Here is a 55,510-nt window from a genome sequence, read left to right on the forward strand (position 1 = left end):
GTTCGGGCCCCTTGTGGAATCACTCTTCGAGGGGCTCCGCGGGTGTCAGGCCGTGCAGAACGGCTTGATCCCCATGACGCTCTCCAGGCCCTCCACCACGTGCTGCTGGAAGAAGTCGTCGCCCGTGAGCGGCGCATCCGTCCAGGCGGCGACGTCGTGTCCCAGCGTGGTCAGCCACGAGCGGCCGCCGTCGTAGTACTGGCACCAGCTCACCGGGTGGTGCTCACCGTGGCCGGCCACCGTGGCCTCGCTCGTGGCCTGGTCCACCTCGAGGAGGACGTTGACGAAGCTCGGGTACGGCGTCAGGTTGTACCACTCGTCCTTGAACCCCCACGTCTCGGGCATGAACGACGTCGAGACGTCCCGGTTGTTGACGGTCTCGACCGTCCCTTCGCGGTTCGGGCCGTGGTTGTAGAAGTTCGCACCGCCGAGGAGGCCCTCGTAGTGCTCCCAGTGGTACTCGGCGCCGAAGGCGTTGTGGATCCCGACGAAGCCGCCGCCGCCGCGGAGGTACTGCATCAGGTTGGTCTGCGCCGTGTCATCGAGCGTGTCGCGGTTCGAGCTCAGGAAGACGACGGCCTGGTAATTGTTCAGGCGGGTGAAGCTGGCCAGATCCTCGGTGTAGTCCACGGCGATCCCGCGCTCCTCCGCCCACGCCTTCAGCGCCGACTGCGCGACGTTGTTGGCGTTGAGCGGCGGGTTCATCCCCGGGCCGAGCGCGGTTCCGAGGTGCGCGTGACGAGGTCCGGCGGTGCGGCTCCAGATCAGGATGCGCTTCTGCTCACCCTCCTTCCAGCCGTTGCCCCACTCGTTGTAGCACTCCGGGTCGACGCCGCGGCACACGCCGTAGTCCTTGATCTCGTCGAGGTAGATCTGGCTCGCGGTCGCGGGCTGGCCGCCGAGCCCGTTCCCGTTGTCCTTGCTGCTCAGGGCGGCCGATCCGACGACCATGCCCGCGCCGAGCGCAGCCGCGGCGACGAGAGCGACTCCGGAGCGTATGAGCGATTTCATGTGATCTCCTTTGATCGTTGCTGCAGATTCCTCGGGTGCGCGAGACGCCGTCCGCCCGGGGCTGGTGCGAATCTAGGCGGGGCCCGTCGCGGCGGGCAAAGCCCGTTCCACCCAGTAAGCCGCGCGCGAGGATCGACGCGGCATCCGCTAGCGACATCTCCGCGCGGAGCGAGTACAAAGGAAGCGAAACGGGCGGACGAGTATCGGCGGTGATGGCGTCATGCAGGACACGAACGATGCGGTCGTGACACTCAGCGAGGAGCGGTGCTGGAACCTGCTCGCGCGACGCGAGCTCGGCCGTCTGGCTTTGGACGCCGACGGCGAGCCCGATATCTTCCCCGTGAACTACGTCGTGGACGGGTCGCGGATCCTCTTCCGGACCGCGCCGGGCTCGAAGCTGGCGACCCTCGCAGTGAGCCCTCGCGTCGCCTTCGAGGTGGACGAGTACGACGACACGTTCGCAGCGAGCGTGATCGTCAAAGGCGTGGCGGAGCGCCTCGACCGTCAGCGCGACATCGATGACGCCGACGCGCTGCCGCTGCGGCCGTGGATCCCGACCCTCAAGTACCGCTGGGTGCGCATCACTCCGACGCAGATCAGCGGGCGGTGGTTCCGGCGGACTCCCGAGCCCGACCGCTACCGGGCGTCGGCGGACGACCACACCACCTGAACCGCGCACCCGGTGTCCGCGGTCGGTGCGACGATTCGCACGACGGGGTGAGCGGCGGGAGGCGGCATGAGGGGCGAGGCGACCGTGCTGCACGCCGATCTCGACGCCTTCTACGCGTCGGTCGAGCAGCGCGACGCGCCCGCCCTCCGCGGCCGACCGGTCATCGTCGGCGGCGGGGTGGTGCTCGCCGCGAGCTATGAGGCCAAGGCGCGGGGCGTGCGCACCGCGATGGGCGGCCGCCAGGCCCGCGACCTCTGCCCGGATGCGGTGGTGGTCCCGCCGCGGATGGACGCCTACTCCGCCGCGAGCAAGGCGGTCTTCGCGATCTTCCGCGATACGACCCCCCTCGTGGAGGGCCTGTCCATCGACGAGGCGTTCCTCGAAGTGGGCGGGCTGCGCCGGCTGGCCGGCACCCCCGAGCAGATCGCCGTGCGGCTGCGCCAGCGGGTGCGCGCCGAGGTGGGGCTCGCGATCTCCGTCGGCGTGGCGAGGACCAAGTTCCTCGCCAAAGTGGCCAGCGCCGTCAGCAAGCCCGACGGCCTGCTGGTCGTCGAGCCCGAGCAGGAGCAGGCGTTCCTCCTCCCCCTCCCGGTAGAGCGGCTCTGGGGGGTCGGGGCCGCGACGGCTGCGAAGCTGCACGGCCTGGGCATCCACACCGTCGGAGAGCTGGCCGATCTGGAGGCGTCGACCGCCGAGCGGCTGCTCGGGAGGGCGGCGGGTTCGCATCTGCACGCGCTGGCGAGACTGCGCGATCCACGACCCGTCGACACCACGCGGCGTCGCGGGTCCATCGGCTCCCAGCGCGCGCTCGGGAGCCGCCCGCGCACGGCCGAGGAGCTCGACGTGATCCTCAGTCAGATCGTCGACCGGCTCGCCCGCCGTCTCCGCGACGGCGACCGGGTCTGCCGCACGGTGGTGCTGCGCCTCCGGTACGGCGACTTCGCGAAGGCCACCCGCTCCCACACCGTCCGCTCCCCCACCGACCGCACCGCGGTGCTCCTCGCCGTGGCTCGAGCGCTGCTCGCCGGGTCGCAGCCCGAGATCGACGAGCGCGGCATCACCCTGATCGGCGTCGCGCTGTCTCAGCTCGGCCGGGCCGACAGCATCCCCCCGGAACTGCCGATCGACTGGGACGACGGCGCTCGTCTCGACGTCGCACTGGATGCGGTGCGCACCCGCTTCGGCGCGGGCTCGGTCTCGCGAGCGACCCAGCTGGGGCGTGATCCCGGGTGGTCGACACCGCTCCTGCCCGAGCACGAGTGACGCGTCGAGGGGTCGCGCTCCGCGTAACGACGACCGTCTCGCGGACCTCCCGTCACAACGCGGCCGCGAGCTCCTCGCCCCACCGGCGGGCCCGCTCGAGCTCGCCGTCGGCGACCGGCCCCGAGTAGCCGTGCACGCCGAACGTCTGCGGTTTGGCCGCGGGCCGGAAGCCGAGTGCGACGAGGCGCTTCATCGCCTTCTTCGCGGCCGATCCCGGCAGGCGCGGGCTGGTGACGCGGGTGTCGAACGTCGCGACCGGGATGTCGCGACCGGGCGAGGCCAGCGATGCGATCCATTCACGGATGCCTCGGGGCGGGATGTTCTCCGCCCCCTGCTGCTGCGCCGACTCCCTCGTCTTCTCCGTCGACATCGAGAACGCGTGCGTCGGGCCGCCCACGACGAGGAGGTCGACGTCGCCCTCGAGCACCGCCGGGGCCGAGACGGCGTCGACCACGTCCGTGGATTCGAGCCCGAGGCCGGCGGCGATCTCGCGGGCGAGCTGCTCCGTGTTGCCCCAGAGCGTCTCGAACACCACTACTGCATGCATCATGCCTCCTTCGCGCCCGCGTGGTGCGGCCGCCTCATGGGATGAATGGTTCTCTTCAGGGCCGATCGCCCGGACGCTCAGCCGGCGCCGTCTGCGCATCGAGCGGCGAGCGGACCGCGCGGATGAGGCGGACGAGATACACCACCAGCGGCGTGCCTGACACCAGTCTCGACAGGCCAGCGGCGCGCATCCGGGCCTTTGGTCCCGCGTCGGCCGCCGAGCCCTGCGGAAGGTCGAATTGCTCTGCCCGGCGACGGTCGACGACACCGGTATCTCGAGCCGGCGTCAGGCGCCCTTGCCGCGGCGGCCGGCCGCTCGGCGCACGAAGCCGAAGATCAGCGTTCCCACGAAGAGAATGGCGCCGATGATGCCGAGCCAGAGAAGCCCTTCGAGAGCGAATCCCACGACCGCGAGGACCGCCCACACGACCAGGAGGATGATGATCGCCGTCAGCATTTCCTCATGCTAGCGACCCCACCCAGGCACGGATGGGCCCCTGCTCCCGCGGGGGTACGAGTCCCTCTTCGAACGGCTCGGCCGTGCGGCCGAACCTGTGAGGCGTACATGTTGGGGGCGTAACGTCCGGTTATGGACACACAGACACGAACGAGCGGTGCGGATGCCGCGACGCTGGGCCTGGGATCGGTGCTGGTGGGTTCGTTGCCTGCTGAGCTGATGACAGACGACGCCCCGGACCGTTACACGGTCGAGGCGGTATTCACTCGCCGACCCGAGAAGGACGAAGTGAGAGAGATCCTGGGGACCGGGACGCGCGACCATCTCGCGAACGCCGGGTATCCGACGGTGGAACTGACCGTCGCCGACCGTCGCCTGGTGATCGAGAACACGAACCTCGAAGAGCTGCGCGATGGGCTCGCCGGCGTCATCGCGGACATGCTCGCTGGGATCAGCACGATGCTCCACCAGAAGCAGGAAGCAGCCGCGATGCTGCTGCAGGAAGCCGCATCGAGCGAGCACGACCGGGCAGCGGCTGTCGAGACCCTCGCGGAGTCGATCGCGTTCCGGACCACGCAGAGTACGGGCACTCCCGCAGGCCTGTCGGCGGATGCTGTCGCCGTCGACGACGGCACCCAGCTCGCGGGCTGGGGCAGCGAGGGGGGACGTCAAGAACCTGCTTCACGGCAGGAGTGACGCATCGGTGCACGCATCCGCGAACGTCAGGCCTGGGAGGCGCATCAGCGCCACCCAGGCCCGCGGGCGCACCGCGCAGTGCACCCTGTCTTCGACGTCAGCTCACGCGGCACCCTGGGGCAGCCCGCCACCATTGGCATGACCCGGCATGCCGGGCACCCCGGCGTGATCGGGTGGGCCGGGGACTCCGGCGTGACCGGGCGCTCGACCGTGGTCGCCTCCCGGGGCCGCCGGGTCGGCGAGGCCACCGTGCGTGAGACTGAGGTGCGGCGCTGAGTGGATCGTCGTCATCGCCCCCTCCTCTGCCAGCAGCGCATCGATCGTGGCGGACGGGTAGTGGTTCGCCCCGAGTTCGAAGTAGCTCATGCTGTGCGCGATGACCCCCACAGCCCTCAGGTAGTCGATCGTCCGCACGTTGGCCAGCTTCGCGAGATCCCCGGTGTAGTACGGGAAGCTCTCCGGAGCGGCCACCCACGAGGCAGCGGCGTCGACCGCATCACCGAGGCCGGTGCCGTGGGCGTTGACGTACGAGTGGACGTCGTAGCCGTGACCGGCGAGCGTCTCGGCGACGAGCATGAGCGGCAGCAGAGAGAAGTGGGTGTACCAGATCCCGTAGTCGCCGACGCCGTTGTTGCGGGTGACCTCCTCAGGCATATGACCGTTCGCGTCGACCTGGTGCTCGATCAGCTCCGTCGTCCGCACGTACGCCGCATCGATGGCGGCTGTGTCGCCGAGGTACGCCGCGCTCGCTGCGGTCAGCTCGAGAGCCCAGCTGCCCCAGTTGTTGGTGCGATGGAGAATCGAGCCGGCCACGGGAGTCGCCGTCTCCGAGAGGAAGCCGGCGAAGGCGCGCTCCCCCTCTTCCGACCACGCGGGCGTGCCGCGGAGCAGCTCGGCGGCGAAGACGAAGGCGGGGAAGTGGTAGCTGAACGCCAGAGCGGAGTCCTCGCTGGTGCGGACGCAGTCGACCGTTCCCATCCAGGCGTCGATGAAGGCGGCGGCGTGTGCCCCGTAGCTCTCATCTCCGGTGAGGCGGTAGGCCAGCGCCAGCTGGTAGGCCGTGTTCGCATCGTTCTGCAGGCCGTCGCGCGCCGCCCGGTGCGCCGTGGGGTTGTTGTAGAAGAACGGCACGAAGAAGACCTCGGGCGGCGCCGGCGTCCGCGCCATCCCGGCGGTGACGTCCTCCATGAGTCGGTCGAACCCGGAAGCCTGCGGCTCCACGTTCCGCTCCACGCGCCGTGCCACCTCCGCGATGCGCTCCGGGCTGTTCAGGACGAGTCCCCGCTCGCCGACGGTGGCCGGCTCACCGGACCACGCTACGCAGTCCGCGGGAGCAGGCTCGTCGCGCTCGATCGCGCCCGTCAGTTCTACGGCGTCGACGGCCATTCGCACATCGCGGTGCGCCGCGAGCGAGAAGCCGCCGGCGTCGAAGGTCGAATCCGTCACCGACAGCAGGGGCTGATCGGCACCGCCGAGCGAGACATCCAGGCGGTCGCCATCGAGGCGGACGGTCACCGTCACCCAGGACGCCCCCGGACGGGCGGCCGTCGCCGACGAGCCGAGATATGTCACGGCGGAGCCGCCCGCCGCCTTGATCACTGCGAGCTCGCCGTTGTTGCGGAGCAGAACGGTGTAGCCGGACTGCGTGTAATCGTCCGTCGTGCTCGCGCGGTGGACGGTGAAGCCGGCCCACGCGGTCGCGCCGCCGCCCTCCGTGCGGAACGTCGCGGTCGCCGTGCTGGTCGTATCGAGGCCGAGCTCGGTCAGCGCGAGCACCGAGCCGCGCGTCGACCCGGGCGTCACGACTCGCGCCGCACCGTCGGAGGCCTGCCAATCACCTGCGGCGGCCGTCCACGCGCTGCCCAGCGTGTCGAAATCGTCTCGGAACATGCCGCCATCGCCGGTCTGTGCGAGCGCCGGCTGGGCCGCGCCGACTATGGCGACAGCGACGACTGCGGCGAGCGCGGCTCGCCATCGAACCTTCATCATCCGTTTCCTCCTCTTGTATGTGGTCGCAAATCGAGCGAGCGGGGTCCGGCCGGCAGCGCGGCGCCCCCTGCTCAGTACACGCGTATGGACACCACGCGAGCTTGCGGGGCGCCGTTCGTGGCGAGGACCCTCAGACGCAGAGCAGTGGCGGCCGCGACATCTGTCTCGTGGACGCGTTGGCGGCGACGATTGGCCTCGACCCGAACCAGCTCGCGCCACCCGTCTCCTTCACAGACCTCGAGGACGTAGTCCCGGACGAGCTCGGGGAAGACACGCTCGGGCGTGCGGTGGTGGTGGAGCGTGTTCAGTTCCACGTCGGTGTCGTCGTCGAAGACGAGTCGGATGCTGCGCACGCGGCACGCTTCGCGCCATTCCAACGTCAGGGTGGCGTCGTCGGACGGCTGCGACATCCACAGGTTCGGGCCCCCGTAGAAGCGCTGGTACCCGCCCACGGCCTTGGACTCGGCGAACGCCTCGGTGGCCGGGCTCACGCGAACCCTCGGCGAGCGACCGCGCAGCGGGATCGCCGGCCAGGCGATGACGCTCTCCGATTCGTCGACCGCGACGTTCGCATCTCCGTCGGCCTGCGGGCGGTGAGGGAGGGCCAGCACGCCGGGCACCTGCGCGTCGACGAGCACCGCTGAGACACCCTCAGCCGCTTCGAGCACGATGACGACACTCTCCGGCTCGTCTGGCGCCCAGCTCAGCGGGAAGCGGACCCACTGCGGTTCGTCGGATCCGGCCGCCTCGACCTCGACCCTCGCGCGCCGATCGATCGGCACGGCGTTCTGCCGGTGTCCGGTCGTCCAGAGCGACGCGGCCAGTCGGGTGTCCCCGGCGACATGCAGCAGCACGTCGACGTGGTCGATCCGCGGGTCGGCAGGCAGGAGCAGACCGAGATCCCGCTCCAGGGGGAACGGTGCTTGCCCGGCCGCCGGATCGAGTTCACGCGGGTCGAGCGTGCGCGCGGTGGTCGACGCGGTCACGCGGGCTCGTCTTGCCAGATCGCCGGGATCGCCGTTGCGGATGCCGAAGACCGAGGCATCCTGTCGCAGCAGCGTCTGGCGCAGGGTGTGGGCGTGCGTGGCGGCGAGCTCGCGCGGTCGCACGCCGAGGTCGAGTGCGAGGGCGGCGCCGGTGCCGGCTGCCTCGCCACCGGCTCCGCATGTCGCCATGACCCGGGTGGAGCCGAACGCCACATGGCTCGCCGAGATGTCGCGCCCGGCCATGAGCAGGTTCACGACGTTGCGCGAGTAGTAGCTGCGGAAGGGGATGCCGTAGATCCCGTTCGAGTACCGCTGATGCGCCCCGGCTTCGGCGGCGTACATCCCCTCCACGGGGTGGAGGTCGATCGACCATCCGCCGAAGGCGACGGCGTCCGGGTGGTCGACCTGATCCAGGATGTCGTTCTGTGTCAGCACATGGTCGCCCAGGAAGCGCCGGTATTCGCGCTTGCCGGGGAGCGCGCCGACCCACTCGAGGTCGAGCGTGGCGGCGTCGAACTTGCCCGAGTTCTTGATGTAGTCCCAGATGCCGAAGATCACCGACCGCAGCTCGTCCCGGATCGCCTCGTTGTCGTGGACGGTGTCGAGATGCCCACCCCACTCGATCCACCAGTAGTGCGCTCCGGAGTCCCCCGATCGCAGGATGCGGGACGCCGGGATCGGAGTCTGGGTGATGTCCTTGGCCGAGTCGGGGGCGACGAAGTCGACCGGGCGGCCGAGATCCTTCGTGTAGAAGAGAATGGTCGAGCCCAGCAGCTCGCCGTCGGCTTCCTCGGGTGCCCACGACTCGCCGAACTCACGCGACGCCTCGCGCCCGATGCGGTACTCGGCGCCGGCGAGGTGCCCTACGAGGCCGTCGCCGGTGCAGTCCAGGAAGTAGGGGCTCGTGAAGGTGGTGAGGGTCTCGGATCCGATCGTCCATCCGCGCACCGCGGTGACGACGCGCTCGCCGTCGATGTCGGCGGCGTCGACCTCGCGCACGTCGGTGTTGAGGAAGACGGTGATGTTCGGCTCGGCCCGCACCGCGTCGAAGACCACCTCGTCCCAGATGATCGGGTTGCCTTCGGGGTTGCGGTACTGATTCTCGACGTAGAGCTCGCCGATGACTCCGCTTTCGCGGGCGAACCGCTGTACGCCGTGCCCGGTCGCACCCACGACCCAGACGCGCACCTCCGACGACGAGTTGCCGCCGAGCACCGGTCGATTGCCGATGAGGGCCACCCGCTTGCCGAGCCGCGCCGCGCTGATTGCGGCGCAGACGCCGGCCAGGCCGCCTCCGACCACGGTTATATCGGCTTCGACGTTCTGAGTGCGCATGTTTCCTTCGGCGGGTCGAGGTGGGGCAGGGGAGGTCGCCGGCCCGGGAACGAGCCCGGGCCGGCGCGGAGCGGGGTGTTCAGATGAGGCCGGTGATCGTGTCGCCGGCGGTCTTCATCGCGTCGGATGCCGACTTCTGGCCGATCAGGACCGCTTGGACCTGCTCGGCGATCGCGGTCTCCATCTGCGCGTAGGACGGGTACTCCCACAGCGGGCTCGGCTTCGCGGTCGAGGTGACGGTCTCGGTGAAGGCCTGGACGAACGCGTTCGCGGTGACCGTGTCAGAGGCGAGCGCCGCTTCGGTGGTCGGCGGCAGCCCGAGTGCCGCGAAGTAGTCCTCGCTCTGCTGCGGATCGCTCGTGAGCCACTGCGCGAAGTCGGCGGCGGTGCCGGCGCCCTCGCCGTCGACGACGACGACGAGGTGGCCCCACAACACGTGCTGAGGCGTGGATCCCGCCTTGAGGACGGGCCGCGCGATCGGGGTCATCTTGTCGCCGAGCGTGGCATCGGGCGACTGCGACACGACCGACGACTTGCCCACCGGGGCGTCGTCGTAGAGTGCGGTGGCGCCCTGTGAGAAGAGGGTGCGGGCTGCCGCACGGTCGACGTCGGCCGCGATGAGGCCGTCGTCGTACAGCTTCTTGTACCACTCGACGGCCTCGACCGACGCGTCGTCGCCGATCGTCGACTTCCCGTCCTCGATGATGGGCGAGCCGAAGGTCTGCATCCAGACGACGATGTCCTTCAACTGCGCGGCCTTCGTGCTCGCGGCGTAGGGGATCACCCCGATGCCCTTCAACGCGCGGAGGCCGTCCTCGAACTCCTCGATCGTGCCGGGCGTGAGCGAGGTTCCCGCCTTGTCGAACAGCTCGGCGTTGCCGATGAGGCCGATCGCTCCGATCGTCCACGGGAGTCCGAGCTGCTTGCCGCCCGACGTGCCGGCGCCCAGTGCGGCATCCGTGTAGCCGCGGTCGCCGGTGTATGCGGACAGGTCGGTCAGCTTTCCCAGCGCCGCGAGGGCCGACAGCCACGCGACGTCGAGCTGTGCCGCACCGGAGAACTGCCCGCCCCGAACCTGCAGGGTGAGCTGATTCAGGTACTCGTTGTACGGATACGCGCTGGTGTCGATCGAGATGCCCTCGGCGCTCGAGAAGCTCTTGAGCGCTGCCTCGATCGTGGGTTTGGCCGCCTCCTCGGACAGGCTCCACGACGCGAACGCGAAGTCCGTCGGCTCCGCTGCACCCGGAGTCGTGACCGGCGCGCCGGCGCCTCCGGTCGAGCAGCCCGCGAGGCCGAGCAGAGCGGCCCCGCCGAGCCCCAGCACGGAGTAGCGCAGCAGAGACCGCCGCGAGATGTCGTTTGCCATGAGTTCTCCTTCGAAACAGTGCGATCGGGTGGTGGTGGGAGAGGAACGATCGTGAGGTTCAGCCCTTGACTGCACCGGCGGTGATCCCACCGACGAGAAAGCGCTGGAGCAGGATGAAGGCGATGCAGACGGGAACCGAGACCACGAGCGAGGCCGCCATGAGCGCGGGCCACGACGTGCTCGCTTCGGAGATGAAGGTGTTCACGAGGCCTGGGGGAAGGGTCTGCCGGTCGGGCCCGGCAAGGGTGAGCGCGAAGATGAAGTCGTTCCACCCCCGCACGAAGGCGAACAGCCCGGCCGCGACCAGTCCCGGGGCGGCGAGCGGAAGCACGATCGAGTGGAAGATGCGCCACGGACCCGCGCCATCGATCCGCGCGGCCTCGATGAGGTCGTCGGGAAGCGCGTCGAAGAAGCCCTTCAGCATCCACACGCACAGCGGGAGCGTGAAGGTGGTGAACGACAGGATGAGTGCGAGGTAGGTGTTCAGCAGTCCGAACTGGGCGAACACGAGGTACAGCGTCACGAGAAGCAGCGCCTGCGGAAACATCTGGCTCGACAGGACGAAGTACATCAGGGACTTCCGGCCCGCGAAGCGGTACTTCGAGAACGCATAGCCCATGTACATCGACACGATCACCGAGAGCACGGCGGTGATCACCGACACGATCACGCTGTTGCGGAAGTAGACGAAGATCGCCTCGTTTCCGAACACCGTCGCGTAGTGGGCGAACGTCACCTCCTTGGGGAACAGCGTCGGCGGGAACGCGAACACCAGCCCACTGGGGGTGAGCGACGTGACCAGCAGCCAGTAGACCGGAGCGAATCCGAAGAAGGCGATGACGGCGAGCGTGACCCACGTCCCCCAGCGCGTGCGTCGGCGCCGGCGACGTGTCTGCACGGGCGGCGGGTCCTGAGCGAGGACCTCGATGGGCGTGGCCGTCATGGTGGTCATCGGCTTGCTCCCTTCTCGCCGCGCTCGGAGAGCCACACATAGACCACGACCAGGACCGTCAGCAACGCCATCCAGACGATGCCCAGTGCGCCGGCGTGCCCCAGGTCGTATCCCCTGAAAGCGGTGTCGTACACCTCGGTCGCGAAGGTGTTCGTCGTACCCGCCGGTCCGCCGCCGGTGAGGACGAAGATCGTGTCGAAGTGCTGGAAGTTCCAGATGAACTCGAGCAGCACCACGAGTCCTGCGACGCCGCGGATGTGCGGCCAGGTGACCGTGAAGAACCGGCGAACGGTGCCCGCGCCATCCATCGCCGCCGCTTCATGAAGCTCAGCGGGGACCGTCTGCAGCGCGGCGAGGAGCATCACCATGATCCAGGGGAAGGTGTTCCAGGTCTTGGCCACGATGAGCGCCACCCGCGCCGTATCCGTCTGGAAGAGCCACGCGATAGGGCTGTCGATCGCCCCGAGACTCATCAGCATGCCGTTGAGTACGCCGTAGTTGGCGTCGAAGATCCACATCCAGAGGAACGAGACGACCACGCCCGGTATCAGCCATGGGATGAGGAATGCGCCGCGGAGGAAACGCTGCCCCGGAAAGCTCTGATTGAGGACGAGCGCGAGCGCCAGACCGAGCACGAACGGCGCCACCGTCGCCCCCACCGTGAAGATGAGCGTCTGCACGAGCAGCGGCCCGAACTCGGTCGTGAGCACCTGGACGATGTTGTCGAGGCCGACGAACGTCATCCCCGGATAGAGCAGGTTCTCGTCGAAGAAACCTGAGATCAGGGAGCGGATCAGCGGGTACAACACGATCGTGCACAGCAGCACGATGCCGGGCAGCAGCAGGAACGCCAGGAATGCTCGGTCACTCAGCGGTGTGCCGCGCGTGCGCCTGGCGGCGGGTGCGGCCACGCGGGATGTGGTCATCGTCGTCCTTCGCAGTCGGGCCGGGCATCGTCAGCGAGCGTCGGCGAGGCGTCCGCGATTAGACGCCGCCTACAGAGTGCACGACGTGCGCAACATCCGCAACTGCTATGCACATAGTGCATACGTGTGCTGTACTGGCTGTGCTTGCAGGGCCGACGACGAAGCGGAGAACACATGGCTGCCGACAAAGGTGCGAACCAAGCGAACCAGAGCGTGGAGAAGGCGATCGCCGTCCTCGAGACGTTCGTGAGCGGGGAGCCGATGCGCGTGGGCGACGTGGCCCGCGCCGCCGGGATCGGTCAATCCACAGCGTCGCGACTGCTCGCCACACTCGAGGCGGGAGGGCTGGTCGAGCGCGACCCGCAGACCACCCTGTACTTCCTCGGCTCCGAGCTGCTGACACTGGCAGGTATAGCCATCAACCAGAATCGGGTTCATCGGGTAGGGCGGCAGATCGCCCAGAGTCTCGCAGGCAAGCTCGGGCTCGGCGTGAACCTCGCGCTGCTGCGGGGAGCCGAGCTCATCTATCTCTGCAACTTTGAGGGCCCTCTGTCGCCGAAGTCTCACACTCTCATGGGCCAGCGCGTACCGTTGCACGCCACCAGCATCGGCAAGTCGACTCTCGTGGGAACGTCTCGTCACTCGCGACAGGCGCTGATGCCGCAGCTCGCCCGGTACACGGAGGCGACGATCACCACGCACGAGGCCCTCGACAGGGACGTGTCTCTCATCGCCCGCCGCGGATATGCCACCGAAGTCGAGGAGTTCGTCCTCGGCAGAGCCTCCGTCGCCGCGCCCGTGCTGGATCAATCAGGTCGCATCGTGGCGGCCGTGTCGATCTCGGGCCCCCGATCCACCATCGATCTCGAGGCGCGCGAGGCGGAGCTCGGAAGGATCGTCATCGAGACGGCGGATCGCATCAGCTCCGGTCTCGGCTACCAAGGCCCGGTCGAGCCGTCAGCGTGGTGAGGCCGAACGGGGAGCGTGAGTTCGCGCCTCGATCGGGCTCGCCCCCGCAGCTGCAGGCACGATGAATGCGTTGCAAGCGATTATCGATTAGTGTAAGGTCGTGCCGCAGACACCAAGGTCGTGCACACGAGAGGATCGATGATGATCAAGAGACGTACCATTGCCGCACTCGGCGCGGTCACCGTGACCGCGTGCACCCTCGCGGGGTGCTCGACCACCGCGAGCGGGGATGGCGGCGATGCGGCTGAGCTGCGGATGCTCGTGAACGTCACTCCCAACCTGACCGAGGAGTTCTGGAACGAGCTCGTCGCACCGTTCGAGGAGGCCAATCCCGACATCGACGTCGTGATCCAGAACCCCGGCGCCGAAGGCGTCGCCGCCGCCGTGCCGCGGCTGCTGGCGGCCGGGGACGCGCCGGACATCGTGCAGTCGCTGCCGCCGTCGGTGGAGCTGGCCCCGGAGCTGGTCGACCTGACCGAGTACGACTGGGCGGCAGCGGCGCCGCTCGCCGACCAGTACTCGATCGACGGCAAGATCTACATGGCGGGCATCGGCGTGCAGTTGCAGAGCCTGTGGTTCTACAACAAGCAGGCGTTCACCGAGGCTGGGATCACCGAGCTCCCCGCGACCGTGGAGGAGCTCGACGAGGCTCTCGGCAAGCTCAAGGACGCCGGCTGGACCCCGATCCAGACGGGTGGGGACTGGATGTCCAGTCACGCCCTCCAGACACTCGGCCTGCCCAGCATCATCGCCGAGCACCCCGACTGGTTCGCCGGCATGAGCGACGGTGAGCTGACCTTCAGCGAGACCTACGGCGACACGGTCGAGCGCTACGCCGACTGGGTGGCCGCGGGCTACCTCAACTCCGATGCGCTGGGCGTGAAGTACCCCGACGCCGAGCAGAGCTTCCTCGCGGGCAGCACCGCGCTCTACCCGATGGGGAGCTGGTTCGCGGGCACGGAAGCCAAGACGCCCGATGCACCCGAGATCGGCGTGTTCCGCGGTCCCGCCGTCGGCGGCGTCGACAACCCCGCGATGGGCGCCAACATCGCGAGTCCGTACTCCATCATGAAGTCATCGGATCACCAGGAGGCGGCTGCCAGGCTGGTGGAGTTCCTCGTCACCGACGAGGACGCCGTGACCTCGCAGCTCGAAGTCGACGGAAACTTCCGTGACGGCTACGCCTACGAGACCACTCCACTCGGCGAGGAGCTGCTCGCGATCGTGGCGGACACCCCCGCGGCCGACTACACCCCCACCGGCCAGGGATACGGTGAGCGCACTGTTCCCAACGGGTACTCCACCGAACTCAATGCGCAGACGCAGGCGCTGCTCGGCGGCACACCCGCCGACGCCGTCCTGAAGGCCATGGACGACTGGTTCGCAGCCAACGCAGGCTGATCCATCTCCCCGTCCGGGGTGCGGTGATCCCGCACCCCGGACGCACCACTCACCGGAGGTCCACCGACGATGGCAGACACCGCGCTGCGCGCCCCGCGCGTCCACCCGGCCGAACAACGTCGCCGCACGCTCGCGACCTGGCACCGCCTCTTCCCCGGCTTCGTCATGGCAGCACCGGCGGTCATCGTCTTCCTTGCGATGTTCATCGCGCCGATGATCCTCGCGTTCGTGCTGAGCTTGACGGACTGGAACGGGTACAGCGTCAACCTGAACTTCATCGGGTTCGAGAACTATCTGCACGCGTTCCAGAACCCGCGCACGGTGAACGCCGCCATCTTCACGTTCGTCGTGGCCATCATCGGCACGGTGCTGTGCAACGCCATCGGTCTCGCCACGGCGGTGCTCATCGCCGGTCCTGGCCGGCCGAACACGCTCGTTCGCACCGTGTTCTTCTATCCGTACATCATCAGCGCGCTCATCATCGGCTTCCTGTGGTCGGCGATGCTCGCACCGCAGGGTGTCGTGAACAGCCTCCTCGGGCAGGTCGGCATCCCCGCACTGCCGTTCCTCACGGACGTGACGTTCGCAAAGGCCAGCGTCATCCTCACGATCGTGTGGTCGCACTTCGGCTTCAACATGATCCTCTTCCTCGCCGGCATCAAGTCGGTTCCCGCGGAGTACTACGAGGCCGCCACCGTGGACGGCGCGACGCGCTGGCAGCAGTTCCGCAGCGTCACCCTCCCGCTCATCGCCCCCGTGCTGACCGTCAACCTTGTGCTCACGCTGGTGGGCCTGCTCAAGACCTACGACATCGTGCTGGCGCTCACCGACGGCGGGCCGGCGGGCTCGACGCAGACCATCGTCTACCAGGTGCTCAAGGACTCGTTCGCGCAGGCGAACCTGGGCTTCGGCGCCGCGCAATCGGTGATCCTGCTGATCGTGACGGCCGTCCTCGGCCTGTCAGTGACACTCGCCCGCCGTGGGGCCGAGAAGAAGGTGACCGACTGATGACACTGACGACACAGACCTCGGTCAATCCGGCCGCGGAGCTCATGCTCGCCGATCCCCGCAACGTCGGCGGAAGCCGCCGGCACCGCCGCCCCGGGGCCCGCACAGGACCGCGGAGCATGCGCGCCTCCACGCTCGCGGCGGCGCTCAAGTGGATCGTCCTCGGCGCCGGCGCCCTCGTGATGCTCGTGCCTTTCTACATCATGGTGATCAGCGCCTTCAAGACGCAGGAGGACATCCTGCGGCATCCGCTGGCCATCAGTCCCGAGATGTTCACGGTCGAGTTCCTGCTGCAGGCCATCACGAGCGAGAAGTTCAATGTGATCGGCGCCTACGGCATCACGCTGCTGTTCGTCGCGCTGGTCAACATCTGCTGCATCGCACTGGCGGCGCCCGTCGCCTACGTCATCGCCCGGGGCCGCTCGAAGTGGCACCTCGCGCTGCTGCTGTTGTTCGTGTCGGGGCTGTTCATCCCCGGCCAGGTGACGCTGATTCCCGTCGTCTTCGTGCTCCGCCTGCTCGGGCTCATCAACACCATCCCGGGGTTCATCCTGTTCGAGACCGCGGCCACGCTGCCGGTCACCATCTTCCTGTTCGCTGCGTACCTGCGCACCGTTCCACGCGACATCGACGAGGCGGCGGCTCTCGACGGCGCCGGGCGCATTCGGGCCTTCTGGTCGTGCGTCTTCCCGATCATGCGCCCCATCGTCGCGACCGTGATCGTCCTGAACTCGATCGGCGTCTGGAACGACTTCGTGAGCCCGCAGGTGATCCTCGGGCCGAGCTCGGGCATCTACACCGTGACGACCGGCGTCTACGCGGCGGTCGGGGAGTTCTCCACGGACTACACGACCGTCTTCCCCACACTCCTGCTCGCCATCGCGCCTGCTGTGATCTTCTTCATCATCATGCAGCGCCACATCATCGGCGGCCTCGTCGCCGGGGCCACGAAGGGCTGAACCGTGCCTGAAGTCCGGATCCTGACCACACCCTTGCGCGAGGTCCCCGCATGGGCCGTGCTGGAGCGTCGCCTCTTCGATGAGATCGAAGCCGCATGGCGCGCGTTCTCCGCGGAGTACTGCGAGCCCGACGGGCGCATCCGCGGCGCCGGAGGCTTCGACTCGCGCGACGGCGTGGACGACCTGTACGAACCCTTCTTCAATTGGCCGGCCTTCTACGCACTCGGCGGCAGCGACGAGATCCTCGCTCAGGCGAAGCATCACTGGGAGGGCGTCACACGCCAGCTGACCGAGGCCGGGATGCTCACCGACGAGTACGAGAACGGCTACGACTGGTTCCACCAGGGAGAATCGCTCCTGTTCTTGTACGGGCTGTGCGCCGCGGACCCGGGCGACGACGCCTTCGCTGCGCGGGCGCGGCGGTTCGCCGAGCTGTACACCGACCCCGCTCGCGGCAACTGGGACCCGGACCGGAACATCATCCGCGCGCCCCACACCGGGGCGCGAGGTCCGCTCGACGGGCTCGGACCCGAGTGGCAGGCGTACTCCGCCGGCCAGCACGAGATGCGACCGTACGGCCTCCCCCTCGAGCACGTGCCGGGCGTCGAACGGTGGGAGGACCTGGAGGATCCCGCCCTCGCCGAGGCGATGGGTCGCGAGATGCAGCGCCTCGCGGCGGGGGACGTGCCGGTCAACCTCGCGGCTACGAGCCTCGCCGCCAACCGATGGCTCTACGACGGCGACACCGCGTCTGCCGAGTGGATCATCCGATACGTCGACGGGTGGCGCGAGCGCGCAGCCGGCAACGGTGGCCTCCTTCCCGACAACGTCGCACCCGACGGAACGGTCGGCGGGCTGCACGCAGGACGCTGGTACGGCGGCCACTACGGATGGACCTGGCCGCACGGTCTGCACTCCGTCGGCATGAGCACGCTCATCGGCGGCCTCAACGCGTCCCTCGTCTCGGGCGATGACGGCTCGCTCGACCTCACGCGCACGATGCTCGACACCGTGCTGGACCATGCGATCACGGCGCCCGTCGCGGAGACGCGGTTCAGCCTTCGTGGTGGAGCCCTCGCGAGACTGGGAGCGGATGCCGTGAAGCCGGCCCTGCTCGTGCCGTACCGGCACGGTCGCCACGGCTGGTTCGACTACGGCCCGATGCCGCTGGAGCTGCCGACGTGGCTCTGGTGGTGGTCCCGCGACGATGCCGACCGCGCGCGCCTGCGTCGCGTGATCGACGGGCTCCCGGCCACCGACGAGCCTGTCAAGGCGTTCCGCGACAAGGCGGAGGCCGGGCACGAGGCCCCGTGGATCGCGTTCCTGGAGGGTGAGTTCGACGACTACCCCGTCCAGGCGCTGTCGATGGCGCTCGGTCAGGTGGCACGGCGCATGGCGGTGATGCAGACGGAGGTACTCGATCCCGCGACGGTGCATCTGCACTTCTGGCAGCGCGTGAACCCCGTCGTCACGGAGGTCCTCGGTCAGCTGATCACCGGAACACCGCAGGTCCTCTACAACGGCGGACTGCCGTTCGCCGCCGTGGCCCATCAGGATGCCGACCGCCACCGGCCGGGACTCCCGCCGGACGTCGCGGCGCTGGTCACCCGCCTTGACGGCGACCGTGTCGAGCTGCAGCTCGTGAATCTGTCGTCGACGCGATCGCGTCGCGTGCGCGTACGGCCCTCGCGCTTCGGCCAGCAGGTCGTGGCCGCGGTCGCTTCGCGCGGCGAACGCGACGCCGACTGGCCCGGCCGCTCGACCGCCTACGCCTCGACGGTCGGCTCCCCCGTCGTGACGACGGCCGAGGTCCACGCTCCCGACGTGCTGGTCGAGCTGCCCCCCTCGCACCGCGCAGACCTCACGCTCATCACCGCTCGCGCCCCCGGGCGCCCGCACCACGTCGGCACCGCCGCTCACGCCCCGATCGGGACAGCCGGGTGATCCCCCGGCCCGCCCACGATCGATCGACCCTCTCGAGGAGGACCACATGACCGACATCTCTCCGTTGCCCCGACCGAGTCTGCGACTGCCGGTGCGTGGCGACGCATTCGAACGCGCGAGCGCCGACGCGATCCTCGGCCTCGACCGGGTGTCGGCCGCGACGGCGTGTGCGAAGCTGCATGGCCTCGGCGTCTCCCGCTCGTTCGTGGAAGGGCCGCGGCCGCTCGCACCCGGGCAACGCGTCGTCGGCTCGGCCATCACACTGCAGTTCATGCCGCAGCGCGAAGACCTCGCGTCCGGCCTGGGACAGGAGTATGTCGAGCGTCACACCGCACTGTGGGCCGTCATGGAGACCGTGCAGCCGGGCGACGTCCTCGTGATCCAGGCGTACGGCAGCCAGTTCTCCGGCTGCATCGGCGACATCCTCGCGCGCTACTTCCAGCGGAAGGGCGGCGCGGGCATCATCGTCGACGGCCGCATCCGCGACTCCGGCCGCATCCGCGATCTCGGCCTGCCGGTCTGGTCGACGGGCTCGACGCCGCACTACGCGTCGCAGTCCGAGCTCTTCCCCTGGGCATACGACGTGCCGGTCGCGGTGGGGGGCGCCCTCTGCCTGCCGGGCGACCTGGTCGTGGCAGACGACGACGGGCCGGTCATCATCCCGCAGGCGATGGCGGACGAGGTCATCGCCTCGGCGCGCGACCACGAGGAGTGGGAGGTCTTCAGCCGGCACCGCCTGGACGAGGGGGCCCGGCTCAGCGATTACTACCCCCTCACGCCTGACACCCGTGAGGAGTACGAGTCGTGGCGTTCCGCCCGGACCTTCGTCCGCTGATCCGCGCGGACGAGGCCTCCGACACGATGGGGCTCGGCTGCGCCCCCATCGGCAACCTGTACGAGAGCGTCGCGGAGGCCGACGCGGTGGCGACGATCGATCGTGCGCTGAGCCGTGGCATCCGCTTCTTCGACACCGCCCCGCACTACGGTGCAGGCGTGAGCGAGCAGCGGCTCGGGCGCGCCCTGACCGCGGTCGAGCGCGACTCCGTCGTGATCGCGACGAAGGTCGGGCGTCGAATCGTCGACCGAGACGGGAAGGATCTCGCACCCGGCGCCGTCGGCGCGGGAACCGTCGGTGACCTGAGCCGCGACGGCGTGCTGAGGAGTCTTGAAGGCAGTCTCGCCCGCCTCGGCACCCACCGCGTCGATCTGCTGTATCTGCACGATCCCGAAGACGTCGACGAAGCGCTGCGCACCGCGATCCCGGCTCTGGCCGAGCTTCGCGCGCAGGGGGTCGTGCGCGCGATCGGCGTCGGCATGGTGTGGAGCGGCCCCCTCACGCGATTCGTGCGCGAAGCGGCGGTGGACGTGGTCATGATCGCGGGCCGCACGACCTTGCTCGACCGCAGGGCGGAGACCGACCTGCTCCCCGCCGCGCGGGAACACGGAGTCGGCGTCATCGCCGCCGGCGTGTTCAACTCGGGCATCCTGGCCGACCCCGACACCGCGCCGTACTTCGACTACAAGCCCGCACCCTCCGACCTGGTCGATCGCGCGCGGCGGTTGCGCGGGGCATGTGCCGCCCGCGGCGTCGCGCTGCGGCACGCGGCCGCGCGCTTCCCGCTGCGCCGCCAGGCGGTTGAGGCCGTCGTGATCGGGGCCCGCACACCGGTCGAGGTCGATGACTTCGCCGACGGCGCCGCAGTCGACATGCCGGCCGCGCTGTGGGAGGAACTGGAGCGCGGATGACGACGTCGATCCTCGACGCGCACGTGCACCTGTGGGATGCGGATCGGCATCCGCTGTCATGGTGGCGTCCGGCGCTCGGCCTGCCGCGCAGAGCCGCGCTCGGGGAGCTTCGTCGTGTCACCGTCGCCGCGCCGGCGCCGATCGCGGGAGCGATCGCGGTGCAGGCGGCCGACACGGTCCAGGAAGCGGAGTGGCTGACGTCCTCGGCAGCACTCGGTTCCTTCATCCGCGCCGTCGTGTTGCAGTACGACGCGAGAGCGGATGCCGCGGCCTGGGCGGGCATGGCGCAGTCCGTCATCGACCGCATCGACGCCGGCGATCTGCGGGCCCGCGTCGCAGGAGTCCGTCTCGCGACTCCGGCGGGCGCCGTGGATCTCGCAGACGTGCCGAGACTGGACGACCTCGCGGCTGGACTGAGTGCGAGCAACCGGGTGCTGGAGCTTCTCCTCCGCGCCGAGCAGCTGCCCGCCGCTGCGGCGCTCGCGGCGCGGCATCCTGGGTTGCGGATCGTGCTGTGCCATCTCGGCATCGGCGGCGACGACCCTGGTGATGACTGGCGCTCGGCGCTGGCCGCGTTCGCCGAACAGCCCGCGACGGCTGCCAAGGTGTCGGGACTCGTACGATCCGGTCCGGCCGAGACCGAGCGCCTGCGTGCTGCGGTCGGGCACGCCGTCGAGGTCTTCGGTGCCGGCCGCGTCATGTTCGGTAGCGACTGGCCTGTGAGTGCGCGGTTCGCCGGCTACCGCGAGGTCGTAGAGCGCACCGACGCAGCGCTCCCCCGACTCACTGACGCGGAGCGGCGCGAATTCTGGGCGGACACGGCCGCTCGTGTCTACGAGCTGCCTTCGCGAGGCTGACCGTCGGTTCCGTCGAGCAGCGTGCCGGCCGCATGCGCGCGGAACAGGGCGGCACAGGCATCCCGGTCGTCCCCGTTGAGCTGGTCCAGCAGGCTCCGGTGCCATTCGGCGACCTCGTGCCAGTCGCCCGCGAACTCGGGGTCGCCCAGCACGTGCATCGACCGCAGGCTCGGCTCGATGATGTCCCACATGCGTGGCAGGTAGGCGTTTCCGCTCGCCTCGATGACGGTGCGATGGAAGGTGAAGTCGAGCTCCCGGAACTCGCTGAGGTTGCGCTCACCGGCAGCCTCATGCATCCGGTCTATGAGCGACTCGAGCGTCGTGCGCGTCGCGTCGTCGAGCCGGTGCCACGCGAGCTCGCCTGCGAGCTCCTCCAACGCGGCGCGCGCGACCTTCGCCTGCTCCGCATCCTCCGGCGTGTAGCTGGCGACGAAGTTCCCCTGGTGGCGGACGTGCGTCACCAGCCCCTCGTGCGACAGGCGCTTGAGCGCGTCGCGCACGGGGGCCTGACTCACCTGCAGGCGACGCGCGAGCTGCGATTCGACGAGCTGCTCCCCCGGCTCGAGCGTCGCCTCCTTGATCATGGCCTTGATGAGGTCGTAGATCTGATCCGAGAGGAGCCCGCGCTTGAGTCCGGTGAGCGAGTGGAGCGGGTCCGTCATCTCTTCAGAGTACTTCATAATCGAGAATCGTTAATTCCGGCGCCCCGCGTCGTATGCGGTCAGCCACGCTTCGGCGATGAGCCGCGACCCGCGAGCGGTCGGATGCACGCCATCCGGCGCAAGGGCCGCCACCCCCTCCGCGGCCGCTGCCGCCGTCATGATCTCGTGGAGGGGCACCAGGGGGGCGCCCGACTCCGCAGCGAGCGCGCGGACGACGTCACGCTTGGCGTCGAGGTCGTCGAGCCACGCCCGCTGCTCATCGCGGGTGGCGACGAAGAACGGCTCCATGAGAAACAGGCGTTCCGCCCCGCCGCACGCATCGAGAAGTCGTCGGTACGTGGCTTCGAAGGCCTCCGCGGTGGTGGGATCGTCGTTGTCGAATCGACGCCACATGTCGTTGACCCCGACGAAGATCGTCAACCTGCCCGCGGCGTGCGGGGCAACATCCGTCTGCCATCGTCTCTCGAGATCGACGGCGCGATCGCCCGCGATGCCGACGTTGACGACGCGTGCGGGTGCCCCGCGGCGCGCAAGCTCGTCGGCGACGATGCGGACGTACCCGTCGCCGAGCGAGCTTGCGTCTGCGCGGTCGCGCCCGGCGTCCGTGATCGAGTCGCCGACGAAGACGAGCGTGGGTTCGAGTGAGGTCATTCCGGTGTCGCTCCTTCGCGGGTCTGGCGCCATCCTAGGCAGGGCACGGGGGCGGGGGCACCGCTCCCCCTCCCCCGAGCCCTTCGCCGGCTCACCGCACGGTCACCTTGACCGGCTTGGATGCGGTCTCGCCGTTGGCGTTGGCGAAGACGGCGACCAGTGTGTGCTCGCCAGGCGCGATCCCCGTCACCTGCACCGATGCGGTCTGCGCGCCCGGCGTCGCCGCGATCAGCTCGCCCTCACCGACGACCTGGCCGTTCAGCTCGAACCGGTAGGACGTCGCGTTGGTGCCCCACCACAGGTCGGCCTTCGCCGTGAACGAGCCGTCGCGGTCCTTGTTGTCGTGCGACACCGTCGGCACGCCGGGCGCGGCATGGCTCACCTGCACGGTTGTGGACGTCGTCGCCGTCACGCCCTGGGAGTTCACGAGTTCACCGGTGTAGACGTAGGTGCCGTTGGGCTTGCCCGTGAAGGTGACGCCGGTGCTCTGCGACATCGTTCCGGTCGAGTCGAGCACGCGCGTCGAGACGAGCGCACCGTTCTCGTAGAGGCGGAAGATCGTGCCGGGAGTTCCCCACCACAGGTTCATCATGACGTCGTAGTTGCCGTCGTGCAGACCGTACTCCCATCCGCTCGTGTTCGAGAGAGATGCCCTGCCGGGAGCGGCGGTCGCACCGTCGTCGAGGGCAGCCGGCCGCAGTCGGAGCGCATTCTGTTCGACGTAGTGATAGACGTTCAGGTACCCCTCCCCGGCGATCGGGTTGGAGGCCCCCGCGTCGAGGTGGCTCCACACGGTCTTGCCGTCGACGCGAAGGACGAGGCGTGTGCCGCCGTCGACGGTGACGGCACCGAATTCGAGCTCGTGCTCCTCTCCGGCACGGACCGCGGTGTTCGGGACGACGTCGATCATGGTCTGCTGAGGCTTCCAGCTCTGGAACTCGATCACGTCCTCTTTGATCACGACCAGGTAGCCCTTGTTGCCGCCCACCCACGCCGGGTCGCCCGCGCGGTCGGAGCGGACGGCGAACCCGTACCACCCGCCGTCGAATGCGTCCACGGCGGCCTTGAACCGCAGCAGGCCGCTCCCGAACGTCTCGGGCGCGTAGCCGAACACGCCCTCGGCGTCGATCCGGAGCGTCCCCTCATCGAAGTCGACCGCATCCGCGGCCGGCCAGCCGGCGGGATCGAGCAGCGGGTTCACCAGATCGATGACCGGATGCTCGGCCGCCTGCACCTCGATGGTCGAGGTCGCCGTGATGGAGGCATCCGCCGACGATGTCGCGGTGATGGTCGCCTGCCCTGCGGCGAGCGCGGTCACGGTGCCCGATTCGTCGACGGTCACGACGTCCGGCGCACTCGAAGCCCACTCGACACGAGGATTCGTCGCGTCGGACGGCGTTACCGAAAGGTCGAGTGCGAGTCGCTCCCCCGGTTCGAGCGTCGCCAGATCGGGCGACACGTCGATTCCGGTCACAGCCGTCGGCACGATCGAGAAGGTCACGTCGTCGAAGTCGAGCGCCGTGAACCTCTCGACGTAGAAGCCGACCTTGCCGGACGCCGTCGCCGAGGGATTGGGCCCCTCGATCACCGGCTCGCCGTCGACGGTCACCTGCACGCCCGAGCCCTTGACCACGAGCCGCACGTCGTAGACGGAGTCGGCAGTGAAGCCGGACCCGGCGGGCATCGTCACCTCCTTCAAGGTCTGCCACTGCGCGCCGTAGATCGTCCAGGTCGGCCCTGCCTCAGCGTGCCTGTACCGCACATATCCGCCGGGGTTCGAGCCGGTCCGGTCGTAGACGAGCATGATCCCGCCTTCGGGTACGACCGCCGGTGTGCGCACCTGGAAGTCGAGTACGTAGTCGGTGAAGTTGCGGGGCAACTGCGAGTTGGCGCCGCCCTTGATGCGGTACCAATGCTCGCCGTCGGCGTCCTCGACGATCGAGCGGTTCGGGTCGACCGGCCATCCGTTCGCCCCGGACTCGAAGTCTGTCGTGTGCATCACTCCGTCGCCGTCCGCGACCACGACGACAGCCTGATCGGTGATCGCGGTATCGGCTTGGGAGGTCGCCGTGATGACGGTCTCACCCGGCAGAAGCGCCGTGATCGTGCCCGCTGCGTCGATCGTCGCGACAGAGGGATCGCTCGACACGTAGTCGACCGCAGGGTTCGATGCGTTCCACGGCACGATCTCGGCGCCGAAGCGCGCGGTCTTGCCCAGATCGACGGTCAGCTGCTCCGCTGGAAGGTGGATGCTCTCGACGGCGACGGAATCCGGGGCGTGCGGCAGGCCGATCTTGCCCTGCGGGCCGATGAGCTCGAACGGAATCGCCGCGAATCCGGGAATGCGGTCGAACACGGGCGAATCCTCGCGGAGGCGGAAGTCGCCCGCCTGCCAGTCGACGAAGCCGGGGTCCTCACCAGTCACCCAGTTGTCGGCGTAGTTCATCAGGTTCTTCACATCACGTGCCCCGTGCTCGTTCACCTGCCCCGACCGGCTGAGTGTCGGGTTCCAGGTCACGTTCCGCTCGAACACGTTGTTCGCGGGGAAGTAGTGGTTCTCGTCGAAGAACGTCAGCAGCTCCGGGTACTTCTCGGCGTACGGCGTGCCGACGAAGCCGTTGTTGGCCTCGAAGAGCTCGACCCACCCCGGCATGTACGACGTGTCGACGGTGTTGCCCGGCTGATCGCCCATCCACATCTCGTAGTTGTCGTACGGCACGTGGGTGTCGACGAACACGTTGTTGCGCGCGGTGATGTAGTCGCCGGACCCGCTCTTGATCGCGTCGTTGCCCATCCGGTAGAAGACGTTCTCCTCGATCGTCAGCCCCATCGTGAGGTTGTCGGGGTAGATGCCCTCCACGCCGAGCCGCCCGATGCCGGTGTCGTGGAAGTAGTTCTGCCGGATGATCGTGCCGCGCTGCTGCGGCGTCGCTCCGGCGTTCATGTAGATCGCGCCGAGGTCCTGGAACGTCTTGCAGACGTCGTAGATGTCGTTGCGTTCGATCAGGTGATCGTTGCCGTGCACGATGATGCCCGGGTGCGGAGCGTCGTGGATCTCGTTGTTCCGGGCGATGTTGCCGACGCCATCGAACATCACGCCGGGGTTGTAGGCCTTGTGGTAGTACGCGAAGTCGTGGATGTGCGAGTTCTCGACCCGGTTGCGTCCCGGCTCGAGGGTCGATTTGTCGCCCCCCTGCAGCACGACCGGGACACCGCCGATGTGACGAAGGCGCGAGTCGATGACCGCGTGATCACGTCCGCCCCGGTTCACCGGGATGCCGTCGTAGGTGTAGCGGCCGGGCGAGTTGATGAGTACACCGCCGTCCGCGAAGTTCCGGATGTCGCTGCGCTCGATCGTGACGTTGCTGCCGCCGAGGATGACCGCCGCGTTCGCGCGGCCGTACTCGAGAACGAGCTCTTCGAACGCGACATGCGACGTTCCGTCCGTGCGCAGCATCGGCTCGCTCAACATCGTCACCGTCGCGTCCGCGCCGCCGAGGAACGCCTGGTTCGGGATCAGGTAGAGCATCCCGGTGGCACGGTCGATGTAGTACTCGCCCGGAGCGTCGAGTTCCTCCAGGAGGTTCTCGGCGAAGTGGAAATCCTCGAACCACGTCTTCATGAGCCCCGACATCTCGCCGTAGCGCAGCGTGATCGTCTTGGCCTCGGCGTCGATGGCGGCGATCTTGTTGTACGACCACTCCCAGCTGTATCCGAAGATACCGTCGAGCCACACGTCGTCGGCTTGCGTCCAGTGCTGCGGACGGTCGTACGTGTAGCTGAACGTGCCTCCCCGCTCCTGCAGGTCGGCGTCCTTTCGCGTGGGTCCCGCGTCGATGATCTCGTCCATCTGCACCGTGCCCCCCTCGTTGGGCCAGCGCGCCAGGGTCATGCCCTCGCCGCCGACGTAGAGCTCCATGGGCGGCACCGAGCTGACGTCGTTCGCCTTCCAATACCCGTGGCGGCTGAGCTGGCCGTAGTCGGTGATGCCGGCTGCGGCGAGATCGATCCCGATCACCCGACCGCGAGCCGACTCGTCGACGATGCGGGTGAGCACCGCTTCGTCGGCGACCGGCTCGAAGCCGGCTGAGTCGAGCTGCACGCCTCCCGTCAGAGTGACGGTCTCGCCCGGGTACGACCGGTACGTGATGGGGGCGTCCGCTGTGCCGGAGTCGTCGGCGCCGAGCTCGAACGCCTCGGCGCGTGGGTATACGCCCTCACGAAGGGACACGGTGACGCCGCCCTCCGGCAGACCACTCGACGACTTCAGCGCGCGGATGGCATCGCGCGCACCTTCCAGGGTGCGCAGCGGCGCGTCCATCGTGCCGCTCGCGCCGTCATCACCGTCCGGAGCGACGAAGAGTTCGGTGTGTGCGGTGGTCTGCGGGTCGGGCGCGGCATGAGCGGCGGTCGCCGACGCGGCGACCAACGTGCCCACGAGCGCGAGTACTGACAAGAATCGCTTCATCGCGATGTTCCAGCCCTTTCGTGTGCGACCGCGACGACGCGGTCTCCTGACGGGTTGGTCCCTCTCCGCGGCGGTGGCGAAGGCGGAACGAGCGCGACATTACACTAATCGATAATCGCCTATCAAGAGCTCGGCGCATCCGAGGCGCAGGCGCGCAGCCGCCCGGCGCGAGCCGCCGCATACGCAGCGATCGAGCCCTCAGGCGGCTTTATCAGTGTGAGAAGAGCGCCGTCCTCAGCGTGCGACAGCTCCCCGATGCCGGTACCGCTGGGCGACCGCGCCGGACCGGAAATCGCGGCGATCCACGAGCTCGAGCTGGAGGCGCTCGCGAAGGCCGGCGAGCAGCGTCGGCCCGTGTCCGGCGACGATGGGCTGCACCACGAACACGTACTCGTCGATCAGCCCCAGGTCTGCCAATGCGAGCGGAAGCGTGACACCGCCCACGAACAGGCCTTCGCCCGGCTCCTGCTTCAGCCGCTGAACGGCCTGTCCCAGGTCGCCTTGCAGGAGTTCGGCGTTCCAGTCGATGTCACTCAGCGTGCTCGACACGACGTACTTCTTCGCCGGGTCGATGGCCTCGGCGAACGGGGTCTCCCATTCCCTCATCCAGTCAGGCCAGGTGCCCGTCGCCGGCCGCCGCCACGCGGACCGCATCATCTCGTAGGTCACCCGGCCGAAGAGGAGGGCGTCGGCTCGTTCGATCTCCGCCGTCCAGTAGCGCATCGACTCCTCGTCGGGGGCGAGCCCGGCCTCGTGGTGGCAGCAGCCGTCGAGCGTGACGTTGATCGCATATCGAAGCGGCCTCATCGTGTTCCCCCGCATGTGGTGGAACACCCGCAGCGGACGGCCACCGACCCAGCGGCACCGAAGACAGCGCGGACTCGCGTCGGAGATTTCACGCTGTCACCGTAGCCGGATCGGACGGGCGGTGTCAGGTCCGTTCATCCAGCGCACGTGAGATCTGCCGGAACTCGTCCGGGGTGATCTCGCCACGCGCAAGGCGTTCTTCTGCGATCTGACGGGCCGTGTTCGCCGACGGCGTCCACTGCTCCCGGCGCGGGGACGAGCCCGACGTCCCGGCACGGATGATCAAGATGATGAGTGCCGCCAAGATGAGCAGCAGCATGACGCCGCCGAACCACATCCAGCCCCACCCGAAGCCATTTCCGTGCATCATGAGCCGACTGCCCCTCATGCCCGACCAGGTGGTCGGTCCTTGCCTTCATGGTGCGCCGGGACGGCACTATCCCGTTGGGTCGAACGTCCCGCGCTGGTGGGATCTGTCGTCAGGGGCCGGCTACCGGGCGCAGCCGGCCCCTGAGGATCACAGTGTCGTCAGAATGTCCTCCATCGTGGTGATCTCGGCGGTCTGCGAGGCGATGATGTCCTCTGCGAGGGCGATCACATCGGCGTTCTCACCGTTGTCGACCTCGGCCTGCGCCATGTCGATGGCGCCCTCGTGGTGGACGATCATCTGCTCCAGGAAGAGGCGGGATGCCTCCACTCCGGTGGCGTCCTCGAGGGCCTGCATGTCGGCGCCCGACATCATCCCCCCGTGGTCCATTCCGTCCATGTCCCCCATAGGGGTGCCCCAGTCATCGAGCCACGACTCCATCAGCTCGATCTCGGGGCCCTGGGCGGCCTTGATCTGCTCGGCCAGGGTGATGACGCGCTCGTCGATGCCGTCTTTCGCGAGGATCATGTCGGCCATCTCGACGGCCTGTTCGTGGTGCGGGATCATCATCATCGTGAACTGCATGTCGGCGTTGTTCACGTCGGCGGCAGGGGATGCCGATGAGCCCATTCCGGGCATGTTGTCCATCCCGCCGTTCCCGGCGGTGCCGGTGCACCCGGCGAGAGCGAGCAGGGCGGTCAGGGTGATCGCGGCGGTCGCCGCGGCACGGTTCTTCACTTGTTTTCTCCTCAGTCGTCTGTGTGGCGCGCAGGATCGTCTGATCGAGCGCGGAAGCGTGCTGACCTCCACGAAGGTCGGCGAGTTGCCGTCACGTACGACTGATGCAGAGAACGAGAAGAGACGGTGGCCGGCACCGCGCAGTCCGGCCGACGAAAAGGCGGGGCCCGGCCCGACCGAGCCCGGCAGTCCAGCTGAGGCCCGCGCGAGGCAAGACGAAGAGGAGCGACACGACGAGCAGGGCGAGCACGCACGCCATTGCGAGCATGGCGTCGTGCCCGCCGCAGTCCGCGCAGCCGGTATCGGTCTGTGGCATGTCGTGGCCGTGGCCCGCGCCGGATTCCAGCACCGACACAACCGCGGCAGGCTCGGCGTGGGCGGTGGGCGCATGCAGGGTGTGCATCGCCAGCAGCCCGGCGATGAGGGCGGCAGTGAGGGCGATGAGCAGCAGCACAGAACGGCCGAGCCCGGACGGACTGCGACGAAGATGCTGCGCGAGAGCGATCATCGAGATCCCACCTCCTCAACTCGAGGGTAATCGTCCGCATCCCTCGGCGCTCAAGCCGCCTGGCAGGACCGCGACGAAGACGGATACCTACGGGCGAACTCCCTGTCGGAGGTCGGTCGTCGCAGGACCGGCCGGTACGGCGGGAATCCGAGGCCAGGTCCAGGCGGAGCGCAGGATGAAGGCCAGCAGCAGCACCTCGATTCCGATGGAGAGGCCGTAGAAGAAGGTCCACTCCCAGGTGGCCCCTGCAGCGTTGAACACCGAATAGGGGATGTAGAGCGATGCCGCGACGAGGTTCACGGGGCGGCTCACCCGGGCGGGCAGCGTCATGGAGAGCATCACCATCACGGCCGGGATGGCCACGGACGCAAGCATGACGGTCAGCAATGCCGCGCTGACCTCGAACCTCCAGACGAGGCCGTTCAGGATGCCGTCGACGACGCCGGGTTTGTAGAAGTTGAGGATGTCGACGTAGACGTACAGGAACATGAAGCTGGTCCACGCGGCGGCGAGCTTGGCTCGCACGGGGACCGGCGGGGCGTCGAGCAGGTTCGCGGTTGTCATTCGGATGGTCATCGTTCCTTCTTTCGAGAGGGGCGGTCCGTCCGCCGGACTGGCGGCAGGTGGGAGCGTGCAGACGCACAGGTGGGTCGTTCGGGTCGGCTCGGTCGTCAGACGGTGACGACGACCTTCCCTCGGGTGTGGCCGGACGCCACGTGGCGGAGGGCACCGGCTGCGTCGTCGAGAGGGTAGGTGCGATCCAGGACAGGCATGACCTGCCCGGTCGCGATCAGGTCAGCCAGGGCGAGCAGGTCCTCACGCTTCTCGACCGACGTGAAAGGCCTCAGTCGCTGACGGGTGAACAGCGAGAGCAGGCGCGCTCTGACGATCCGGAGGAGGGGGCCGAGCCACCGGCCACCGCGCCCGCTGTTGGGAATGAGGACCCCGGTCGACGTCAGCGCTCGGCGGACAGCCGCCAGCGGCTGGGCTTCCACGTTGTCGAGGATGACGTCGTAGCGCTTCTCGCCGCAGGTGAAGTCGGTCGTCGTGTAGTCGACGACGTGGTCGGCCCCGAGTGAGCGGACCAATTCGACGTTGCCGGCGCTGCACACCCCCGTCACCTCGGCGCCGAGAGCCTTGGCGATCTGGACGGCGAAAGAGCCCACACCACCCGACGCGCCGGTGACCAGCACCTTCTGGCCCGGTCGGACGTCCGCGATCCTGCGCAGCGCCTGCAACGCCGTCAGTGCCGACGTGGGCACCGCTGCCGCGTCCACGACCGACACGTTGGCGGGCACCGACACGAGGTGGTCCGCCGGGACGCAGGCATACTCGGCGAGCGTTCCCGTGGTGCTCCAGCCGAACACCTCGTCGCCGGGACGGAGAGCGGTGACGCCCTCCCCGACCGCCGCCACCGCGCCGGCGAGGTCCCTGCCGGGGATGCCGTGGCGCGGGCGGCGGAGCCCGAACACGAGGCGCACCACGTACGGCTCGCCGGTCATGACGAAGTAGTCGCCGGGATGCACCGAGGCCGCGCGCACCCGGACGAGGACATCGCCTCGACCCGGCGACGGGATCCCGACCTCGCGCACCTCGAGCACGGACGGCGGCCCGTAACGGTGCTGGACGGCGGCCCGCATCGTCGCCGCCCTCGATCGCTGCTCGACGTGCACGGATGCCTCCTTCACGGTCGAACAGCGACCCTCGCTGTCTCGTACACCGTACTAGTACGCTGTACGATAGGCGTACGCTGTACGATTGTCAAGCCGTTCGAGCGACCGAGGAGACCCATGCCTGCGAGAGCACGACGCCAGGCCGCTTCAGCCGCGGGTCTGAGCAAGCACAGGGTGGTGCTCGAGGCGATCCGGCTCGCCGACCGCGAGGGAGTCGACGGGCTGAGCATGCGCCGGCTCGCCGACGCGCTCGAGGCGGGCGCGATGTCGCTCTACCACTACGTGGCGAACAAGGATGAGCTGCTGGATGCCATGACCGACGTCGTCTTCGAGGAGATCGAGCTCCCGTCCGAAGAGACGGACTGGCAATCGGCGATGAGACGGCGGGCGGTATCCGCCCGCCAGGCTCTCGCACGCCACCCGTGGGCGATCGGCCTGATGGAGTCGCGGACGTCGCCGGGGCCCGCGAACCTCCGGCACCACGAAGCGGTCATCGCCTGCTTGCGCAAGGCCGGCTTCTCCGTCTTGATGGCCACGCATGCCAACTGGCTGCTCGACAGCTATGTCTACGGCTTCGCACTGCAGGCCTCCAGCCTGCCGTTCGACACCGCCGATGAGCTCGCGGACATGGCCGAGGACGTCTACCTCCCCCAGCTTCCTCCCGACGAGTTCCCCTACCTCAACGAGTCCGCCGCGGCGCTTGCCGCTGCCGGCTTCGACCCGACGGAGCAGTTCACCTTCGGCCTCGACCTCGTCCTCGCCGCCCTCGAGCCCCTGAGAGCCCCCGCGTAGCGACGCCCCCGGAACGTTCTCGGGTCGTCGCCCGATGACGAAGAAGCGTCGGCACGGGGCGACGGTCGGTTGCAGCCGCGGGCCGGAGGCCCTGCAGGGAATCGAGCGGCCGCGGTGCCGCGGGGCTCGGCCGTCTCATTCCCTCCTCACGCGCCGCCACGGCGGCGGCTCCAGAAGCGTCCGCGAATCTGCACAAGCGCCGGGATCTCCGCGCCGACCAGGTTCTCCAGGTCGCTCAGCGAATCGTCGATGACATCGCTCACCGCGCGCGGCGACGCGCCCCTTCGGCATGTCACGGTCACGTCGAGCATCGGCGTCGTGCGCACGCGGTACGCCGACACGTGCGAACCGACGAGGTCCGGCTGGCTGGACAGCGCGTCGGTGAGGACATCTGCGGCGAGAGCCGTGTCGACGACTGTGGTGCCGTCCGTCCGTGAACCAGCCGTCACGAGACGATCGGTGCGTCCGCGGCCCTGCCGCAGGACGAAAACGGCGAGGAGGACGATCAGCAGGACGAGGGCCGCGACGGCGAGGACACCCGCGAGGAGCCAGTTCGGCTGCCCGGTGGTGCGCGCCTGCAACCATGCCTCGACGTCCGCCAGGATCTCGGGCGCCCGCCGGTCCCACGCGGCGGAGAAATCCGGGAACACGGAGAGTCCGATCGCCGTCGCGCCGAGAGCGAGCAGGACGAGACCGACGAGCAGGAGAAAGAGGCGGTTCGCGACGCGATTCGTACTGTTCATGCGCCCACCCTCCCCTGCTCGGCGACGGACAGCCTCGGGGGCTCCAGCGCAGGCTCGAGTCGGTAGGAGTCGAGTGCGTCGCCCACCACGTTCAGCACGGCCGCGCGGTCGATGGGGAAGCCTGACGTCGGGGTGAGGTGCACATCGACCCGCCGACGAGAGACGGTGACGCGTGCCTGGTCGGGGCCTACGCCTGCCACCGAGGCGGCGTGCCGCGCTATCGCCGATGCGATGACGTCGTCGTCGACGACGACGACCCTCCGCGGTGACTCCATGAGGTGCCGGCCCCTGCGACCGGGAGCGACGGCGAGGGCGATGAGCACGGCTCCGATTAGCGCGATCAACAGCCCCGCACCCATGAGCATCGCGCCGGGAACCGACGTGACGGCGACCAGCGCAGCCGCCATCTCGGCGGGTGCCACGAGGAGGGGCGGCAGGTCGAGCATCGCGAGCACGATCTCGACGGCCAACCAGGCGAGCGTCGCCATCACGACGACGGCGAGCGTGATGGCGGCCACCGATCGGGGGGAGCGGGTCTCGCGACGACGGATCCGCTGGTAGGTGGACCGTCCGCTGCTCATCTGACGCGGGCCTCCGGCCGCATCGTCGCTCCGGTGAATCGGATCGTGATGCTGCCGACAGTGGAGCCGGTCAGGGCGGCGACGCGATCGCGGAGCAACTGCCGGGCATGCTCGGAACGGTTCAGGAGCGACGCTCCCGGCCCTTGGAACGCCGGGCGATGAGCACCCGGGATGCGCCACTGTGTCACCGGTGCGCCGGTGCTGATGTTCACAGCGAGCGCTCCCCGTTCGTCCCGGAGTTGCACCCGTACGGATTCCACCGGAACGCCGAGGCCTTCGGCGGCCACCGCGGAAACGACCCGGCTCAGCGCGCGCGGCGTGATTCGCGTTCGGCCCCTGGGCCGTTCCTCAGCAGAAACCTCCCGGACGGTCATGACGATGAGTGCTTACCCCGCACCGCGTCGACGACGCCGCGGATGTCCAGCTTCCCGTCTATGACGCGGCCGACGAGGCCGCCCACGAGCATCGCGCCCGCGACGAGGACGAACGCCCAAAATCCGAGAACGATCCACGTCAGGGCGAGAACCGCCCCGACGAGTATCCCGACTCTGGCGGACGAGATCATTGCACTCGGGCCACCGTGTCGGCGGCGCTCTCCGACGCGATGTAGACGTCGTTGATCGTGATGTTCACTTCGGTGACTTCGCTGCCCACCTCGTCAGCAGAGACGACGGCGAAACCCAGCTGAGCATCTTGGACGAGGTCGTCACGTGCGTAGAGGGGTCCGCGCGTTCCCACGTGCATACAGGCGGCAAGGTCGAGCAGTCCCTCTTCCGAGGCTCGACGGAACGGAGTGCCGTGCGTGACGGGGGCGCCGAAGTAGGTGTCCCACGTGTCCAGATGAGCGTCGAAATGCACGACGGCGACGGGGCCGCCGATCCGCGCAGAAGCGGCGCCGAGATCGAACTCGTCCACGTGATCAGCGGATCGGTGCGGATCGAGTTCAGCGACCGCTCGTGGAACCTCGACCAGGGAGACACCCTCACCTTTGAAGCGCAAGAGCCCCATAACTGGCACGCAAGCTCCACTGTCGGAGCGGACCTCGTGTGGGTTCTGGTGCCGGCCGCCTGGACACCCTGACCGGGTCCGCTAGCGTCAGTCTCTTCGCGCGCGTGCGGAAGGACCGGACAGGAACGGAAACCGCCTGAAACGCCTCAGAAGGACGTCAGATCGGGCGAAAAGTGGCGGAGACGGAGGGATTTGAATCTCGCCTTGAGGGATCCGCGCCGATCCTTGCCGTGCACTCTGAGTCGGTCTTCCGCGTAAGCCCGCGAACCACGCTGACGCGATTTCAGTCGTCGTGCCTTGTCGTTCCTGGCGAATCTCGCTCAACCGTGGGCACCAGGTGGGCACGAAACTGACGCCCTGCCTGGCGCTTCACGGCTGACGTGGTGCGCTTCGGCACTGCCCAGATTGCCGCGAAACTGTTCAACTTGGAAAGGCCCAACACCGCACCCCGGACGTGTGTCTCTCCGGCGTGCCGTCGACGCCCTCCCCACTCCGAACGAGCAGCCTGCCGCCGCCATGAGGACGGAGAGCGCGTTCCGCATGGCGCAGGCCTCCGGCACCGCTCGGATCCTCCTGCGCGCATAGGCACGGTCAGGGCCTCCGTCGTGCATGCTCTCTGTCAGGCGGCTCGTGTGCGCCCAGTCGTCGTGCTCGCTCTCACCGATCCGTCGGCGGGTGATGCACCAGAGCCGAGTTGCTAACGCGCATACGCGCGGCCGTATCAATGGCATCCTTCAAGACTGTTTGCAGCACGCAGGATATAGTCCTCGCGTGACCGAATTAGTGTCGAGTAGCACACGAAATGCGCGTGCGCGGCTATCCGCGCCGCAGCTCTCGGCGAGGATCAGCGTCGAGCAGTCCGCGAGCATCATGGCGCGGATGATCGCTTCCGGTTCTGCGGAGACGCGCGCAGACCTGGTGCGCGAGACCGGGCTCGCGCGATCCACAGTCACGACCGGCTTGAACGCGCTTCAGGGGATCGGCCTGCTGGCGATCGACGGACATCTGCAGCAGATCGGTCGCGGGCGCCCGGGCGAGCGGATCAGCATTGCACCCGGGTTCGGGGTCATCGTGTCGGTGGAGATCGACCGACCGTTCACGAGGGTCGCGCTGTACGACTACGGCCAGGCCGAAGTCGCCTCGTCGGTGATCCCGGCCACACTGGCCGACGATCCCCGCCACGTCGTCGACGAGATCGCAAAGGTGGTGCGGAGCGCAATCGACACGATCCCGCACGTGCCGAGTCTGCGGTTCGCCACTGTGGGCGTCAGTGCGCCCGTCGACGTCAATCGCGGAATGGTGGTCGGGCCGCCGTTCATGGAGGGGTGGGACGGCTTCGCACTCGAGCGGGAGCTGCGAGGCGTCCTGGGGTGCCCCGTGATCCTTCGAAACGAGTCCGACCTGCGAGCCCTCGGCGAGGCTCGCTCCCTCCCGCCGTCCGAGACGCCCCTGGTGTACGTGCGGTTGGAACAGGGAGTCGGCGCAGGGTTCACCGATGGCGCCGCTGAGATCTTTTCAGGGGTCGACGGAGCGGCCGGTGAGATCAGCCACATGCGGTCGACCGTTCAGGAGGGTCGCCCCTGTTCGTGCGGGGGTACGGACCACGTGTCGACGCACGGCTCCGTCGCGGCGATGATCGAGCGCTGGCAGGCGCTCGATCCCGCGCGCTCGGAAGACGGCGAAGCGGAGTTCTTCCGCGCGCTCCGGCTTCGCGACCTTGATGCCACGCGGATCGCGACCGACGCGGCCAGGGTACTCGGCGCGGCGCTCACCGAGATCCTGCTGGTGCTCAATCCCGCGCGCATCATCGTCGGCGGCACGATCCTCGAGGCATCGGATGCCATCCTGGCGACGATCCGAGGCGTCATCTACGAGACGGGTCTGCCCCTGGCCACGCGCAACCTAACCATCGCCGCCTCGGTGCTCGGCGAATCGGCCGGACTGCGCGGCGGACTCATCCTCGCCCTCGAGGAGTCGCTGTCCGCAGAGAGCCTCGCAGGAGTCGAGGCGGCATCCGCCGCACACCTCGTCTGAGCGTGGTCAGAACGAGGGCAGGAGCGCGCCCGCGGCCACGTCGTGAGCCGCACATGACTGCGCCGAGTCCAGCACGGCCTGCGTGAGCTGCACCGCGCGAAGGCCGTCCGCGAACGTGGGAAGTCCTTCGGGCGCCTCACCGCGGGTGGCGCTGTACACATCTGCGATGAAGGCCCTGAAGGCGTCGGCGTACCCCTGAGGGTGTCCGGCGGGAACGCGATTCAGCCTCGCCTGCTGCGCTGACGCCGATGGATCCCCCCGCTGCACGATCACGGCGCCGTCCTCCCGGCCCAGCCAGACCGAGTTAGGGTTCTCCTGATCGAACACGGCACTGCCGAGGCTGCCGTCCAGTTCTATCCAGAGACGGTTCTTGCGTCCGGCCGCCACCTGCGAGATGACGGTGTTGACGAGCATCCCCCGTGCGGTGGTGAAGGTGGCGACGGCGGTGTCTTCGGTGCGCACCGTCATCATCTCCCCGGTGGCGGATCCGGAGAACGAAGCCCCTCCCGTCCGGGGCCTCTGTTCGTAGGCGATCGAGGTGCGGGCCTGCACCGTGACGATCTCTTCCCCGGTCAGGAACTCGACCAGATCGCACCAGTGTGAGCCGATGTCGGCGAATGCCCGCGACCGGCCACCGACCGCGGCATCGACGCGCCAACTGGAAGAGGACGGCGCGACCAGCCAGTCCTGCAGATAGGAACCGTGCGCGAGGAGGAGTTCGCCGAACTCGCCCGCGATGCGTCTCGCGCGGATCTCGCGCACGAGCGGGTGGTACCGGTAGACGAAGGGGACGGCGGTGACCACGCCGGCGGCCTGCGCGATCTCGACCATCTGCTGCGCGTCGGATGCCGAGGTGGCGAGCGGCTTCTCGCAGATCACATGGATGCCGCGCTTCATCGCCGCAACGGCATAGTCGCGGTGGGTGTCATTCGGGCTGCACACGTGCAGCACGTCGATCCTCGAGTCCAGTGCATCGTCGAGCGACCGGAACGCCCGCGCGACACCCCACTGTCGCGCCGCATCCTCACCACGGGAGGGCGACGAACCGAGCACGCCGACCACCTCTGCGCCGGCGGCTCGGGCCGAGTCCAGGTGGACCTTGCCGATCATTCCGGTGCCCGCGATCGCGACGCGCGGAGTCGTGGTGGCGATAGTCATTTCGTGCACTCCCGGATCATGCGGACTCGGCGAAGGGATAAGCGACGTACGCGAATGCCGACGAGTCCGGAGCCCAGCTGTTGACGTTGAGCGTCCCCTGCCCGCCGAACAGGTGGACGACGTCGCGGGGCTCACCGCCCGAGACCGGGACGATCCGCAGGGTCACGTCGACGTCTGCGGGGTGACTCACGGTGCCGGGCTCGTAGCTGATGTAGAGCACGGACTCGCCTTGCGGATCGAGATGGGGGAACCAGTTCACCCGTTCGTCGAAGGTGAGCTGTTCCGCTGCCCCTCCCTCCGCCGGCATTCGGAACAGCTGTGCATGACCCGGCGTGCGGGCGGCCTCCTCCGAGTTGTAGTACAGCCAGACTCCGTCAGGCGAGTACTCCGGACCGTCGAAGGGCACAGCACCGTCGGAGAGCAGCCGATCGGGTCCGCCGGCGGCGGGGATGGTCGCCAGGTTGCGCCGCCCGCGTGGGTCGTCCCCGAGCGGTTCCACCGCGACGTAGGCGAGCGTGCCCCCGTCCGGTGTGATTCCGTGCAACCAGTAGGTATAGCCCGACCCGTCCGGCTGGTCGTTGGACACCTGGACGGGATTCCCGCCGCCGATCGGGATGCGGTATAGGTGTCCGGCCGCGCTGAAGTAGATGGCGGTGCCGTCAGGAGACAGCACGTGATCGTTGTTGACCGTTCGGATCTCCCCTGTGCCGATGTGGGCCAGCTCACCTCCCACTGCCGGGATCTGCCAGAGGCATCCGCCTCCGTTGACCACCAGCCGGTCGTCGGGCGTCCAGTTCGGCGCCTCGATCAGCTCATCGGTCTGGAGGACGAGCCGGTCCGTCCCTGTGGCGAGGTCATGCACTCGCAGCTGCGAGACCTGGCCAGGCTGCAGATCCTTGCGTCCGGCGCCGCGGCCGGGAGCAGGCATCAGGAGAGCTCCTTGACCCGGATGTTGCGCCAGCGGCATGCGGAGTCGCGCCCCCAGCGCGCCTCACCCATCTTCGGGTCGGTGTCGTGCACCTCGAGGGCGATATGGCCGCGTGAACCGAGCGTCTCGGCGACGGCGTCGGCGTCGTAGTTCGGGAAGTCCAGATGGGCCAGATCGATCTCCGAGATCTTGACTCCGTTGATCCACGTCGTGATGACGGGCTTGAGGCCCACCACTCGGATACGGAGTTCGTTCCAGCCGCCGGGGTTCCACGCGGCGAGGAACTCGTCTGCTGTGGCGCCGTAGGTCAGCAGCTCATGCTTGCCGTCGAGCGGCTCGAGGGTGGTCGCCGGGTCCTCCTCACGCAGCCGGACCAGCTGGCCGTCCTCGTCCAGGTCGGCGTCCAGGTTGAAGGAGACCGCGTGGAACCCGCCGAGCCCGTTGCCGTAGTACCCGCCGATCGAACCGGACTTTCGGTGGTCCACGAGTATCTGGAATCCTCGCCACGAGTCGCGGGTCTTGCGCACGAGGATGCCGGAATCGGCGGGCCAGTCGGGGTTGGCCTCGAGCACGAGCTCGAAGTCTCCGAAGGTGCGCTCTGTGAGGAGGAATCCGCCGAACCCGCTGCCGGGTTCGTCCTGGCGCCCAACGATCGCGCCGTCCTCGACGGTCCACGCCGCGGGGCGATTCGGCGCGGCGTCGAAGTACTCGTCTGTGAACCGTGCACCAGCGGGGCGGTCGGCTTGGAGCTCGCGCAGGGTCGGACCGCCGATCCACATCGGGCCGTAGACCCGGGGTGTCGCGAACCATCCGTCCAGGTCCTCTCCGTTGAAGAGGGACTCGTATCCGGTTTCCGTCTGAGTGGTCATGGTGTCCGTTCCTGGTCGGGTCGATCGATTCGCAGCGTGGGCCGCCGGCTCCGTCATTTGACGGCTCCGGCAGTCAGCCCGCGGACGAACCACTTCTGGAAGATGATGTAGAGGATGACCATCGGCAGGATGCTGAGGGTCATCGATGCGGTGAGGCCCGCGTAGTCGGTCGCGAACTCCCCGACGAGCCGGTTCGCCGCGGGCTGCAGCGTCTGCAGTGCGGGGGCCGGTACGAGCGCGCTCGACAGCAGCAGGTCGTTCCAGATGTTGAGCATCTGGAAGATGGCGATCGTCGCCACGCCCGGTGCCGCCAGGGGAAGCATGACTCTGCGGAAGATCTGCCACTCGTTGGCGCCGTCGATCCGCGCCGCCTCGGCGAGCTCGTTCGGCAGGGCCTCGAAGAAGGTCGTCATCAGGAACGCCGAGAACGGGATCCCGCCCGCGGCGTACACGAGGATCAGTCCGGCGTGCGTGCCGAGCAGTCCCATGGACTTCAGCTCGATGTAGATCGGGATCAGCGTGGCGACGCCGGGTACGAACAGCGCGCTGATGATCAGGGCGAACATCAGCGGCCGGCCCCGGAACCGGATACGAGCGAACGCGTATCCGGCGAGCGTCGAGCAGACGACGATCAGAACCAGCGCGAGCCCGGTGACCAGCACGCTGTTGAGGAAGTTGCGCCAGATTCCCATCTCAACGAGCGCGGTGATGTACCCGTCGAAGACGATCTTCTCGGGGATGAGCGGCCCGCCGAACACGGTCTGGGGTTCACGCAGAGAGGTCGCGACCATCCACAGCAGCGGGATCATCGCGAACGCCGCGAGCACGATGAGCGCGAGGTGCCAGATGATGCGGGTGGGGCGGATCTTCGCACGCGTGGGGCGACGGTGCGCCACGTCGACGGTCATAGCGGGGCCTTCCGGAATCGGTACTGGATGAGCGTGACGACACCGGTAACGACGAACACCACGAGGGAGATTGCCGACCCGTATCCGAAGGCCGATGTCGCGCCGGACGCGTTGCCGAACGTGAGGAGGTACGTGTAGGTGCTGAACGTCTCCGACGCGTGCAGGGGTCCGCCTTTGGCCATTACCCAGTTGAGGTCGAAAACCTTGAGTCCGTGGATCACATTGAGCATGACGACCACGCCGATGACCGGCCGGAGCATGGGGATGGTGATGCTCCACGCCTCCCGGAACTTGCCAGCGCCATCCATGCGGGCGCTCTCCTCGATCGACGGATCGATGTTGCCGAGGCCCGCGTAGATGATCAGCATGAACAGTCCGCAGGACTGCCACAGCGTGACGAGGATGATCACGGGGAGGACTGTCGCCGGGTCGCCGAGCCACGGGTGCACGAGTGCACCTAGCCCGACGGCATCCATGATCTTGGCGACGAAGCCCATCTCGTTGTTGAGCCCGAGCCGCCACAGCATGCCGGTGACGGTGAGGGAGATCGCGGCGGGGATGAAGAACAGCGTCCGGTAGAGGGCGCCGCTGCGGCGCGGACCGTAATGGATGATCAGCGCGAGTGCGAGCGGGAAGACGGTGAGGAGCACGGTGGTCGCCACGGTGTAGACGATCGTGTTCCCCGCGGCCTGCAGGAAGATCGGGTCGTTCACCATGGTCACGAAGTTCCGCAACCCGACGAACTTCGTTGCGCCGAAGCCGTTCGACGAGGTCATCGACAGATAGACCATCTGCACGATGGGGTACAGCGTGAACGTTCCGAACAGCACCATCGCCGGGGCGACGAACAGCCATCCGGTGGCGGAGCGCCGCGAGGCGCCCGCGGCGCGGGGGGCGCGCGGCAGTCCGCTGCGACGCCCCCCGGTGACGACACGCTCAGTGGTGGGCAGTGTCATGGTCATGTCAGTGCTCGTCTCGCCTACAGCGCCCGGGCCTGCTCGACCGCGCGCTGGATCTCCTCTGCGACGTCTTCAGGAGTTCCCTGGCCGCCGAAGATCTTGGTGACGCCCGTGCCCACCGCATCGCCGGTGCCGGTGCCGAAGGAGATGTGCGGAGCACCGTCGCCGTCGAGCAGCCATCCCGCGAACTCCTGGACGAACGGGTTCTCGATGCCCTCGGCAGAGGCAACCGTCGCCGGCAGCGACACCATCCGGTTCTGCATCGCCTCGTAGCGCTCGGGCTCATACAGGAACGCGAGAAAGTCCAGCGCAGCCTGCTTGGTCGCGTCATCGAGGTTGGCGCTCACCGAGAGGGTGTAACCCGCCTGGTTGCCCGTCCAGTGACGGTCCCCCGACGACCACGCCGGGTTCTTGAAGACGCCGAGGTCGTGCTGGACGAAGTCGGGCGCAGCCTGCTCGAGCCCGGTGAGGCCGCTCGACGAGAAGTAGAACATCGCCGACTTGCCCGTGTAGAACGACGCGTAGGCGGCATCCTGGTCGACGCTGAGCACGCCGGGGTCGAAGACGCCGCCGTCGACGACCTCCTGGAGCTGGGTGAGCGCGCTGATCACCGGCTCGCTGTCCCATGACACGTCCGGATCCGTCAGCGCGTCCAGCGCGTAGGCCAGCTCGGTGTCGTCCTCCACCTGCGAGATGAGGGGCCAGAAGAAGTCCGCGAGCTGGCTGGGGTTGTTCCCCACGATCGCCACCGGGTTGAGGTCGGACTCCGCGCGGATCTGCTGCGCGAGCGCGATCAGATCGTCCCAGGTCTCGGGCTCCTCCCAGCCGTGCTCCGCGAAGACGGTCTTGTTGTAGTACAGACCGAACATCTGCGCCGCCCACGGCACGGCGTACTGCCCGCCGTCATACTCGGCCTGGCGATTCGTCGACGGATAGAACTGATCGATGAACTCATCTCCGAGCTCCGCCTTTAGATCGAGCGTCCGCCCCGCCTCAGCAAGCTGCAGCGCGAGCGCCGCTGGCATGTAGACCGCGGGATCGTCGTCGGCCTGCAATCGGGCCTGCAGTGCCGGGACGTACTCCGCGAAGGCGTACTGCTGCATCTCGACGGTCACGTTCGGGTTCTCCGCCTCGAACTCGTCGATCGCACCCTGCAACTCGGACTCCCACGGGACCATCCAGTTCCAGAACTGCAGTGTGATCTGTTCATCGCCACCGGCACCCGACGGGTCCGCCTGGCATCCCGTCAGGCCGGCGACTGCCGCCGCGACGACGGCGAGCGAGACTCCGATGGCACGGAATCCTCCTGGCTTGGTCATGCTGTCCCTCCACCTCTCTGTGATGAGCAAGACGCTCGAGTTCCCAGCCCGTGTGACGCACTCCCGGCATCCTCGATCGGGTGGAACTGGTTCGAATTGAACGCGGGGCAACGATAGGTCGGCATCGTCGGCGGTATCAACGATCGTTCAAGGATCATTCGAGAAAGATTTCGGCATTATTCGCGTCGTTATGTGTCAAATTTTGAACTGAGAAAGCCTTAATGAGTCCTTGGATGTCATCGTGGCGGTGCGTCAAGATCGCTTGACCCCGCGATCCATCCACAGACTCGAAGGCGAGAAACCGGTGCTCCTGATCGACAACCCCGAGATGCCCCCTCTCCGTGGCGGCCCCCCGCTCCGATGGGGAACCGTGGGCGCCGGCCTGGCAGCGGGCTGGTTCGTCACCGGTCTGCACAGGCACACCGATCACCGCGTGCAGGCCGTGGTATCGGGGCGACCCGAGCGAGCCCGCGAATTCGCGGAACGTGAAGGCATCCCGCGGACGCATCCGACCGTCGAGGCCCTGCTGGAAGACGAGTCCGTCGACATCGTCTACATCGCGACACCCAACAGCACGCACGCGGCGATCGCCGAGGAGTGTCTGCGCGCCGGGCGGCACGTTCTGGTCGAGAAGCCGTTCGCGACGACGGCCGAGGATGCCCGGCGCATCCTCGAGCTCGCGCGGGAGCGAGGTCTGCTCGCACTCGACGCCACCTGGACGCGGTATCAGCCGAAGTCAGCGGTCGTGAGGGCGGTCATCGCGCGCGGCGACATCGGCACTCCCCTCAGAGTCGAGGCTGCGCTCGGACACGTCAGCGACATCGGTTCCACACGCCGCCAGTTCGACCCCACGCTCGACGGCGGAGTGCTGTTCGAGATGGGGATCTACAGCGTCGACATCGCCGTTCGCCACCTCGGACTCCCCTCCCGCATCTCAACGACCGGCGTCGTCGGGCCCTCCGGGGTGGATGTCGAAGCATCCGTCGAGATCGAATTCGCCACCGCGAGCGCTTCCGCATCGGCTTCGTTCGTCTCGGCCCCATCGAACCGGGCGATCATCACGGGAACCGAGGGCACGATCGAGATCGCCGACCAGTTCGTGCTCGGCAACACGGTGATCGTCGACGGGCGCCACGGCCAGGGCGTATGGATCGACCAGACGCTGCCCGGTCCCGACGGACTCGCGTGGCAGGCGGTGCACGCGGCCGACTACATCGCGCGTGATCTCGTCGAGTCGCCGCTTCACCCACATGTCGAGACGATCGCCACGATCGGCGTGCTGGAGCGAGCACGCCACGAGCTCGGAGTGACGACACATTGAGTGCCGCCGACACCTTCGCCGACCTTCGCACCGAGCGTCGGTCCCCCTATCGCTTCGTCACTCCCCCCGCGTCGGCACGGGTGAGCGCTGAGGAGACGGCGAGCACATTGGCGAAGCTGATCTCGTGCGCTGCGGCGAACACCAAGGTCGACCTCGTCGCGCAGACGGGGCTGTCACGCTCGGCCGTGGGGCTCGGACTGCAGACTCTCGCGGAAGCGGGGCTGGTACGGATCGCAGGTCAACGGACGACGCCAGGGCGCGGCAGGCCCGCCGACCGTCTCGAAATCGACCCCCGATCGGGCGTCATCCTCGCCGCGGAGTACAACGTCTCCCGCGCGAGGGTGCATGTCTACGACATGGGACAACGCCTTCTCGCCTCACGCGTGCTGACCATCGACATGTCAGACGGGCCGGAGGCAGTGCTCGGCGATCTAGTCGAGGTCTACCGCGACCTGACGGGTTCCGACAGCCCGCAACTGCGAGCCGTCGGCCTGGGCCTGCCGGGGCCTATCGACACGCATCGCGGCGTCCCTGTGCGCCCGCCCGTCATGCCCGGCTGGGACGGGTATCCGGTCGCCGACTTCCTCAGTGCCCAGCTGCAGTGCGACGTCGTCCTCGAGAACGATGTCAACCTGCGCGCGCTCGGCGAAGCTCGAGCGCTTCCCGCCGACCAGAGCCCCCTCCTCTACGTCCTGGTCGACGTCGGCATCGGCGGGGGCCTCGTGCAGTCGGACGGGCAGCTGTATGAAGGCTCCGACGGAGCAGCCGGCGACATCGGACACATCCGGGTCGCGGGCGCCGCGGACGTGCCGTGCGTGTGCGGGCAGTACGGATGCCTCGAGGCGGTCGCCTCCGCCTCCGCGATGGCCGAAGCATCCTCTGACAGTTCGGGCGACGTAGCGGATGTCGCGGACTTCCTGGTTCGTCTGCGCCACGGCGACGAACGCGCAGTTCGGGCCGGCAGGGAATCGGCCGCCGTCATCGGTGGAGTGATCGCGGACCTCGTGCACTTCGCCAACCCGGCGCGAGTCGTCATCGGCGGGCCGGTCGCCCTCGCGCACGAATCGATCCTGTCGTGCATCCGCGGCGTGGTCTATGACCGCGCCCTGCCGCTCGCCACCCGAAACCTCGCGATCTCGGGCCCGGTACGCGGTGTCGAATCCGGAGTCGGAGGCGCACTCGTGCTCGCCATCGAGCGGGCGCTCGGCCCGGCGGCGATCACTCGCGCGATCGCCGGACGCGGCGGCCACGATGCGACGACCGGACCGGCGGCGGGAGCGCGACGTGGCTGAGCATGCGGTCACCCTGTTCACCGGGCAGTGGGCGGACCTGCCGTTCGAGGAGGTCGCGCGACTGGCGGCATCATGGGGGTACGACGGCCTCGAGATCGCGGCCTCCGGCGATCATCTCGATCTGCAGCGCGCCGACGAAGATGACGCCTATGCGAAGTCGCGGCTCGAGATCCTGGATCGTCACGGGCTGAAGGCGTTCGCGATCTCGAACCACCTCGCCGGTCAAGCGGTGTGCGACGCGCCGATCGACTTCCGCCACCAGGCGATCCTGCGCGAATACGTGTGGGGCGACGGAGACGCGGAAGGGGTGCGGCAGCGCGCCGCCGAAGACATGAAGCGGTCCGCACGAGTAGCCCGCAAGCTGCGCATCGAGGTCGTGGTCGGGTTCACGGGGGCGAGCATCTGGCCGTACCTGGCGATGTTTCCGCCGGTGCCGGCATCCGTGATCGAGGGCGGCTTCGAGGACTTCGCCGCGCGCTGGAACCCGATCCTCGACGTATTCGACGGCGAGGGCGTGCGGTTCGCGCACGAGGTACATCCCGGCGAGATCGCGTACGACTATTGGAGCTCGGTGCGAGCTCTCGAGGCTATCGAGCATCGCGAGGCATTCGGGTTCAATTGGGACCCGTCGCACATGATGTGGCAGAACATCGACCCGGTCGGGTTCATCTGGGACTTCCAGGACCGCATCTACCACGTCGACTGCAAGGACACACGGATGCGGCCGCGCAACGGCCGCGCGGGTGTGCTCGGCTCCCACCTGCCCTGGGGCGATCCGCGCCGCGGCTGGGACTTCGTCGCCACCGGGCACGGCGACGTGCCCTGGGAGGACTCGTTCCGCGCGCTCGACGCGATCGGCTACACAGGCCCGATCTCGATCGAGTGGGAGGACGCCGGCATGGACCGCTTCCACGGTGCCGCCGAGGCCGTCGGCATCGTCCGATCCCTGCTCTGGCCGGGCCCTGAAGCGTCCTTCGACGCCGCCTTCCGCAACCAATGATGAGGACCGACATGACCGACACCGCCAACTTCGAAGACACGATCTCGAAGCTTCAGGCGCAGCGAGGGATCTGCACCTTCCCCGCTCTCGACCACGCCGAGGCACGGAAAATCGGAGCCGCCGTCGCGCGCCTCGCCGAGGCCGCGGAGCATCCCGTAGCGATCGCCGTCTTCCTCGGAGAGCAACGGGTATTCCACGTTGCCTTCGCCGGCACGACAGCCGAGCACGACGACTGGCTGCGACGAAAGCGGAATACCGTGCTGCGTCATGACGCACCCAGCCTCGAAGTGGCGCTGCAGTACCGGGTCAGCGGTCGAAACCACGACTGGCTCGACCCGAGGGAGTTCGCGGTAGCGGGCGGCGCATTGCCTCTTCGCGTCGGCGACAACCTCGTTGGAGTGGTGGCGGTCTCGGGTCTCACCAATTCGATGAGTGCCGATCACGACCTGGTGATCGAGGCGCTGGCGTCGCTCGAGCGGTAGATGTCGAGACGCGCCCGCGACGAGATGCCGTCGAGCACGCGGCGGGCGCGCGAGATACCCGCAGTTCGCAGTCGGAAGGAACATCAGTCGGCTGCTCCGCACCCGATCGCTCCGCGCGCTGATTCCGGCTGAGGGTGGCGACTCGGCGCGTCGACGGAGTCGGACGGTAGCGGGTCCGCTCGCGCGCAGTGCGCGGTCAAGGAGCGCAGCCGTGCATCGTTATGCGCCATCCGACCGCGGCACTGACGGGACGCGCCGCGTGCGGGTTCAGACACGCCCGATCGCCTGAAGCCATCGTCGGATGTCGGCGCGAGCTTCTCGTACGGTTTCACCTTGGATGGCGAGTCCTTCGGTGACGATCGTGTCCGGGAGCATCTCGGCATAGTCGTCGCGGACGCGGCCCATGCGGCTGACCGCGTAGGTGACGAAGGGGTGGACGGTCTTGCCGGTCAGGTCGACTGACTCGACGAAGGTGCGCATGATCATGGGGGCCTGGACGTTCCAGACGGGACTTCCGAGCAGGATCGTGTCGTACGCGTCGAGATCCGGCAGTGCCGCGGCGATCGCGGGGCGCGCGTCGTCTCGTTCCTCGCGCACGTTGCGTTGGACTGTTGCTTCGTAGTCGTCGGGGTAGGGGTCGGCGGCGAGGATCTCGTACTCGTCGATGTCGATCAGGTCGCGGATGATGCCGGCCGCGATTTTCGTGTTGCCGACCTCCAGGTTCTCGCGCTCGCCGTAGGAGTAGTTCTCTCCGGCGCGGGAGAAGTAGACCAGGAGGGCGCGGTTCTGTGTCGAGGTGGGCATCGAGGATCCTTGCGGTCGGGAGGTCGGGGTGTTCTGCGCCGGCTGCGGGGTGCACGCGGTGAGGAAGATACCGCCGGCGGCGCCGAGCATCGTGGTGAGGGCGGCGCGCCGGCTGATCACCGGTCCTTCCCTCGATTCGCCATGGAGGACGCCGGTTCCTGGCCCCTGTGTCGGCGGACGATCAGGAGCAGGGCCGAGGTCAGTGCCAGCGCGAGCAGGACGGCGCCGGTCGCGAGCCCGGTGGACGCCTCGGCAGCGATCGATGCTGGATCGGTGCCGATGATGCCGGTGGTCGCGACGGCGACCATGACGCTGACGCCGAGTGCCCCACCGAGCTGGTGGGCGACGTTGACGGTGCCCGCGGCCGCACCGGCGTCGCGGAGTTCGATGCGGGTGACGCCGGCGGCGGTGAGAGGGGCGAATCCCATGCCTTGCCCGGCGCCGAGGAGCAGCATGGGCAAGGCGAGGGCGGTCCAGTAGTCGCTGTCCGGGCTGACGAAGCTGATCCAGATCATCCCGGCGAGGGTGATCGCAAGGCCGGTGGCGACGAGGGTGCTGTTGCCGTAGCGGCGGGTGAGGCGAGGGACGGTGAGGGACAGTGCGAATTGGACGGCCGTCATCGGGAGGAATCCCAGGCCCGCGAGCAGTGGGGTGAATCCGAGAACGCCTTGCATGTATTGGGAGGCGAAGAAGAAGTAGCCGAAGATGGCGCCGGCGAACAGCATGCGGGCCAGGAACGCGCCGCCCCGGACCGGGTCGGCGAGCACCCTGAGCGGCAGGATCGGCTGCGGAGCACGCCATTCGATCACGATGAACCCGGCGATGACGACGAGCCCCACCGCGATGGAAGTCAGGGCGACCGGGTCGGTCCACCCGGCGTCCGCGGTGCGGGTGATGCCATACACGAGAGCGGTCATGCCCAGCGTGGAAGTGACGGCGCCGGCGACGTCGAAGCGGCCGCCGGTGCGCGGGGTTTCCCGCACGAAGACGAGGGTGGCGATCAGCAGAGCGGCGCCGATCGGGACGTTCATCAGGAAGCCGACCCGCCACGATGCGACGTCGGCGAGCAGCCCGCCGACGACCAATCCCAGGCTCGCCCCGATACCGGCGGTCGATCCGTACGCGGCGACTGCGCGGGTGCGGGCAGGTCCTTCGGGGAATGTGGTCGTCAGAAGCGCCAGCGATGTCGGGGCGAGAATCGCCGATCCGATGCCCTGGACGGCGCGGGAGGCGATCAGCCATTCCGCAGTCGGTGCCAGGCCGATCGACAGCGACGCGAGAGAGAAGATCGCGAGGCCGATGACGAACAACCGGCGCCTGCCGACGAGGTCGCCGGCTCGCGCGGCAAGCAACAGCAGTCCGCCGAACACCAGCGCGTAGGCGGTCTGAACCCACGAGAGGCCTGCGGTGGTGAAGTCGAGCTCGGTACGGATCCGCGACAATCCGGTGAACACGATCGAGTTGTCCAGCACGATCATGAAGTAGCTGACCAGGACGATCCCGAGAATCACGGCAGGGTGCACCGAACGGGTCGCGGTCGTGCTCGAGGGGTTCGTCGACGTCATGGGAACCATTCCACGCGCGAACGGTGCACGGTGGCAGTGACGGGTTATCCGTGTACTGACAGTCACTCCCACCCGTGTTGCGGCGCGCCTAGTGTCGGGGTCATGAGCACAGTGACTTTGAACAACGGGGTGGTGATGCCCGCCCTCGGCTTCGGTGTCTTCCAGACCCCGCCGGCGGAGACGAAGGATGCGGTGACCGAGGCCCTGCAGACCGGGTATCGGCTGATCGACACGGCCGCGGCGTACGGCAACGAGCGCGGTGTGGGCGACGCGATCCGCGAGTCCGGGCTTGCCCGCGATGAGGTGTTCATCGAGACGAAGGTGTGGATCAGCGACTACGGATACGACCAGACGCTGCATGCGTTCGAGAAGAGCGTCCGCAAGCTCGGCATCGACCAGATCGACCTGCTCCTGCTGCACCAGGCGCTCCCGGGCGAGTTCGACAAGACCCTCGCTGCCTATCGCGCGCTCGAATCACTCCTCGCTGACGGCAAGGTCCGTGCGATCGGGGTGAGCAACTTCATGCGCTCCCATCTCGACACGCTCCTCGCGGAAACCGAGGTGGTGCCTGCGGTGAACCAGATCGAGGTGCACCCGTTCTTCACCCAGCAGGACGTGCAGGCAGCCGACTCCGAGCGCGGCACCCTGACCCAGGCGTGGTCTCCGATCGGCGGGATCACCTCCTACCGTGGCGAGACGGCGACGAGCACGTTCACCGACCCGAGCATCGTTGAGATCGGGGAACGACACGGGAAGACGGCGGCGCAGGTGATGATCCGCTGGCACCTGCAGGAGGGTCGCTCCGCGATCCCGAAGTCCGTCAAGCCAGAGCGCATCCGTGAGAACTTCGACGTGTTCGACTTCATCCTCACCGACGACGAGCTGCACCGCATCGACGCCCTCGACAAGGGCGTCCGCGGCGGCCCCGAACCCGAGGCGATCACCCTCGAAACCTTCGGCCGCGACATCCCCGAAGAGTGACCCGCACGGGGAGAACGCTGCCTGGTGTCCTTCCCGGCAGGTGAGACGGAGCATGAACCGTATGGACAACCAGACCGAGGTGCGGGAGTTCTTGACGACCCGGCGTGCCCGCCTCACCCCTGAACAGGCCGGGATAATCGGCGGCGGAAGACGGCGGGTGGCGGGGCTGCGCCGGGAAGAGGTCGCGCTGCTGGCCGGGATGAGCGTGGACTACTACGCCAAGATGGAGCGCGGAAACCTGTCAGGCGTCTCTGCGGAAGTCCTCGACGCACTCGCCCGCGCGCTGCAGCTCGACGAAGCCGAGATCACACACCTGCAGGACCTCGCCCGCGCCGCGGCGCCCCTCAGCCCGGTCCGCAAGCGGCCGCGAAAGGCCACCGCGCCCGTGCGCCCGACCCTCCACCGGTTCCTCGACACGATCACCGATACTCCCACATATGTGTCGAACACGCGCAAGGACATCGTGGCGACGAACGCGCTCGGGGCTGCGGTGTTCGCGCCGATCATCGACGACCCCGCCAACGGTCGCAACAACGCTCGCTTCGCGTTCCTGAACCCCGCCTCGCACGTCTACTACCCCGACTGGGAGGCCGGGGCGCGCAGCATCGTCGCATCGCTGCGGATCGACGCCGGGAAGAATCCGCACGACAAGGCGCTCACCGACCTCATCGGCGAACTCGTCACTCGCAGCGACGTGTTCCGCACCCTGTGGGCGGCGCACGACGTCCGCTTCCACCGAAACGGCACCAAACGCATCCACCACCCGATCGTGGGAGATCTCGCGTTCGAGTACGAGGCGTTCGACCTGCCGGGAACGGACGGGCTGATCATGTACGCGTGCACCGTCGAGCCCGGCTCTCCCACCGCCGAGCGCCTGCGGCTGCTCGGCAGCCTCGCCGCGACGCCGAAGACCGTGCCGTGATGCACCTGTCTGAGCAAACTCCCGCCAGCCAGGGAGCCACGGAGAGGTTCACCGGAGACGTACGGGTGGAGGCGATTCCCGGCGGCGATGAGCCGCCGCTGGTGAGCGGCGGAATCGTCCACTTCGCGGCAGGTGCGCACACCGCCTGGCACGTCCACGCCCGCGGCCAGACCCTGCGCATCCTCGACGGCGTCGCGATCGTGCACTCCCGAGACGGCGAAACGATCATCGCCCACCCAGGTCAAACCGTGCACACCCCCGCCGGGCAGTGGCACTGGCACGGCGCCACCCCCGACGAGCCGATGACCCACCTGGCTCTATCCGACACCGTCCCCCACGGCGACGGCCCCGCCGTCACCTGGGCAGAACACGTCACCGACCACGAATACCACGAGGCCGCACGCACGGCCGAGAAGGAATGAACCCATGACCGAACCCACCCCCGCACAGCGCGCGATCGGCAACTTCGCCCCCAAGCTCGTCGACCTCACCGACACAGTCCTGTTCGGCGACGTCTGGGCACGCCCCGAACTGAACCGACGCGACCGCAGCCTCATCACCGTCGCCGCCCTGGTCGCAAGCGGCGCGTTCGAGCAACTGCCCAACCATCTCCGTCTCGCCCGCGACAACGGGCTCACCGAAGACGAGCTCAAAGAAGCGATCATCCACCTCGCCTTCTACGCTGGCTGGCCCAAGGCCATGTCCGCCATCCAGGTCGCCAAGACCGTCTTCACCGACTGACCCCAGGAGCCCTCATGACCGCACCCATCGCCGTCGTCACCGGAGCCTCATCCGGTATCGGCGCAGCCACTGCACGCGCCCTCCACGCCGCCGGCTACCACGTCGTCCTCCTCGCCCGCCGCACCGAACGCATCAACCAACTCGCTGCAGAACTCAGCGACCGGGCCACCGCGATCGCCGCGGACGTCACCGATCGTGACACGCTGCTCGCCGCAGCCGAACAGGTACAAAGCCTCGGCGGCGCGGACGTCCTGGTCAACAACGCCGGCGTCATGCTGCTCGGCCCGTTCTCTGCGGACCAGCGCGACGACTACCGGCAGATGATCGAAGTGAACCTCCTCGGCGCGATCACCGTCACCGAGGTGTTCCTCGAACAGATCAAGGCCAGTGACCGCGGCGACATCATCAACATCTCTTCCGTCGCCGGACGCACCGCCCGCGCCGGCAACGGCGTCTACGCCGCTACCAAATGGGGCCTCAACGGATGGTCCGAGTCGCTACGGCAGGAGCTTCTCCCGGGTGTGCGCGTCACCCTCATCGAGCCCGGTGTCGTCGCCACCGAACTGCCCACCCACATCACCCACGCCGACACGAACGCGGCAGTCAACGAAATGTACAGCCACGCCGAAGTCACCGCAGACGACATCGCCGAGATCATCAGCTTCACGATCACCCGGCCACGCCACCTCGCCATCAACGAGATCCTCCTCCGCCCCGCCGGCCAAGTCTGAGCGGATCCTCTGCGACGATCGCGAAGCAGGATGCCCGTCCCTGCTCGACAGTTGGCCGGATGGCTAGCCGATCGCATGTTGGGCGGTCGTCGAGCGCCCGGCCGTGCCCACAGGCTTAGCCTCCGACCGACTGGTGGAAGCTGCACTGCCGAAGCGCCGGCGCTTTGAATGGCAGCCGCCTGCGGCGCCCGATTGTCCCCGCTCCCGGAGATGCGCGGCGGGCCGCCCTAATCGCGCGGACCGGACACACGCACCGGAGCGCGCTTCGTGGAGACGCAAACCAATACCCCTCCGTCTCATCGGTGGGCAGCGGGTGGGCGAGTGGCGCAGAGCTCACCTCTGGAGCGCAAGTTGCTCAGGCAACAGCCAAGAAGGGGCGCAGTAAGCCCAGAGTCCTGGACAGGTGCGTCGATCTCCCCGCCGACCGGGACATCCTCCGCCCAGTTCGTGCCCACTTCTGAAACGGAACGAAACGGATCCGCCGGGAACGAGTTCGCCTGGATACGCCTCAGAACGACGTCAAATCGGGCGAAAAGTGGCGGAGACGGAGGGATTTGAACCCTCGGTCCCCGTAAGGGGACTCCACCTTAGCAGGGTGGTGCACTAGGCCTGACTATGCGACGTCTCCAGGCATCCGACCGCATGGGCACGGATGCACCCAGCAATCATAACCGAGTCCCGTGGCGCTTCTTGCACGCGATCGGCCCGCCCCTCCGGCGCGCCGGTATCACCGCAGCCGCCGGGCGGCTCTTCCAGACATGCCGTTCACACAGTATGGAGTCCTCAGCGGAACCCTCGTCGCGCACCACCGCGACGACCCCGACGACTTCGGGCGCTGGCGGCACGTCAACCTCAGGGTGCGCAGCGGCGGGCGCGACTTCCGGGTCGCCGTCGACGTCGACAGCAAGGACTCCGCGGTAGGGGTGCAGTGGAAGGTCGTCCGCGCGGGCGGGGCGGCGCTCGGGTGGCCTGCGGCACCCGCGTCCGGGTTCACCGCGCTGGCGTCGGCGCCCGGGACGGGTGCGATCGACGTCATCCGGCATCCGGCTCTGCGCGTCGTCGGGATGCGGCGGTTCCTGCTGCGGCTCCTCCGCGTGAGCGGCGCCGTGCCGGCCGCACGCTCGTGGTTCTGGATCCCGGCCCTCCGGCCCTGGCGCTCGGGCGATCATCTCGAAGCCTCGGAGGCGCTGGAGACGACCCTGCGCCCGGGTGCGGTCACCCTCGTGTGGGGAGAGCCGTTCCCCGAGGGCGCCGCGCCGACCTCGATACAGGGCATGCACAACGTGCACCAGAACCAGGGCGACCCCGCCGGATCCCCGTGGTGGGCCGAGAACGGCATCTGGCAGGACGGCGCCGTGGCGACGCAGCAGTCCGACGGCAGCTGGCTCGTGTTCGTCTCGAAGTTCTCCACCCAGCGCGATCACACCGACGCACAAGGGCACCCGCTCTGACTCACCGGAGCCCGCACCCGCCGAACGAGCCGACCGCGGGCTCAGTCCGCGATGGCCACCTGATTGCCGCCGCTGTTCTTCGCGGCGTACATCGCCTGGTCCGCCCGCCGGATGAGGCGGTCGACGTTGAGCAGGCCGTCGCCCACACGGGCGGTCGCGACGCCGATGCTCGCGGCGATCGGCAGCGACGCGGGCAGGAACGTGTACTCCTCCCCCACGGCGGCGCGCACCCTCTCGGCGATCTCGACGGCGGCTGCGGCATCCGCCCCGCACACGACCACGAACTCGTCGCCCCCGTACCGGGCGACGACGTCGCCCTCGCGGAGGTTCTCCTGCAGCCGGCGCGCGACCTCGCGGAGCACCTCGTCGCCACGGTCGTGGCCGAGGGTGTCGTTGACCTCCTTGAAGCCGTCCAGGTCGATGAAGATCACCGACGCGGGCGTGTGGTCGCCGAGCGACGGCAGATCCTCGAGGCTGCGCCGGTTGGGGAGGTCGGTGATGTCGTCGTGCATCGCCGCGTGCTGCAGGCGGCGCTCGAGCCTCAGCGTCGCGAGCTTCTGCGCGGCCTGGCCCGCGAGGGCCTCCGCGAGAGGGGATGCCTCGTCGTCGAACACGCGCGGATGCCGGAAGAAACACGCGAAGAGGCCGAGCGAGACGTCCTCGAGGTGCAGCGGCGCGACGATCGCCGCCTGCACGCCGGCCGTGCGCATCGCCTCCGCGAGGGAGGGGGAAAGGCGTTCGGCGTCGGCCTCACCGCTGATCTTCACGACCTCGCGCATCTGCCGCACGCGTGCCGAGATCGTGAACTCGGGGATCGTGTGCTCGAACGGGTTCGTGCCGGCCGTCCGCCGCAGCACCCCGCTCTCGGAGAACAGCATGACGACGGACTCCTCGGCGCGGTACGCCTGCGACGCCGTGTCGGCGAGGACCCGGCTGAGACGCTCCTCCGTCGTCGCGGCGGCGAAGGCGATGGACGCGTCCATGATCAGCTGCAGCCGGCTCTGCGTGCGGTCGGCCAGGCCGTGCAGATTGCGCAGGCGGGTGCCGGACGCATAGCGGTCGGCGGCCTCCATCACCGTCAGCACTGCACCGTCGGCGTCCTCCGCACGCGTGACGAGGACGGCACGCTCCGGATGACCGGGGCACGACATCATCCTGGAGGAGCGGCCGGCGCCCTCGAGGAAATCGGGGACCGGGACCAGGATCTCGCTCAGCAGCCGGCCGGTGGGCTCCTCCGCCAGCCATCGACGGAACCAGGCGTTGGCCTCCACCACGCGCTCGTCGCGGTCCACGCGGACGACGCCGACGGGCAGCGCATCGATCTCCACACCGCTCATGGGCATCCTTCCCGCGCCGGGCACGCGGCATCCGTCCGAAATGTATCGCATCGCGCGATGCCCTCGGGACGACAGGAAGGAAAACGCAGTGCACGCACCGGATGCACAGCGGTCAGTTCTCGGGCAGCGTGCACGTCGTCTGCGCCGCCGTCTGGCCGGCGATCTCCGAGGGCAGCTCCACGCGCTCCTCGGCCACCGGCGCCTCGGCTGCCGGGGTCTCGACGGCTTCACCGCCCGGTGCAGGCGTGGCGGCGGCATCCGGCTTCACGGCCTCGCCGGTGACCTCGACGCCGTAGCCCTGGCTGGCCTCGCCGGTGAGGCTGAGCGGCTGGTTCGCCCGCAGCGCCTCGAACAGCACGTCCGCGGCATCCGTCACCGGCATCACGCGACTGGCGCCGTCGCCAGACGAGTAGCGCGTCGGGTACTGCACGAACACGATGTCCTCGTAAGGCACGTCCTTCATCGCCATCGCGATCTGCACCATGAGGTTCGGATTCGTCAGCCCCGAGCTGAGCACGAGCTGCCCCTGCTGCACCTGGTTCACGGCCGTGGTCGCGAGGTTGAGGAGCGTCGCGGGATTGGCCAGCACGGCGTCGGACTGCAGCTTGCGCACCATCGACGACATGAAC

55 protein-coding genes, 1 tRNA gene and 1 pseudogene (1 of these 57 cut by a window edge) are annotated in these 55,510 nt (G+C 68.4%); 24 read left to right on the top strand and 33 right to left on the bottom strand.

What is annotated here, in order from left to right; genetic code table 11:
* Window positions 1–45: 45 nt before the first annotated feature.
* Window positions 46–1,011 (bottom strand): ThuA domain-containing protein, encoded by a 966-nt coding sequence (locus ACFRAL_RS16695; protein WP_336394628.1) that lies wholly within the window; start codon window positions 1,009–1,011, stop codon window positions 46–48.
* Window positions 1,012–1,255: 244 nt separating this feature from the next.
* On the opposite strand from ACFRAL_RS16695, the gene ACFRAL_RS16700 reads away from it, so the two are divergent.
* Together ACFRAL_RS16700 and dinB are read left to right on the top strand one after the other, a co-directional pair.
* Window positions 1,256–1,681, top strand: coding sequence for a pyridoxamine 5'-phosphate oxidase family protein (locus tag ACFRAL_RS16700; RefSeq protein WP_336394627.1), 426 nt, complete (start codon window positions 1,256–1,258; stop codon window positions 1,679–1,681).
* A gap of 66 nt (window positions 1,682–1,747) precedes the next feature.
* Window positions 1,748–2,944: a DNA polymerase IV gene (gene dinB / locus ACFRAL_RS16705; protein WP_378885091.1), complete on the top strand. Its 1,197-nt coding sequence runs from the start codon at window positions 1,748–1,750 to the stop codon at window positions 2,942–2,944.
* A gap of 52 nt (window positions 2,945–2,996) precedes the next feature.
* Here dinB and ACFRAL_RS16710 read toward each other — a convergent pair whose 3' ends face one another.
* A complete protein-coding gene (locus tag ACFRAL_RS16710) occupies window positions 2,997–3,494 on the bottom strand; it encodes a hypothetical protein (RefSeq protein ID WP_336394625.1) in 498 nt (165 codons plus the stop codon).
* A gap of 282 nt (window positions 3,495–3,776) precedes the next feature.
* Window positions 3,777–3,947 carry a hypothetical protein gene (locus ACFRAL_RS16715; RefSeq protein ID WP_336394624.1) on the bottom strand — a complete coding sequence of 57 codons (171 nt, stop codon included), beginning with the start codon at window positions 3,945–3,947 and terminating at the stop codon, window positions 3,777–3,779.
* A gap of 132 nt (window positions 3,948–4,079) precedes the next feature.
* Between ACFRAL_RS16715 and ACFRAL_RS16720 the strand changes: the two genes are divergently transcribed.
* Complete coding sequence (locus ACFRAL_RS16720) at window positions 4,080–4,643, top strand: hypothetical protein (RefSeq protein WP_378885095.1); 564 nt, start codon at window positions 4,080–4,082, stop codon at window positions 4,641–4,643.
* 102 nt (window positions 4,644–4,745) lie between these two features.
* Here the strand turns inward: ACFRAL_RS16720 and ACFRAL_RS16725 are convergent, their stop codons facing one another.
* From ACFRAL_RS16725 to ACFRAL_RS16745, 5 genes are all read right to left on the bottom strand, one after another.
* Window positions 4,746–6,632, bottom strand: a complete 1,887-nt coding sequence (locus ACFRAL_RS16725) for an alginate lyase family protein (protein WP_378885098.1) — start codon at window positions 6,630–6,632, stop codon at window positions 4,746–4,748.
* 71 nt (window positions 6,633–6,703) lie between these two features.
* Entirely contained in the window at window positions 6,704–8,953 is a 2,250-nt protein-coding gene (locus ACFRAL_RS16730; RefSeq protein WP_378885101.1) for an FAD-dependent oxidoreductase, read from the bottom strand.
* A 79-nt stretch (window positions 8,954–9,032) separates the two neighbouring features.
* Window positions 9,033–10,319 carry an extracellular solute-binding protein gene (locus tag ACFRAL_RS16735; RefSeq protein ID WP_378885102.1) on the bottom strand — a complete coding sequence of 429 codons (1,287 nt, stop codon included), beginning with the start codon at window positions 10,317–10,319 and terminating at the stop codon, window positions 9,033–9,035.
* A 58-nt stretch (window positions 10,320–10,377) separates the two neighbouring features.
* Window positions 10,378–11,271: a carbohydrate ABC transporter permease gene (locus ACFRAL_RS16740; RefSeq protein WP_378885105.1), complete on the bottom strand. Its 894-nt coding sequence runs from the start codon at window positions 11,269–11,271 to the stop codon at window positions 10,378–10,380.
* Window positions 11,268–12,197: a carbohydrate ABC transporter permease gene (locus tag ACFRAL_RS16745; RefSeq protein WP_378885108.1), complete on the bottom strand. Its 930-nt coding sequence runs from the start codon at window positions 12,195–12,197 to the stop codon at window positions 11,268–11,270. The genes ACFRAL_RS16740 and ACFRAL_RS16745 overlap by 4 nt, the downstream gene beginning before the upstream one ends.
* Window positions 12,198–12,323: 126 nt before the next feature.
* Here ACFRAL_RS16745 and ACFRAL_RS16750 point away from each other — a divergent pair, with 126 nt between their 5' ends.
* The 8 genes from ACFRAL_RS16750 (at window position 12,324) to ACFRAL_RS16785 (ending at window position 21,081) form a co-directional block, all read left to right on the top strand.
* Window positions 12,324–13,166 carry an IclR family transcriptional regulator gene (locus ACFRAL_RS16750; RefSeq protein ID WP_378885111.1) on the top strand — a complete coding sequence of 281 codons (843 nt, stop codon included), beginning with the start codon at window positions 12,324–12,326 and terminating at the stop codon, window positions 13,164–13,166.
* A 141-nt stretch (window positions 13,167–13,307) separates the two neighbouring features.
* Window positions 13,308–14,567, top strand: a complete 1,260-nt coding sequence (locus tag ACFRAL_RS16755) for an ABC transporter substrate-binding protein (RefSeq protein WP_378885114.1) — start codon at window positions 13,308–13,310, stop codon at window positions 14,565–14,567.
* A 69-nt stretch (window positions 14,568–14,636) separates the two neighbouring features.
* Window positions 14,637–15,575, top strand: a complete 939-nt coding sequence (locus tag ACFRAL_RS16760; RefSeq protein WP_336394615.1) for a sugar ABC transporter permease — start codon at window positions 14,637–14,639, stop codon at window positions 15,573–15,575.
* Complete coding sequence (locus tag ACFRAL_RS16765; protein WP_378885119.1) at window positions 15,575–16,534, top strand: carbohydrate ABC transporter permease; 960 nt, start codon at window positions 15,575–15,577, stop codon at window positions 16,532–16,534. The genes ACFRAL_RS16760 and ACFRAL_RS16765 overlap by 1 nt, the downstream gene beginning before the upstream one ends.
* Before the next feature lie 3 nt (window positions 16,535–16,537).
* Window positions 16,538–18,478, top strand: a complete 1,941-nt coding sequence (locus ACFRAL_RS16770; RefSeq protein ID WP_378885122.1) for a hypothetical protein — start codon at window positions 16,538–16,540, stop codon at window positions 18,476–18,478.
* 46 nt (window positions 18,479–18,524) lie between these two features.
* Window positions 18,525–19,313: a ribonuclease activity regulator RraA gene (locus ACFRAL_RS16775; protein WP_336394612.1), complete on the top strand. Its 789-nt coding sequence runs from the start codon at window positions 18,525–18,527 to the stop codon at window positions 19,311–19,313.
* Window positions 19,283–20,224 (top strand): aldo/keto reductase, encoded by a 942-nt coding sequence (locus tag ACFRAL_RS16780; RefSeq protein ID WP_378885127.1) that lies wholly within the window; start codon window positions 19,283–19,285, stop codon window positions 20,222–20,224. Before ACFRAL_RS16775 ends, ACFRAL_RS16780 begins: the two co-directional genes overlap by 31 nt.
* On the top strand, window positions 20,221–21,081 hold the full coding sequence (locus ACFRAL_RS16785) for an amidohydrolase family protein (protein ID WP_378885130.1): 861 nt from the start codon (window positions 20,221–20,223) through the stop codon (window positions 21,079–21,081). The genes ACFRAL_RS16780 and ACFRAL_RS16785 overlap by 4 nt, the downstream gene beginning before the upstream one ends.
* Here ACFRAL_RS16785 and ACFRAL_RS16790 read toward each other — a convergent pair.
* From ACFRAL_RS16790 to ACFRAL_RS16830, 9 genes are all read right to left on the bottom strand, one after another.
* Window positions 21,057–21,743 (bottom strand): GntR family transcriptional regulator, encoded by a 687-nt coding sequence (locus tag ACFRAL_RS16790; RefSeq protein ID WP_378885133.1) that lies wholly within the window; start codon window positions 21,741–21,743, stop codon window positions 21,057–21,059. The two genes, ACFRAL_RS16785 and ACFRAL_RS16790, sit on opposite strands and share 25 nt — an antisense overlap.
* 30 nt (window positions 21,744–21,773) lie before the next feature.
* Window positions 21,774–22,394 (bottom strand): SGNH/GDSL hydrolase family protein, encoded by a 621-nt coding sequence (locus tag ACFRAL_RS16795; protein ID WP_378885136.1) that lies wholly within the window; start codon window positions 22,392–22,394, stop codon window positions 21,774–21,776.
* 91 nt (window positions 22,395–22,485) lie between these two features.
* Entirely contained in the window at window positions 22,486–26,850 is a 4,365-nt protein-coding gene (locus tag ACFRAL_RS16800) for an Ig-like domain-containing protein (RefSeq protein WP_378885139.1), read from the bottom strand.
* Between the two features lie 246 nt (window positions 26,851–27,096).
* Window positions 27,097–27,669, bottom strand: a complete 573-nt coding sequence (locus tag ACFRAL_RS16805) for a dihydrofolate reductase family protein (protein ID WP_378885142.1) — start codon at window positions 27,667–27,669, stop codon at window positions 27,097–27,099.
* Between the two features lie 124 nt (window positions 27,670–27,793).
* The gene (locus tag ACFRAL_RS16810) at window positions 27,794–27,988 is read right to left on the bottom strand and encodes a hypothetical protein (RefSeq protein ID WP_336394605.1); all 195 of its coding nucleotides are present in this window, start codon (window positions 27,986–27,988) and stop codon (window positions 27,794–27,796) included.
* Window positions 27,989–28,186: 198 nt separating this feature from the next.
* The gene (locus ACFRAL_RS16815) at window positions 28,187–28,774 is read right to left on the bottom strand and encodes a DUF305 domain-containing protein (RefSeq protein WP_378885145.1); all 588 of its coding nucleotides are present in this window, start codon (window positions 28,772–28,774) and stop codon (window positions 28,187–28,189) included.
* Window positions 28,775–28,865: 91 nt separating this feature from the next.
* Window positions 28,866–29,282, bottom strand: coding sequence for a DUF6153 family protein (locus tag ACFRAL_RS16820; protein ID WP_378885148.1), 417 nt, complete (start codon window positions 29,280–29,282; stop codon window positions 28,866–28,868).
* Window positions 29,283–29,369: 87 nt separating this feature from the next.
* Window positions 29,370–29,858 (bottom strand): DUF6326 family protein, encoded by a 489-nt coding sequence (locus tag ACFRAL_RS16825; RefSeq protein WP_378885151.1) that lies wholly within the window; start codon window positions 29,856–29,858, stop codon window positions 29,370–29,372.
* 95 nt (window positions 29,859–29,953) lie between these two features.
* On the bottom strand, window positions 29,954–30,955 hold the full coding sequence (locus ACFRAL_RS16830) for an NAD(P)-dependent alcohol dehydrogenase (RefSeq protein WP_378885154.1): 1,002 nt from the start codon (window positions 30,953–30,955) through the stop codon (window positions 29,954–29,956).
* A 117-nt stretch (window positions 30,956–31,072) separates the two neighbouring features.
* On the opposite strand from ACFRAL_RS16830, the gene ACFRAL_RS16835 reads away from it, so the two are divergent.
* Entirely contained in the window at window positions 31,073–31,747 is a 675-nt protein-coding gene (locus ACFRAL_RS16835) for a TetR/AcrR family transcriptional regulator (RefSeq protein ID WP_378885156.1), read from the top strand.
* Window positions 31,748–31,893: 146 nt separating this feature from the next.
* Here the strand turns inward: ACFRAL_RS16835 and ACFRAL_RS16840 are convergent, their stop codons facing one another.
* The 5 genes and pseudogenes from ACFRAL_RS16840 to ACFRAL_RS16860 form a co-directional block, all read right to left on the bottom strand.
* Window positions 31,894–32,490, bottom strand: a complete 597-nt coding sequence (locus ACFRAL_RS16840) for a hypothetical protein (RefSeq protein ID WP_378885159.1) — start codon at window positions 32,488–32,490, stop codon at window positions 31,894–31,896.
* A complete protein-coding gene (locus ACFRAL_RS16845; RefSeq protein WP_378885162.1) occupies window positions 32,487–33,071 on the bottom strand; it encodes a DUF6286 domain-containing protein in 585 nt (194 codons plus the stop codon). Before ACFRAL_RS16845 ends, ACFRAL_RS16840 begins: the two co-directional genes overlap by 4 nt.
* The gene (locus ACFRAL_RS16850) at window positions 33,068–33,445 is read right to left on the bottom strand and encodes a hypothetical protein (protein WP_378885165.1); all 378 of its coding nucleotides are present in this window, start codon (window positions 33,443–33,445) and stop codon (window positions 33,068–33,070) included. Before ACFRAL_RS16850 ends, ACFRAL_RS16845 begins: the two co-directional genes overlap by 4 nt.
* Window positions 33,442–33,636, bottom strand: coding sequence for a DUF2273 domain-containing protein (locus ACFRAL_RS16855; RefSeq protein ID WP_378885168.1), 195 nt, complete (start codon window positions 33,634–33,636; stop codon window positions 33,442–33,444). The genes ACFRAL_RS16850 and ACFRAL_RS16855 overlap by 4 nt, the downstream gene beginning before the upstream one ends.
* A gap of 86 nt (window positions 33,637–33,722) precedes the next feature.
* A pseudogene (locus ACFRAL_RS16860) lies at window positions 33,723–33,992 on the bottom strand (arginase family protein); the annotation flags it as partial.
* On the opposite strand from ACFRAL_RS16860, the gene ACFRAL_RS16865 reads away from it, so the two are divergent.
* Window positions 33,924–34,151, top strand: coding sequence for a cupin domain-containing protein (locus ACFRAL_RS16865; RefSeq protein WP_378885171.1), 228 nt, complete (start codon window positions 33,924–33,926; stop codon window positions 34,149–34,151). The pseudogene ACFRAL_RS16860 and the gene ACFRAL_RS16865 overlap by 69 nt on opposite strands.
* A 606-nt stretch (window positions 34,152–34,757) precedes the next feature.
* Window positions 34,758–36,113 (top strand): ROK family protein, encoded by a 1,356-nt coding sequence (locus ACFRAL_RS16870; RefSeq protein ID WP_378885255.1) that lies wholly within the window; start codon window positions 34,758–34,760, stop codon window positions 36,111–36,113.
* Window positions 36,114–36,119: 6 nt separating this feature from the next.
* On the opposite strand, the gene ACFRAL_RS16875 is transcribed toward ACFRAL_RS16870, so the two are convergent.
* From ACFRAL_RS16875 to ACFRAL_RS16900, 6 genes are read right to left on the bottom strand one after another with little or no spacing between them, the layout of a single operon-like run.
* Window positions 36,120–37,271: a Gfo/Idh/MocA family protein gene (locus tag ACFRAL_RS16875; protein ID WP_378885174.1), complete on the bottom strand. Its 1,152-nt coding sequence runs from the start codon at window positions 37,269–37,271 to the stop codon at window positions 36,120–36,122.
* A gap of 16 nt (window positions 37,272–37,287) precedes the next feature.
* A complete protein-coding gene (locus ACFRAL_RS16880; RefSeq protein WP_378885177.1) occupies window positions 37,288–38,199 on the bottom strand; it encodes a TolB family protein in 912 nt (303 codons plus the stop codon).
* Window positions 38,199–39,068, bottom strand: a complete 870-nt coding sequence (locus ACFRAL_RS16885) for a DUF1080 domain-containing protein (protein ID WP_378885180.1) — start codon at window positions 39,066–39,068, stop codon at window positions 38,199–38,201. The genes ACFRAL_RS16880 and ACFRAL_RS16885 overlap by 1 nt, the downstream gene beginning before the upstream one ends.
* Window positions 39,069–39,121: 53 nt before the next feature.
* Window positions 39,122–39,976, bottom strand: a complete 855-nt coding sequence (locus ACFRAL_RS16890) for a carbohydrate ABC transporter permease (RefSeq protein WP_311294719.1) — start codon at window positions 39,974–39,976, stop codon at window positions 39,122–39,124.
* Complete coding sequence (locus ACFRAL_RS16895) at window positions 39,973–40,938, bottom strand: carbohydrate ABC transporter permease (RefSeq protein WP_378885184.1); 966 nt, start codon at window positions 40,936–40,938, stop codon at window positions 39,973–39,975. Before ACFRAL_RS16895 ends, ACFRAL_RS16890 begins: the two co-directional genes overlap by 4 nt.
* A gap of 17 nt (window positions 40,939–40,955) precedes the next feature.
* Window positions 40,956–42,254: an ABC transporter substrate-binding protein gene (locus tag ACFRAL_RS16900; protein ID WP_378885187.1), complete on the bottom strand. Its 1,299-nt coding sequence runs from the start codon at window positions 42,252–42,254 to the stop codon at window positions 40,956–40,958.
* Window positions 42,255–42,558: 304 nt separating this feature from the next.
* Here ACFRAL_RS16900 and ACFRAL_RS16905 point away from each other — a divergent pair, with 304 nt between their 5' ends.
* The 4 genes from ACFRAL_RS16905 (at window position 42,559) to ACFRAL_RS16920 (ending at window position 46,349) form a co-directional block, all read left to right on the top strand.
* Entirely contained in the window at window positions 42,559–43,575 is a 1,017-nt protein-coding gene (locus ACFRAL_RS16905; protein ID WP_378885190.1) for a Gfo/Idh/MocA family protein, read from the top strand.
* Window positions 43,576–43,682: 107 nt separating this feature from the next.
* The gene (locus tag ACFRAL_RS16910) at window positions 43,683–44,867 is read left to right on the top strand and encodes an ROK family protein (protein WP_378885192.1); all 1,185 of its coding nucleotides are present in this window, start codon (window positions 43,683–43,685) and stop codon (window positions 44,865–44,867) included.
* A complete protein-coding gene (locus ACFRAL_RS16915; protein ID WP_378885195.1) occupies window positions 44,827–45,867 on the top strand; it encodes a sugar phosphate isomerase/epimerase family protein in 1,041 nt (346 codons plus the stop codon). Before ACFRAL_RS16910 ends, ACFRAL_RS16915 begins: the two co-directional genes overlap by 41 nt.
* Window positions 45,868–45,878: 11 nt before the next feature.
* A complete protein-coding gene (locus ACFRAL_RS16920) occupies window positions 45,879–46,349 on the top strand; it encodes a heme-binding protein (protein WP_378885198.1) in 471 nt (156 codons plus the stop codon).
* A gap of 267 nt (window positions 46,350–46,616) precedes the next feature.
* Here the strand turns inward: ACFRAL_RS16920 and ACFRAL_RS16925 are convergent, their stop codons facing one another.
* Window positions 46,617–47,153, bottom strand: a complete 537-nt coding sequence (locus ACFRAL_RS16925; protein ID WP_378885201.1) for a flavodoxin — start codon at window positions 47,151–47,153, stop codon at window positions 46,617–46,619.
* 116 nt (window positions 47,154–47,269) lie between these two features.
* Window positions 47,270–48,718 carry an MFS transporter gene (locus ACFRAL_RS16930; protein WP_378885204.1) on the bottom strand — a complete coding sequence of 483 codons (1,449 nt, stop codon included), beginning with the start codon at window positions 48,716–48,718 and terminating at the stop codon, window positions 47,270–47,272.
* A 102-nt stretch (window positions 48,719–48,820) separates the two neighbouring features.
* On the opposite strand from ACFRAL_RS16930, the gene ACFRAL_RS16935 reads away from it, so the two are divergent.
* From ACFRAL_RS16935 to ACFRAL_RS16955, 5 genes are all read left to right on the top strand, one after another.
* Window positions 48,821–49,699 (top strand): aldo/keto reductase, encoded by an 879-nt coding sequence (locus tag ACFRAL_RS16935; RefSeq protein ID WP_378885207.1) that lies wholly within the window; start codon window positions 48,821–48,823, stop codon window positions 49,697–49,699.
* A 61-nt stretch (window positions 49,700–49,760) separates the two neighbouring features.
* A complete protein-coding gene (locus ACFRAL_RS16940; protein ID WP_378885210.1) occupies window positions 49,761–50,621 on the top strand; it encodes a helix-turn-helix domain-containing protein in 861 nt (286 codons plus the stop codon).
* Window positions 50,622–50,686: 65 nt separating this feature from the next.
* Complete coding sequence (locus ACFRAL_RS16945; protein WP_378885213.1) at window positions 50,687–51,043, top strand: cupin domain-containing protein; 357 nt, start codon at window positions 50,687–50,689, stop codon at window positions 51,041–51,043.
* A 4-nt stretch (window positions 51,044–51,047) separates the two neighbouring features.
* On the top strand, window positions 51,048–51,362 hold the full coding sequence (locus ACFRAL_RS16950; protein WP_378885215.1) for a carboxymuconolactone decarboxylase family protein: 315 nt from the start codon (window positions 51,048–51,050) through the stop codon (window positions 51,360–51,362).
* Between the two features lie 14 nt (window positions 51,363–51,376).
* Complete coding sequence (locus ACFRAL_RS16955) at window positions 51,377–52,093, top strand: SDR family oxidoreductase (protein WP_378885218.1); 717 nt, start codon at window positions 51,377–51,379, stop codon at window positions 52,091–52,093.
* A 536-nt stretch (window positions 52,094–52,629) separates the two neighbouring features.
* Here ACFRAL_RS16955 and ACFRAL_RS16960 read toward each other — a convergent pair.
* Window positions 52,630–52,721, bottom strand: a tRNA-Ser gene (locus ACFRAL_RS16960).
* 130 nt (window positions 52,722–52,851) lie between these two features.
* Between ACFRAL_RS16960 and ACFRAL_RS16965 the strand changes: the two genes are divergently transcribed.
* Window positions 52,852–53,544, top strand: a complete 693-nt coding sequence (locus ACFRAL_RS16965) for a DUF2278 family protein (protein WP_378885221.1) — start codon at window positions 52,852–52,854, stop codon at window positions 53,542–53,544.
* Between the two features lie 41 nt (window positions 53,545–53,585).
* On the opposite strand, the gene ACFRAL_RS16970 is transcribed toward ACFRAL_RS16965, so the two are convergent.
* Entirely contained in the window at window positions 53,586–54,881 is a 1,296-nt protein-coding gene (locus ACFRAL_RS16970; RefSeq protein ID WP_378885223.1) for a diguanylate cyclase, read from the bottom strand.
* A gap of 112 nt (window positions 54,882–54,993) precedes the next feature.
* Window positions 54,994–55,510, bottom strand: partial view of an LCP family protein gene (locus ACFRAL_RS16975; protein WP_378885225.1) — the end only. It continues 782 nt past the right edge of the window; the window shows 517 of its 1,299 coding nt (coding positions 783–1,299); its start codon lies off the right edge, out of view; it ends in the stop codon at window positions 54,994–54,996.

It is taken from the genome of Microbacterium sp. NPDC056736 (assembly GCF_042790415.1).
Taxonomy (GTDB): Bacteria; Actinomycetota; Actinomycetes; order Actinomycetales; family Microbacteriaceae; genus Microbacterium.

Excerpts from the sequence above, each read along its gene's own strand:
- ACFRAL_RS16695 (WP_336394628.1), bottom strand. The coding sequence starts at position 1,011 with ATGAAATCGCTCATACGCTCCGGAGTCGCTCTCGTCGCCGCGGCTGCG.
- dinB (WP_378885091.1), top strand. The coding sequence starts at position 1,748 with ATGAGGGGCGAGGCGACCGTGCTGCACGCCGATCTCGACGCCTTCTAC.
- ACFRAL_RS16710 (WP_336394625.1), bottom strand. The coding sequence starts at position 3,494 with ATGATGCATGCAGTAGTGGTGTTCGAGACGCTCTGGGGCAACACGGAG.
- ACFRAL_RS16715 (WP_336394624.1), bottom strand. The coding sequence starts at position 3,947 with ATGCTGACGGCGATCATCATCCTCCTGGTCGTGTGGGCGGTCCTCGCG.
- ACFRAL_RS16720 (WP_378885095.1), top strand. The coding sequence starts at position 4,080 with ATGGACACACAGACACGAACGAGCGGTGCGGATGCCGCGACGCTGGGC.
- ACFRAL_RS16725 (WP_378885098.1), bottom strand. The coding sequence starts at position 6,632 with ATGATGAAGGTTCGATGGCGAGCCGCGCTCGCCGCAGTCGTCGCTGTC.
- ACFRAL_RS16730 (WP_378885101.1), bottom strand. The coding sequence starts at position 8,953 with ATGCGCACTCAGAACGTCGAAGCCGATATAACCGTGGTCGGAGGCGGC.
- ACFRAL_RS16735 (WP_378885102.1), bottom strand. The coding sequence starts at position 10,319 with ATGGCAAACGACATCTCGCGGCGGTCTCTGCTGCGCTACTCCGTGCTG.
- ACFRAL_RS16740 (WP_378885105.1), bottom strand. The coding sequence starts at position 11,271 with ATGACCACCATGACGGCCACGCCCATCGAGGTCCTCGCTCAGGACCCG.
- ACFRAL_RS16745 (WP_378885108.1), bottom strand. The coding sequence starts at position 12,197 with ATGACCACATCCCGCGTGGCCGCACCCGCCGCCAGGCGCACGCGCGGC.
- ACFRAL_RS16755 (WP_378885114.1), top strand. The coding sequence starts at position 13,308 with ATGATCAAGAGACGTACCATTGCCGCACTCGGCGCGGTCACCGTGACC.
- ACFRAL_RS16760 (WP_336394615.1), top strand. The coding sequence starts at position 14,637 with ATGGCAGACACCGCGCTGCGCGCCCCGCGCGTCCACCCGGCCGAACAA.
- ACFRAL_RS16765 (WP_378885119.1), top strand. The coding sequence starts at position 15,575 with ATGACACTGACGACACAGACCTCGGTCAATCCGGCCGCGGAGCTCATG.
- ACFRAL_RS16775 (WP_336394612.1), top strand. The coding sequence starts at position 18,525 with ATGACCGACATCTCTCCGTTGCCCCGACCGAGTCTGCGACTGCCGGTG.
- ACFRAL_RS16785 (WP_378885130.1), top strand. The coding sequence starts at position 20,221 with ATGACGACGTCGATCCTCGACGCGCACGTGCACCTGTGGGATGCGGAT.
- ACFRAL_RS16790 (WP_378885133.1), bottom strand. The coding sequence starts at position 21,743 with ATGACGGACCCGCTCCACTCGCTCACCGGACTCAAGCGCGGGCTCCTC.
- ACFRAL_RS16795 (WP_378885136.1), bottom strand. The coding sequence starts at position 22,394 with ATGACCTCACTCGAACCCACGCTCGTCTTCGTCGGCGACTCGATCACG.
- ACFRAL_RS16805 (WP_378885142.1), bottom strand. The coding sequence starts at position 27,669 with ATGAGGCCGCTTCGATATGCGATCAACGTCACGCTCGACGGCTGCTGC.
- ACFRAL_RS16810 (WP_336394605.1), bottom strand. The coding sequence starts at position 27,988 with ATGCTGCTGCTCATCTTGGCGGCACTCATCATCTTGATCATCCGTGCC.
- ACFRAL_RS16820 (WP_378885148.1), bottom strand. The coding sequence starts at position 29,282 with ATGATCGCTCTCGCGCAGCATCTTCGTCGCAGTCCGTCCGGGCTCGGC.
- ACFRAL_RS16825 (WP_378885151.1), bottom strand. The coding sequence starts at position 29,858 with ATGACCATCCGAATGACAACCGCGAACCTGCTCGACGCCCCGCCGGTC.
- ACFRAL_RS16835 (WP_378885156.1), top strand. The coding sequence starts at position 31,073 with ATGCCTGCGAGAGCACGACGCCAGGCCGCTTCAGCCGCGGGTCTGAGC.
- ACFRAL_RS16840 (WP_378885159.1), bottom strand. The coding sequence starts at position 32,490 with ATGAACAGTACGAATCGCGTCGCGAACCGCCTCTTTCTCCTGCTCGTC.
- ACFRAL_RS16845 (WP_378885162.1), bottom strand. The coding sequence starts at position 33,071 with ATGAGCAGCGGACGGTCCACCTACCAGCGGATCCGTCGTCGCGAGACC.
- ACFRAL_RS16850 (WP_378885165.1), bottom strand. The coding sequence starts at position 33,445 with ATGACCGTCCGGGAGGTTTCTGCTGAGGAACGGCCCAGGGGCCGAACG.
- ACFRAL_RS16855 (WP_378885168.1), bottom strand. The coding sequence starts at position 33,636 with ATGATCTCGTCCGCCAGAGTCGGGATACTCGTCGGGGCGGTTCTCGCC.
- ACFRAL_RS16865 (WP_378885171.1), top strand. The coding sequence starts at position 33,924 with ATGCACGACGGCGACGGGGCCGCCGATCCGCGCAGAAGCGGCGCCGAG.
- ACFRAL_RS16870 (WP_378885255.1), top strand. The coding sequence starts at position 34,758 with ATGCACCAGAGCCGAGTTGCTAACGCGCATACGCGCGGCCGTATCAAT.
- ACFRAL_RS16875 (WP_378885174.1), bottom strand. The coding sequence starts at position 37,271 with ATGACTATCGCCACCACGACTCCGCGCGTCGCGATCGCGGGCACCGGA.
- ACFRAL_RS16880 (WP_378885177.1), bottom strand. The coding sequence starts at position 38,199 with ATGCCTGCTCCCGGCCGCGGCGCCGGACGCAAGGATCTGCAGCCTGGC.
- ACFRAL_RS16885 (WP_378885180.1), bottom strand. The coding sequence starts at position 39,068 with ATGACCACTCAGACGGAAACCGGATACGAGTCCCTCTTCAACGGAGAG.
- ACFRAL_RS16890 (WP_311294719.1), bottom strand. The coding sequence starts at position 39,976 with ATGACCGTCGACGTGGCGCACCGTCGCCCCACGCGTGCGAAGATCCGC.
- ACFRAL_RS16895 (WP_378885184.1), bottom strand. The coding sequence starts at position 40,938 with ATGACCATGACACTGCCCACCACTGAGCGTGTCGTCACCGGGGGGCGT.
- ACFRAL_RS16900 (WP_378885187.1), bottom strand. The coding sequence starts at position 42,254 with ATGACCAAGCCAGGAGGATTCCGTGCCATCGGAGTCTCGCTCGCCGTC.
- ACFRAL_RS16915 (WP_378885195.1), top strand. The coding sequence starts at position 44,827 with ATGCGACGACCGGACCGGCGGCGGGAGCGCGACGTGGCTGAGCATGCG.
- ACFRAL_RS16920 (WP_378885198.1), top strand. The coding sequence starts at position 45,879 with ATGACCGACACCGCCAACTTCGAAGACACGATCTCGAAGCTTCAGGCG.
- ACFRAL_RS16925 (WP_378885201.1), bottom strand. The coding sequence starts at position 47,153 with ATGCCCACCTCGACACAGAACCGCGCCCTCCTGGTCTACTTCTCCCGC.
- ACFRAL_RS16930 (WP_378885204.1), bottom strand. The coding sequence starts at position 48,718 with ATGACGTCGACGAACCCCTCGAGCACGACCGCGACCCGTTCGGTGCAC.
- ACFRAL_RS16935 (WP_378885207.1), top strand. The coding sequence starts at position 48,821 with ATGAGCACAGTGACTTTGAACAACGGGGTGGTGATGCCCGCCCTCGGC.
- ACFRAL_RS16940 (WP_378885210.1), top strand. The coding sequence starts at position 49,761 with ATGGACAACCAGACCGAGGTGCGGGAGTTCTTGACGACCCGGCGTGCC.
- ACFRAL_RS16950 (WP_378885215.1), top strand. The coding sequence starts at position 51,048 with ATGACCGAACCCACCCCCGCACAGCGCGCGATCGGCAACTTCGCCCCC.
- ACFRAL_RS16955 (WP_378885218.1), top strand. The coding sequence starts at position 51,377 with ATGACCGCACCCATCGCCGTCGTCACCGGAGCCTCATCCGGTATCGGC.
- ACFRAL_RS16965 (WP_378885221.1), top strand. The coding sequence starts at position 52,852 with ATGCCGTTCACACAGTATGGAGTCCTCAGCGGAACCCTCGTCGCGCAC.
- ACFRAL_RS16970 (WP_378885223.1), bottom strand. The coding sequence starts at position 54,881 with ATGAGCGGTGTGGAGATCGATGCGCTGCCCGTCGGCGTCGTCCGCGTG.